The sequence below is a fragment of the Pseudomonas sp. Pseusp49 genome (assembly GCF_059491875.1).
In genome coordinates this window covers 925,244-982,914 of record NZ_CP168514.1, presented here as the reverse complement: position 1 = coordinate 982,914, position 57,671 = coordinate 925,244, and the positions used below count along the sequence as shown (strand labels likewise).

Below are 57,671 nucleotides of genomic sequence, written 5' to 3'. Positions count from 1 at the left end.
TGCCCATGTCGGCCTGGAACTTGATCGGCGACCAGACCCAGCACACCACGCCAGCGGCGAGGGTGATGCCCACCAGCCCGACCACCCGGCCGGTGAAGGACACGGCGTTGCGGTAGGCCTGGGACAACGGCAAACCCTGGCGCTGGAAGTGCAGTTGCACGCTGAGCAGGTACAGGGCGTAGTCCACGCCGATGCCGACGCCGAGGGCGATCACCGGCAGGGTCGCGACTTTCACGCCGATGCCCATGGCCACCATCAGGGCTTCACAGAGGATCGAGGTCAGCACCAGGGGCAATAGCGCCACCAGTGTGGCCCGCCAGCTGCGGAAGGTGATCAGGCAGAACAGCGTCACCGCCGCGTACACGTACAGCAGCATGGTGTGATTGGCTTCGCGCACCACGATGTTGGTCGCCGCTTCGATACCGGCGCTGCCGGCGGCGAGCAGGAACTGGCGATCCTCGCTGCTGTTTTCCCTCGCGAATTTGTCGGCGATGGCGACTACCGCATCGAGGGTTTCGGCCTTGTGATCCTTGAGGAACGCGATCACCGGCATCAGCGAGCACTCGGTGTTGAACAGCTCCGGCGAGTTGACCGAGGCTTGCTGCGCGGCGTAGTTCAATACGTCCTGGTTGCGCTGGATGCTGTTGAGCTTGGGGTTGCCTTCGTAGGTGCCGGCGGTGATCTGCCGTACCGCATTGACCAAGGACGCGGTGGCCTGCACGCCCGGATACTGTTGCAGTTCCCAGGCCAGGCGGTCGGCGAGTACCAGGGTCTTGTAGTTCAGGCAGCCTTCCGGCGCGGTCTTGATCATCACCGCGAACAGGTCGCTGGACAGCGCGTAATGCTGGGTGATGTAGGCGTTGTCGCGGTTGTAGCGCGAGTCGGCGCGCAACTCCGGCGCACCGCTTTCCAGGTCACCGATCTTCAGGTTGAGGCTGACCACGTAGCCGCCAATGCCCATCAACACCGCGACCAGCACGGCGCCCGTGGCCCACTTGGCGGTGGTGAAGCGATCGAGCGCGTCCCACAACCGGCCGAAGCCTTTGTGCTTTTCGGCACGGGTATCGATTTTCAGCGCGCGCTCGGCGGCCTTGGCGCCAACTCCGATATAGGACAGCGCCACCGGCATCAGCAACAGCGAGGTGAAGATCAGCACCGCGACGCCGATGCTGGCGGTGATCGCCAGGTCCTGGATCACCGGGATGTCGATCAGCATCAGCACCGCAAAACCCACGGCATCGGCCAGCAACGCGGTGACGCCGGCAATGAACAGACGGCGGAAGGTGTAGCGCGCGGCGATCAGCTTGTGGGTGCCACGGGCGATGTCCTGCATGATGCCGTTCATCTTCTGCGCGGCGTGGGACACGCCGATGGCGAAGATCAAAAACGGCACCAGCACCGAGTACGGGTCGATGGCGTAACCGAGCCAGGCGACGATGCCCAGTTGCCAGACCACCGCGACCAGCGAGCAGCCAACCACCAGCAGAGTGCTGCGCACACAGCGGGTGTAGAGGTAGATGATCACCAGCGACGTGACCACGGCCAAGCCGAAGAACATCATCACCTGGATCAGGCCGTCGATCAGGTCGCCCATGAGTTTGGCGAAGCCGATCACCCGCACCTTGTAATGGCCGGTGCCTTCCACCCCGGATTTACGCGCAGCGCTGTCGCCGGCGTATTCGATCTTGTCGCGCAACTGCTCTTCGAGCATCTGCGAGAACGCGTGATAGTTGATGCGCTGGCCACCGGCGGCGGCTTTGTCCAGCAGCGGCACGATCAGCATGGTCGACTTGAAGTCGCTGGCCACCAGGCTGCCGACAATGCCGGCGCGGGAAATGTTCTGGCGCAGCTGTTCGATCTGCTCAGGCTGCCCTGAATAGGTGTCGGGCATCACCGGGCCACCCTGGAAACCGTCCTCGGTGACTTCGGTCCAGCGCACCGCCGGACTCCACAGCGACTTCATCCACGCGCGGTCGACGCCCTCGGTGAGGAACAGTTGGTCGTTGACCTGCTTGAGCACGTCGAGGTATTCGGGGTCGAAAATGTCGCCCTGGGTGTTCTCGACCACCACCCGCACCGAATTGCCCAACCCGCGCAGGGAAGCGCGGTTTTCCAGGAAGTTCTGGATGTACGGCTGGCTCTGCGGAATCATTTTTTCGAAGCTGGGGCGCAACTCCAGGCGCGTCGCCGCCATGTAGCCGAGCACCACGGTGGCCAGGGCCATCAGCAGCATGAACAGCGGACGGAAGTTGAACACCAGGCGTTCCAGGCGGTTGCCGGAGCGGTGGTCGAAATCACGCACATCGCGGATCACCGGCATGGCGTCTTGTTTGATGTTGCCCATGTCTGGGTTCTCGCTCTTAGGGTTCGAGGGCTGGATCGGCGGACAGCGTCCGGGCACCACGGCTTCCCGCCAGCACCAGTGCGCCGTCGGTGGACTGGGCAGCGCCGGCGACCGGCGTCGGTGCCGGTTGCCGCACCAGATGCATCTGCGCGCCCGTCCCCTGGCTGACCAGCATCTGCCCGCCCTGGGTGAACAAGCGATAATTGCCACGGGCATCGATCAGGCCCGCGGTGATGCTGACGTGCAGGCCGCTGTCCAGCGCAGTCCAGCTCTGGCCGCCATCGGTGCTGCGCAGCACGTTGCCGCGCAGGCCGTAGACCAGCACTTCGCCGGGCTTGCCGAGCACGCCGAAGAAGCTGCCCTGATACGGCGTCGGCACGGCATTGAAGCGTTGGGCGCTGTCGTCCCACTTGAGCAGCAGGCCTTGCTCGCCGGCGATGTACAACGCATCGCCAGTGGAGGCGATGGCATTGAGGTGGAAACCCTGCGGGTTGTCGGTGCGGTCCTGGAACGGCGTCCAGGTCTGGCCGCCGTCGTCGGTGCGCAGGATCAGGTTGAACACGCCGACCACATAGCCGGTTTTTTCGTTGGCGAACCAGACGTCGAGCAGCGGTTTGTCCGCGCCCTGATCGACTAGCCTTTGGCCCTCGGTAGCCAGAAGCGGCCATTGCTCGTTGCCCGGCTCGGCATTGGCCAGCGCCGTGTAATGCTTGACCAGCAATTCGCCGATCTGGCGACCGTCGAGTTGCTTCTTCCAGGTCGCGCCGGCGTCGCTGCTGTGCAGCACTACACCGTCGTTACCGACCGCCCAGCCCTGGGCTGGCGTTGAAAAATTCACGGCGGTGAGATCGGCGCTGACCGGCACGGCGGCCTGCTGCCAATGCTGACCGGCATCATCGGAAAACAGAATATGGCCACGCTGGCCGACGGTAATCACGCGCCCGCCAGCGCGGGCCATGCCGGACAACGGGCTGTTGATCGCCAAGGCACTGACCCTGGCGGGCAGGTCCAGCACATCGACGTAATCGGCCGCCTGGGCGATGCCCTGCGACAGGCCGAGCACAACACCGAACGCCAAACGCACAATATTATTTTTATACGAACACATGCTGCGTCCTCTTCGGAAAACCGCGTCGAGGCACACTTGCGTGTGCCAGACGTGCAGGTCATGCCCTTGTAGGAGCGAGCTTGCTCGCGATGGTCGTGAACGATGACGCGTGCTGTCTGGATGCCCGCGTCGCCTTCTGGTCCATCGCGAGCAAGCTCGCTCCTACAGGGTGAGCGTTTGCTTGCGGTTGACTTAGCGAATGCCGGCGCCTGCCAGCGATTCCGAAGACCACTGCGCCTTGGAGAGCGGCTCGATGTACTTGATGCCGCCGTAAGGACCGACCACACCGTTGATGTTGTACGAACCACCCACCAGGTCGTAGATCATGAAGGGCGTGGAATCCGGAACCTGCTTGTCATAGCTCTGGCTCAGGAAGGCGAAGGAACCGCGATAGAGCTGACCACGGGCGTCATATTGATCCGAGGCCAGAGCGGTCCAGCTGTCTTCGTCGAGGTAGAAGCGGCGCTTGGCGTAGATGTGACGGGCACCGGCCTTGAGGTTGCCTTCGACCACCCACACGCGGTGTTTTTCCCAGCGCACGAAGTCCGGCGCGAGGTGGTTGGCGGTGGTCAGCGACTTCGGATCCTGGACGTAGGTCAGCTTGTAGGTGTTGTAGGGCACGATCATTTCCTGCTTGCCCACCAGCTTCCAGTCGTAGCGGTCCAGCGCACCGTTGAACACGAACACATCGTCGTAGGTGCCTGCACCGGCGGTACCCGGGTTAGGCGTGTCGTACGCCAGGCTCGGCGCCAGTTTCACCCGACGCTGACCCGGCAAGTACTGCCAGGCGCGACGCGGCTGTTGCAACGGGTTGGCGGCGTCCTTGAGCATGATCGCCTCGCCGGCCCGGCGCGCAGGGCCGGTGTACGCCAGCTTCATCTGGTAGTACACGTCGGCGCTGCTGATCGGCTGCGAGAGGTTTTCGTAGATCGGGTAGGAGATGTTCGCTTGCCCGGTGGTCGCCAGGCTCGGCACACCGGCGGAGTCGACGTTCCAGGAGTCGTACTTGGAGCTGATGCTGACGCCCTGGTAGCGCAACAGGAAGTTCCACATCGCTTCGTTGCCCGACTGCGGAATCGGGAACGGAATGCCCGGCAGCACGTTGTCGATGGCCAGGCCACCTTCCAGGGACTTGGCGCCGCTGGCGTTCTTCACGCCGTTGTCCAGAATCGCTTGAGGCAGCGAAACGGTGCGGTGCGTCGGGAATACGTCGACACGGAACGTCGGGAAACGCTTGGCCAGTTCTACCGTGGTTGCCGTGAGCAGGCCCTTGTATTGATCGACGTTCTTGCCGTCGATCACCAACAGCGGCTTTTCGCTGGCAAAAGGATCCGGGCGCATGCTGTCGCCGGCTTTGAAGCCGGCCGGTGCGGTGGTCAGGCCACCGTTGTAAGCGGGGATGGAGCCATCGGCGTTCCCGGCTTTTTCAGCCCCTACCTGTGTCAGGCTGGCGCCCAGTTTGGCAGCTTCCTGGGCTGAAACAGCGGCCTGTGCCTGGGCGGCAAGGACCATGGCCAGCGAAGCGGCCAACACGGTTTGTACAAATTTCATCTTGTTATTCTCCTGCTTGCATTGAGCAAATCAGTGGTGAATCAGAATGTTGTTTTCATCGTCAGGTACACGGCGCCACGGTCCTCGGTCGTGGCACCCCCTCCGGAGAAGGACGAGTAGCCGCCGGCGTAGCAGGCGTAGTTTTCGTTGCCGCTGAAGGCGTTCGGGGTGGAGCCGTCGCCGCCGTTCGGGCCGGTGCTCACACCGCTGACGTTGCACTTGTCGGTCTGGCCGAAGGAGTCCACGTACTTCAGGTCGACAAAGTATTTGTTGTACACAATGGCGCCCACGCCCACGGCATAGTTGCCGGTGTCCTTGGCCCCGCCACCGGAGACCGGCGACACACCGTCGAGACCGACGTTGACGGACATCGGTGCGTTGAGATCGACACCGGGAAACACCTGGTACCAGGTCGGTGTGAAGTTGACTGCCAGGCCCCAGTTGTCGCGGGTCGGCGCGTCGATGCCGCGATAGCTGTCCTTGCCCTTGTAGAGCGCTTCGTTCTTGCTATCGAGCTTGAGCAGGTTGCTGTAGTACAGCTCGGCCAGCACGGTGGCCTGATCGAACACCGGCGTTTTCGGCAGGGTCATCAGACCGTTGAGCGTCCAGTGCAGGGTGTCGCCTGTGGCGCTCATGCTGTCGCCACGGCTCGGGGTGTCGTAGACCACACCGGTGGCGTCCGTACGGGCAGGCAGCAGGCCCAGACCTTGACCCAGGCCCAGCGGGCTGCGGGTACTGACGATCGCCGGGATGCTGGCCAGCGGCATGTTGTGGCGAACGTTCAGGTCCGAACCGACGCTGATCCCGCCGACATCCTTGGACAGGCTCAGGCCAAGGATCTTGATGTTGTCGGCATAGGCCAGTTGATAGGTGGCGGTGTCCAGCGAATTGAGGGTGTTGATCACCGCAGGCACTTGTCCCGCCGGGCGGGTGCCGTTCGGGTTGGCCGAGGTAATGCCCCTGGCGTCCAGATAGGCTTGCGGCAGGATTTCCGAAGTTTCGCGGTAGTAAACGCCGAGGGTGCCATCCAGCCACGCCGGCGACCACTTGGCCATGACGCCCCAGTCGCCGCTGTCATGCGGTGTCAGGTCCTTGCCACGACGCACATTGGTCAAGGCGTTGCACGGCGCCAGGCCACAACCCAGCGGGCTGCCCGGTACCACGGCGTTGGTGTTGCCCAACAGGAACGATTGCGCACCGAAGCCGACCAGGTCGGAACCTCCGTAATAGGTGCCCGCTTCCGGCAGGCGCGCGGCATCCCAATTGAGGAAATACTGGGCACCCACGGTCAGCTCGGGATTGACGGTGAACGTCATCGACAGCTGGTTACGCGGAACAAACAGCTCCTTGGCTTCGGTACCCGGCGACGCGGCGAGCTTGGCCAGGTCGAGGCCGGACTGGCCATAGCTGACCGAGTGCACCGGGTTGAGAATGGTCTCGCCCCAGAACACGTTGTGCTGGCCGGCCTTGACGCTGAACATCGACTCCTCGCCCACTTCGGTGCTGTAGAACACGAAGGCATCGAGGATTTCGCCGGAAGGACCGCTGTAGTAGCGCTGGGCATAGTTGCTCAGGTGCGGGCTGCCGTTGCCGACGTTGTCGTGGGTGACCCCGGCCAGGCGCGGGTCGTTGGCAATCAGGCCGGAACGCGCATCGTTGCCGTTGACGAACGGGTTGGAATTGGAGCCGGTGTTGTCATAGGCCTTGTCGTACCAACTGGCGGCGCTGACACGAAAGCCCATGGCGTTCTTGTAGACCACGTCCATTTCGGTCAACAGGTCGATACGGTTGGTGATGTTGGTGCCGGCCTTGCGGAAGTTGTAGTCGCCGTCGTTGTTGTTCGGCGTTCCCAACATGCGTTTGTCGGCGCTTTCGGTGCGCACGCCGTAGTTGTACTTGATGGTGTTATCCACCCGTACGTTCCAGTCCGGATTCCCCGTCTCGATTTCGGCCCCATGGGCCACCGGTACGCTTGCCGCGAGAATGGCCGAGGCCAGCAAGGTGTAGCGTGGAGCGGTGAAGCCATGACTCTTGTTGTTGTGCATTGCGTTGTCTCCGCCTTTTTGTATTTGTTTTTAGCGCAGCCGCCCTCACGCAAACCTCTTCGAGTTTGCGTTTAAGGAGTGAGGGCAAATGCCGGTGGCGTACTGCCAGTCCAGCTCCTTGTACTAGCGGTCCAGCTCCAGGATGAGTGCTTCGGCTTGTGGCCAGTGGCCAAATCCTGCGGCCGGATTGAGGTGACCGACATCGCCCAGATTGAGCAATTCGGCGCCCCAGCCTTCTGCCATGCGGGTGACCGCAGGCAGCGTGGCAAGGTAATCGTTGGTGCTGCCGGCCACGATGCTGCGAAATGGCAGCGGACCTTGTGGCAGTGGACTCCAGCCCTGGCTACGCAGGGTTTCGGAAGATGGATAGTTTGCCGGCCAGACCGCATCGAGGTCCGGTGGCGCGGCCAGCAGAGCGCCCTTGATCGGACGGCTGTAATGCGTAGCCCAGTGCGCGACCATCAGTACGCCGGCACTGTGAGCCACCAGAATCACCGGCCCGTCGATCTGCTCGAGTTCGTGCTGGATGGCCCGCACGCGAGCCATGCAATCGAGCTTGTCGGTCTCCAGCGGCGGGACGCTACGCACGTTGCTCAGCCTGGCTTGCAGCAACGTTTGCCAATGTTCGGCCACGTGCTCGCGCAGACCTGGAACGATCAGAACGGTGGCGGCAGTTTGCAGTTTGTCCACGGTCAACACCTTCGCTTTCTCGATAACTCGACTGGCTGTTTTCGCCAGGGGCTTTTTGTAGGGTCGACATTAAAGAGCGCCCACCCGAAGCGCTTTACATTGGACGTCAGGCACTTTTCTTTTGATGACAAATTGTCGGACACTCGGACGCGTGACCGCCGGTCTAAAAACCCCGCAGGTTGGCGCAGGGTCACTGTAATCAACGGATGAGCGCCGATGGCTCCCTGCAGCGTAGAAGATGGATGAGCGCACAGCATGAAAACCATCGACGACATGACAACTGTTCAACTGTTGATACGCTGGATATAGTCGCCACGCTCACGCCAATCACCACCGGCACAGGGAAGCCCTCGCATGACCAAGCTTGTTCGCGCCGCCGTCTTGACCAACTACCTTGAGGTCACCCAGTACCTGGGTTTCAACCCGCGCGACGTGCTGGCCGCTGTCGGCCTGAGCAGGACCCAACTGCAAGCCCCTGAACACCGCATCCAGATCGATGCCGCCGTGCGCCTGCTGGAAGACTCTGCCACCGCCAGCGGTTGCCAGACCTTCGGCCTGAGCATGGCCGAGTCGCGCCAGCTCTCGGACTTCGGCGTGGTCAGCCTGCTGCTCAGCCACCAGCGCACCCTGCGCGATGCCTTGCAGGTCGTGGTGGATTACCGACACCTGATGAACGACTCGCTGGCCATCTTCATCGAAGAGGCTGGCAAGATGGTGATCATTCGCGAAGAGGTGGTCACCGAAACGCCCATGCCCAGCCGCCAGGCCACGGAGCTGGCCATCGGCGTGATGTTCCGGCTGTGCTCGGCCCTGCTGGGCTCACACTGGCATCCCTACAGCGTCAACTTCATGCACCAGGCACCGGACAACCTGCACCTGCACCGCCGGCTGTTTGGTTGCAAACTGGAGTTCGGCAGCGAGTTCAACGGCATCGTCTGCCCCGACATCAGCCTCGACATGACCAACCCCAACGCCGACCCGGCCATGGCCCGCTACGCCCAGAGCTACCTCGACTCGCTGCAGGGCCACGAAGGCACCTCGATGCTGTTCGAAGTACGCAAGGCCATCTACCTGCTGCTGCCCATGGGGCGCGCCACCATCGAACAGGTCGCCCAGAGCCAGGGCATGAACGTGCGCACCCTGCAACGCCGCCTCAAGGACGACGGCTGCGCCTTCAACGACGTGATCAACGACGTGCGTCGAGATCTGGTGCTGCGTTATCTGGACAACCCGAATTACTCGCTGAGCCGGATTGCCGACATGCTTGGGTATTCGATGGCGAGTTCGTTTACGCGGTGGTTTATCAGTCAGTTCGGGATGCCCCCGGCGACTTGGCGGGCGCAGAAGCAGGGGGCTGCGAAAGTGCAGGTGGATGCGGTGGGGCAGGTTGTTCCCAAAGAGTCCTGACTCGGTTGGATTACCGATATCCTGACATTTTTTACTTCGCGTCTAAGTCGTTCACGCTTGAATCGACACTTCGTCCTGTAGATCAAACATTAGCCAACCAATGGCCGGTCGTGTTTGAGGTTTGCTTTTGGAAAGGCCTCTACATTGGATATTTTCCACGAATATGTAGGGTGAGATACTTTCGCTGATCGAACGCTGCTCTACATTCCGGTTCACCTCAGGTAAAAGGGTTCTAACCAGTATGTGTATTACGATGATGTCGTTTGAGATTCGATGATTTTGCGAACGCTGAACCACAATCCGGGAAATTACAGACATAAGGCTTCTCACCAGTATGTGTTTGACTATGTCCGGTGAGGCTCCATAACCGCGGGAACGATTTCTTACATCCCGGGTACAGGCAGCGAAAGGGCCGCTCGCCGGTATGTTTTCGAATATGTACGGTGAGTTGCTCTTTCCGTATGTACGATTTCTCACATTCCGGGTAGTGGCAGCGAAAGGGCCGCTCGCCGGTATGCTTACTTTGATGCTTTTTAAGGTTTCCCTTGCTTGAATAAGACCTGCCGCAGGTGCGACAGACATGACGATTTGGCACTCCGGATGAAGCACCCGACGAGCCAGGGATGGCAGACGCCGGAGCGACCGTTGGCGGTGGAGTCAGCGGGTTGACTTCAATTTCGTCCACGCTGCGAGGCTCTTGATCCCCCGCCAAGGCGAGAAATGCCTCAGCCACCGGGCTTCCATGTATTCGATCCAAATCCATAGGGATGGGATCCAGTGCTCTTACGATCCGGTTAACTTCAGCTGAATCCATCGGTCTCGCGAGTATTTCATCCACATCCATTTGCAAGATGCTCAATGGAGGTCTCACGAGTATTTCATCCACAGCCATTTGCAAGATGTCCAAAGGAGAGGGGTCAGTCGGATTCATCATCCGTCCATCCCTATCCACCCTCCCCACCGGCGAATTACCCACAAACCCATACAAATTCAACCCATCCACCGCCCCCGCCGGGTCCGGATTGATCCACCGACTCAACCACGGCGCAAAATACCGATACCCGTAGTAATACAACCCGGTTGCATCCCGCTCCTTGCCCGAATAACACAGGGTTTTCCAGGCGCCGCTCTGGTCGCTGTGGTCCTCCCACGCCGTGCCGCCGAACGGGTAATAGGCTTCCCGGCTTTGCACATTGGCGTGGGCGTCGAGTTCCAGCGTGCCGGAGCCCAGATGGTCGGTCAGGTGGTAGCGCAGCGCGAACGTCGGCGCCTGCGGCCCTTGCAGCCATTTCACCCGATTGCGACCGGCCTCCAGGTCAAGCACCTGGTGCGTCGGGGTACCGTTGTGAAGGTGGATTTCCAGTCCCGGCAGGTAGCGCACTTCGCTGGTCACGGTTCGAGCATCGGTCAGGGCTGTGCGGACTTTGCGCAGGCGCTTGCCCCCGCCGCCGTAGAGGTAGCGTTCGGTGTCGTCGGCTTCATTCTCCCGTTGTACCGGCGACACGCTGGTCAGTTGGTTGCGCAAATCCCAGGTCATGGCTTGGCCACGCTGCAGGAAGCACAGGTTGCCATTGCGGTCGAAGTGGTTGTCGAAATCCCGCGGCTGATCCTCTTCGAGCAGGCTGCGATTGCTGTTCGCGGCGACGGTCCAGCGCCGGGTAAATGGTTGCGCGCCGAGGTGCCGCAGTTCGGTCATGTTGCCGGCCGGGTCGTAGTCGTATTCTTCCCGGTAGTTGCGTACGGCGTTGGCGTCCGGCGATGTTCGATAGTGGCCGAGGGGATAAAGCGAAGATCGTTCGGCCTCCCAACCCGTGGCACTGATCAACTGACCGAGGCTGTCATAGTCGAAGGTGCGCAGCGCCTCAATGCGCTGGTTCTTGAAGAAGCGCACCGGCAATGTGTGGTCCTTGATGCCCACGATGTTGCCAGCTGCATCGACTTCGTAACTCAGATCCTGCACGGGCGACGCGCCAGGCAACCCGGCGGTCAAACGCAGCAAACGGCCGTCGCTGGGGGCGTACTCGGCCTCGGTGACCACGCCGTTGCCGGCGGTTTCGCGTTCGACCTGATGGCTCGGGTTGTAGCGAATATCGTGGACCAGGCACTGTCCGGGTGCCGGGCTATTCGCCGGTTGCAGCCAACCCTCCTTGAGCTGCCCGGCCACGGTGTAACCGAATCGCCGACGGTGGCCGCTGGCATCGATGAGGCTCAGCAAATCCCCCGCCGGACTGTAAGACCAGTGACTCTCCAGCCCCACCCCGGATTCAAGTAATGCATCACGTGCCGACTCGTCCAGCGGCCAATCGGGTGTGTCCAGTTCCGTGAGAAAGTGGCTGATTTCACTTTGCGCCAGCCCCAGCAAATCGTACTCGGGCATATGCCGGGTGCCGGCCGGATCGTCGTGACGAATCAGTCGGCCACACGGGTTGCCAGGCCCCACCTGCGCACCGCCATATTCGAAACGCTCGACCACCCGCCCCGCCTCACCACGTGCCTGCTCCAACACCGCCGTCGGGCGTAGCGATGGGTCGTATTCAAAGTCCTGCCGCGAGCCTCGGCTGTCCCACTGGCTCAGGGTTTCACCGCCCTGCCCCAGCAATAACACCCGCCAACCGGCATCGACGTTATCCGTCGTCAGCACAGTCCCTGTCAGGCTGAAACCGTGACCCATCGCCGGAACCGGCAACCGCGCATCCCACTGCTCGACCCCACGCCCCGCCGCATCGAACACCTGCCGCGTCACCCGCGCCTGCGGCGCTTGTCCGGCCTGTGAGCGCCAGTAGCCCACGCCGCGCACAGCCAGCCCTCGCGAATCCATGACCGCGAGGGTGGGCGTGGCGTGATGCACAGAGGGATTGTTCATGGGCTCTGGATAACATTCGCGGTCGGCCAGCGTCTACTGTCAGAAATTACAGGTGAAGCCAGGGCATGAACGTGCGCACCCTGCAACGCCGCCTCAAGGACGACGGCTGCGCCTTCAACGACGTGATCAACGACGTGCGTCGAGACCTGGTGCTGCGTTACCTGGACAACCCGAATTACTCGCTGAGCCGGATTGCCGACATGCTTGGGTATTCGATGGCGAGTTCGTTTACGCGGTGGTTTATCAGCCAGTTCGGGATGCCACCGGCGACGTGGCGGGCTCAGAAGCAGGGGACTGCGAAAGTGCAGGTGGATGCGGTGGGGCAGGTTGTTCCGAAAGAAACCTGATTCGACGGGACTATCGGAATCCCGATATGGTACCTGCCGTTGAACAGCAACTAAATGGCATGCCATTGAAGATGCCGGTGAAGTTGACGTGACAGTCTAAATTTTTCGTTACATCCCAGTTTACTGCAGTGAAAGGGTCGCTCGTCGGAATGTGTTAGCAGATGTCTATTGAGATCCACTCCCTGCCTGTACGATTTCTGACATACCTCGCAAGTAAAGGGCCGCTCGCCGGTATGTATTCGCCGATGTACGGCAAGAATACTTTTCCGCGTGAACGATTTCGGACATACCTCACAGAGAAAGGGCCGCTCGCCGGTATGCATTCGCAGATGTGAGGCGAGATGCCCTGACTGCCTGAACGATTTCTGACATACCTCGCAAGTAAAGGGCCGCTCGCTGGCATGTGTTCGCAGATGCCTATTGAGATCCCCTTTCCGCTTGAACGATGCTTTACATTCCGGTTTCCCGCAGATAAAAGGCCGCTCAGGGTCGTGCGTTTTTCGATGTTTTTTAAGGCCTGCCTTAGTTGAAATAAGCTTCCCGCAAGTGGGGCATTCATGACCTTTTGGCACTCCGGATGGAGCACCCGACGAGCCGGGGATGGAAGGCGCCGGATCGAGCGGTGTCGGTGTCGGTGTCGGTGTCGGTGTCGGTGTCGGTGAAGCTAATGGAGGTGGAGTCGGTTGAACATCATCCGAGTTTTGGGAATCGCCTTCGTTATTTCCAATGATAGGGGGCTGTGCTGATGGATCGGCTTGTAGCTCCTGAAGCCCTTGTTGAATGTCGCCCCAAATAGCCCTTCGGGCATCTTCCGCCAACTCTTCTTGGCTACGGGGCACCCCACCTGCGGCTATAAAATCTTTAAGTTTCACCCTCATCCGCCCATCACTGTCAGCAAAACTCACCGGCGAGTTCCCAACAAAACAGTACAAATCCAACCCATCCACCGCCCCCGCCGGATCGGGATTGATCCAGCGACTCAACCACGGCGCAAAATACCGATAGCCGTAGTAATACAACCCGGTTGCATCCCGCTCCTTGCCCGAATAACGCAGGGTTTTCCAGGCGCCGCTCTGGTCGCTGTGGTCCTCCCACGCCGTGCCGCCGAACGGGTAATAGGCTTCCCGGCTTTGCACATTGGCGTGGGCGTCGAGTTCCAGCGTGCCGGAGCCCAGATGGTCGGTCAGGTGGTAGCGCAGCGCGAACGTCGGCGCCTGCGGCCCTTGCAGCCATGTCACCCGATTGCGACCGGCCTCTAGGTCAAGCACCTGGTGCGTCGGGGTACCGTTGTGAAGGTGGATCTCCAGTCCCGGTAGGTAGCGCACTTCGCTGGTCACGGTTCGAGCATCGGTCAGGGCCGTGCGGACTTTGCGCAGGCGCTTGCCTCCGCCGCCATAGAGGTAGCGTTCGGTGTCGTCAGCTTCATTCTCCCGTTGTACCGGCGACACGCTGGTCAGTTGGTTGCGCAAATCCCAGGTCATGACTTGGCCACGCTGCAGGAAGCACAGGTTGCCATTGCGGTCGAAGTGGTTGTCGAAATCCAGCGGCTGATCCTCTTCGAGCAGGCTGCGATTGCTGTTCGCGGCAACGGCCCAGCGCCGGGTGAAGGGTTGCGCGCCGAGGTGCCGCAGTTCGGTCATGTTGCCGGCCGGGTCGTAGTCGTACTCCTCGCGGTAGTTCACTACGGCGTTGGGGTCTGCTGAGGTTCGATACTGGCTGATGGGATAAACCGAAGATCGCTCGGCTTCCCAACCGGTTGCGCCGATCAACTGGCCGAGGCTGTCATAGTCGAAGGTGCGCAGCGCCTCTATGCGCTGGTTCTTGAAGAAGCGCACCGGCAATGCGTGGTCCTTGATGCCCACGATGTTGCCAGCTGCATCGACTTCGTAACTCAGATCCTGCACGGGCGACGCCCCCGGCAACCCGGCGGCCAGACGCAACAAGCGCCCGTCGCTGGGGGCGTACTCGGCTTCGGTAACCACGCCGTTGCCGGCGGTTTCCCGTTCGACCTGATGGCTCGGGTTGTAGCGAATGTCGTGGACCAGGCACTGGCCGGGGGCCGGGCTATTCGCCGGTTGCAGCCAGCCCTCCTTGAGCTGCCCAGCCACGGTGTAACCGAATCGCCGACGGTGGTCGCTGGCATCGATGAGGCTCAACAAATCCCCCGCCGGACTGTAAGACCAGCGACTCTCCAGCCCCGCCCCGGGTTCAAGTAATGCATCACGTGCCGACTCGTCCAGCGGCCAATCGGGTGTGTCCAACTCCGTGAGAAAGTGGCTGATTTCACTTTGCGCCAGCCCCAGCAAATCGTACTCGGGCATATGCCGGGTGCCGGCCGGATCGTCGTGGCGAATCAAGCGGCCGCACGGGTTGCCAGGCCCCACCTGCGCACCGCCATATTCGAAACGCTCAACCACCCGCCCCGCCTCACCACGTGCCTGCTCCAACACCGCCGTCGGGCGTAGCGAGGTGTCGTATTCAAAGTCCTGCCGCGAGCCTCGGCTGTCCCACTGGCTCAGGGTTTCACCGGCCTGCCCCAGCAGAAACACCCGCCAACCGGCATCGACGCTATCCGTCGCCAGCACAGCCCCCGCCAGGCTGAAACCATGACCCATCGCCGGAACCGGCAACCGCGCATCCCACTGCTCAACCCCACGCCCCGCCCCATCGAACACCTGCCGCGTGACCCGCGCCTCGGGCGTTTGTCCGACCGCCGCGCGCCAGTAGGCCACGCCACACACAGCCAGCCCTCGCGAATCCATGACCGCGAGGGTCGGCGTGGCGTGATGCACAGAGGAATTGTTCATCGGCTCTGGATAACATTCGCGGTCGGCCAGCGTCTACTGTCAGAAATTACAGGTGAAGCCAGGGCATGAACGTGCGCACCCTGCAACGCCGACGACGGCTGCGCCTTCAATCGCCGGCAAGCCAGCTCCCACAAGGGACCGTGCCCACGATAAAACTGTAGGAGCCAGCTTGCCGGCGATGGACTCCAGTGCGCCGCGTTCATCCAGTTCACCCGCGTTATCGTTGACGACCATCGCTGGCAAGCCAGCTCCCACAGGGGACCCTGCCCACGCTGAAACTACTGTAGGAGCCAGCTTGCTGGCGATGAACTCCAGTGCGCCGCGCTCATCCAGTTCACCCGCGTTATCGTTGACGACCATCGCTGGCAAGCCAGCTCCCACAAGGACCCTGCCCACGCTGAAACTACTGTAGGAGCCAGCCTGCTGGCGATGGACTCCAGCGCGCCGCGTTCATCCAGTTCACCCGCGTTATCGTTGACGACCACCGCTGGCAGGCCAGCTCCCACAAGGGACCGCGTCCTAGTCCAAACCGGTGAAAACAAAAAAAACGGCGACTGCTGGTACAGTCGCCGCGAAAGACCGGTGTTTTTGACACCGGTCGAGAGCCCCACGGCATGAGGAGTCAACGCCGTGTGGCCCTGCCATAAAACCTGTGCGTGACGAGGCGTTCAGAGCCCCCAGCGCAGTAGCAACAACACCAGCACGACGAGGAACACGGTCTCACCGACCATCAGCAGGATCGGTTTGATCCCGACCGCCGCCAGCTCGCGCAAGCGGGTCTTCATGCCCAGGGCACTGATGGAAATCACCAGGCACCAGCGCGACAGTTCGTTGACCGTGCCTTGCACCGCAGGCGCTATCCATCCAGTGCTGTTGATGCAGGCCAGGATCAGAAAGCCGACGGCGAACCACGGCAACAGCGGCGGGCGCTTGCCGGTCGGGTCGGCGCCTTGCATGCGGGTGATCATGGCGGCGGTGACGATCACCGGCAGCAGCATGGCAACGCGCATCAGCTTGACCACCGTGGCCGTGTCGCCGGTCTCGGTCGACATGCTGTAGCCGGCACCGACCACCTGGGCCACGTCGTGGATCGTGGCGCCGAGGAACACGCCCGCCACCTGCGGCGACAACTGCAGCCAGTTGGCGATCATCGGGTAGACGATCATCGCCAGGGTAGACAGCGCCGAGACGCCGATCACAGTGAACAGTGTGGCGCGCTCTTTCTGCGGATGGTTCGGCAGCGCCGCTGCCAGTGCCAGGGCCGCCGAGGCGCCACAGATGGCGGTCGCGCCGCCGGTGAGCATGCCGAACAGGCGCTGGAACCCCAGGGCCTTGGCGGCGATCACAGACACGCTGATGGTCACCACCACCAGAATCACCACCAGCGCGATCGGCTTCCAGCCCAGCGCGGCCATTTGCTCCAGGGTGATGCGCATGCCCAGCAGCGCCACGCCAATGCGCAGCACCGTGCGGGCGGTGAACTCGATACCGGCCTTGCACGGTCCGTCATCGGCGAGAAAATTCAGGGCCATGCCCAACAGCAGGGCGAACAGCATGACCGGCGCACCGTAGTGCTCGGACAGGAACGACGCGGCGGCCGCCACGATCAGGCTGACGATAAACCCCGGTGCCAGTTCGCGCGTGCGACTGTGGATGCGGGTGAGAGCAATGGCGATCATGGCGCGGCCTCCTCGGAAACGATGACGATAAACGCCTGGCCGTCGATGATCTCGACCGGGTAGTTGGTGACTTTGACTTGCCTGGAGTTGAGCAAATAACCGCTGTGCAAATCGAAGCGCAGGCCATGGGCGCAGCATTGAATCACCCGGCCCTCAAGGCGCCCGCCACACAGCGAAGCGCCCTGATGCGGGCAACTGTCGTCGATGGCAAACAGCTGCCCGTCGACGTTGAACAACGCCAGGCTTTTGTCCTCGAATTCGAACAGCGCCCGGCCACCGGCCTGCGGGTGTTTGCCGGCCGGCACGGGAATGCGCCGGGTCATGCTGGCTGCCGCTCGCGATCACTTTCCTTGAGGGCCTCGTTCATGGCCCCGAGCAGCGCCTGAGCAGGTTGTGCACCGATCACCGTCATGCGGTTGTCGAACTTGAAGCTCGGCACGCCACTGGTCGCGCCGGGAGATCCTTCGAACGGCGTGGCATCGCCCTTCAGGCAATCGAGCAGCCCTTCCGGAGCGACGCCGCAGGAGCGGGCAATGCCCAGCAAGGTCTCGCGGCAACCGAGGTTTTCACGTCTCTGGAAATAAGCGGCGAACAGTCGTTCGAGCAGCATTTCACGCTGACTGGCATTGCCCAGTTCGCTGACACGCTCGAACAATCGATGGGCGTCCGCGGTATTGGGCATCGTCTCGATGCGGCTGAGGTCGATGGCCAGGCCAACCGCACTGGCCGCCTGCTGGACCTGCTTCTGGCGCATGGTCATGGCGTCGGCATTGCCCAGGCGCTTGCGGTAGAAGTCGGCAAAGGGTTCACCCTCTACCGGAATCTGAGGCAACAACTGCACGCCATGCCACACCGTGGTGATCTGCACGTCCGGGTGACGACTGCGAAACTGCACCTGCGCATGCTCCAGTTGGCGTTTGCCGATCAGGCACCAGGGGCAGATAAAATCGAAAAACACATCAATACGTAAACGACGACTCACAACTTCACCTCTAAACCCGCTTCACTGACAGGGTCAGGCACGCTCTGACCCTGAAGCCGGGCAATATCTCTGTGGTAATGACACTTGGCATAAAAGAACACCGCCGCCGCCGCGAGGCTGACCAGTGGCACCAGTTGAAACGCGGCATGCAGACCGATGAGGTCGGACACCCGGCCGGTGATGAACGGTCCCGGTGCCAGCCCCAGCATGTTGTTGGCCAGGGTCAGCGTGGCGAACGCCGTACCGTGCACCGAGTAATGGGTCAGGTTGGCAACCATCGCGCCGGCGGGGCCGGTGGTGCCGGTGGCAATCGCCATGCCCAGGCAGATCAGCAGCAGTTGCACTGGCCCTGCCGGCAAGGCAAACGCCGCCGACAACAGCAGGCAACTACCCAGGCAGAAACCGATGGCCAGGCTGACCTTGCGCTCCGGCGAATTGCGACACAGGCGATCGCTGAGCATGCCGCACAGGATCATGCCCGCACCGCTGCACAACACGATGATCGCCGCCATGCCGCCGGCCTTGTCGGTGGGCATGTCGTAGTAGCGGTTGAGGTAGCTGGGAATCCACACCATCACCGTGCCGCCGACGAACAACTGCAAGCCGCTGGCGATGTAGGTCGACACCACCGAACGGCTGGACCACAGCGTGCGCAGCGGACGCTTGACCGCGGCAGCCGTCTTGTTCGCAATCTGCGCGGCGCGTTGTGGCGCAATGCGCGCTTCCTTGACGATGAGCGGATAAAGCAAAGCCAGCACCAGGCCAAACAACGACATGCCGGCGAACGACCAGCGCCAACCGAGCTTGGCGGCAATCGCACCACCCAACGCCATGCCCAACACCGAACCGAACATCCCGCCCGCCATGAAGGCACTGGCCAGGGTGGCCCGCATGTGTTTGGGGAACACCGAAATCACCACCGCGATGCCCACGCTGCCGTAGGCGGCTTCGCCGACACCGACCATGAACCGTGCGATGAACATCTGCTGGTAGTCCTGCGCCAGCGCGCAACCCAGGGTCGCCACGCTCCACAGGAACGCCATCAGCGCCAGGCTCTTGACCCGGCCGAAGCGGTCGGCCATCAACGACAGGGGAAACGTCAGCAGGCCGACCATCAGGGCTACGATGCCGCTGAGCAGGCCCAGCTGTCCGTCGCTCAACGCCCACTCAGTCTTGAGCAGGGGGAATACCGCGTTCAGTACCTGACGCGACATGTAATCGGAAATCAACAGGCCGAACGTCAAGGCAAAGACGATCCAGGCATATTGGCGCGCAACGCCGACTCCGCTGGAGTCGTCATCGTCAGCGGCTATTGGGTGAAAGGCCATGCAGCCTCCTCAAGAGCTTTGTTTTATTTTTGTTATCAAGCGTGTAACGGTCAGGCGGACGAGAGGTCACGGCCTCTCGTCCCGACCTTCGGTCAACCGCGTTGCGGTACACCTTTTTGCCCAGCCTTGCGGTTGGGGGCCATGCCGTTGGCCAACAGGGTTTCTTCGATGGTTTCGTACTGCACGCCGATGCGGTAGATCTCGCGGGCTTCTTTGCCGGTGGCGATTTCACGGCCCAGTTCGTGGGCGATGCGCACGGTTTGCTGGATCTGTGCCACCGAGCCGAAACGATCGCCCTTGTGATCAATGATAGTGTCTTCATTGCCCACGCGCGGGTGCATGCCCATGGCCATCGACATGGTGTTGAACGGCATGACGTTCTTGAGCAGCGATTCGGAGGTCAGGGTGCAACCGTCCGGCGCGCGGTGGATGAAGTTGAAGAAGTTGAACGGGTTCGGGCCGTCGAAGCCGCCGCCGATGCCGATCCAGGTCAGGTTCAGCGGGCCCTTGTAGATGCCCCTGCGCACCAGGCGCTCGAGGGTTTCCATGGCGTGCATGCCGGTCAACTGGAAGTGCGGCTGGATGCCGTTCTCCGTCAGGCGCTTGAGGTGCTCGGCAACCCAGGCCGGGCCTGCCGGCACGGTCATTTCGCTGTAGGCGGCCTGGAACATCGGGTTGGCCAGGGAGGTGCCTTCCAGGTATTCCGGATACAGCAACTCCATGATGTTCATCTGGGTGGTGTTGATCGCCACGGTGACCTGATCCGGCTTGGGGGTCAGCTCGGCCAGCATGTGGCGAGTGTCGTCGGACAGCCACTTGGCCGCTTCACCGTCGCTTTCCGGGGCGAAGGAAATCGAACCGCCGACCTGGATGATCATGTCCGGCACGGCTTCACGCACACCGGCGATCAGCTCGTTGAATTTCGACAGGCGCTTGGAGCCCTTGCCGTCCAGTTCACGCACGTGCAAGTGCAGAACCGTGGCGCCGGCTTCATAGCATTCGACCGCTTTCTGGACTTGCTCGTCCATGGTCAGCGGGATGTCTTCCGGGAAGTCTTCCGGCATCCACTCCGGGCCGTACGGGGCCACGGTGATGACTACCTTTTCCATGTTTTCCGGGTGCAGCGAGTCGTCGAAGAATTGCATGGTCTACTCCAGTTCTTATGATTGTCCCGCCCACCCGGGGTCGTGCCGGGTAAGCGTGCTTACGAGTGCGAATGCAGGTGGCGTTCGATCAGAACGTCTTGTCGCCGATGATCCCGGCACGTTCCATCTTGCGATGGCAGGGCGGGTAATCCATGACGGCGTAATGCTGGGTACTGCGGTTGTCCCAGATGGCGATGCTGTTCGGCTTCCAGCGCCAGCGCACCTGATACTCGGGGATGTACGCCTGACTGATCAGGTAGCGCAGCAACTCGCCGGCGCCAGGGTTGGCGTCCTGGCCGAAGCGCACCCGCTCAGGGGTGTGGTAGTTGCTGAAGTGGGTGGTGAAGGCGTTGACGAACAGCACCTTCTCGCCGGTTTCCGGATGGGTGCGCACCACCGGGTGTTCGGCGTCCGGGTACATCGCCTTGAGCGCCAGGCGTTTTTCAATCGGCATCGCCGCACCGAAGCTCGCTTCGATGCTGTGGCGGGCACGCAGGTCGGCGATCTTGACCTTTACCTCTTCCGGCAAGTTCGCATAGGCCTGGACCATGTTGGTCCACATGGTGTCGCCGCCCACTGGCGGGCATTCCACGCAACGCAGCACGCAGCCCATCGGCGGTGCTTCGCGCCAGGTAGCGTCGGTATGCCAGGCGTTTTCGTAGCGGTCCATCGGCTGGTCCGGATTCTTGTAGATCCGCACCAGTCCCGGATGATCCGGATCACTGCCGGCCACCGGATGATCTTCCAGCTCGCCGAAACGTCGGGCGAAGGCCACGTGCTCGGCGCGGGTGATGTCCTGATCGCGCAGGAACACCACGCGGTGCTTGAGCAACTGGGCACGAATCTCGGCAAACAGACCGTCGTCATGCACCGCGTCGGCCAGGTTGACGCCGATCAGTTCGGCGCCAATGCTGCAGGTCAATTGTTCGACTTTCATGGCTGGCCGCTCCTTAAACGACGAAAATCGAAGAACCGGTCGTCTTGCGCGATTCAAGGTCGCGATGGGCCTGCACCGCGTCCTGCAAGGCGTAGTGCTGGTTGATCTCGATCTTGATCCGGCCGCTGCCGACGTGGTCGAACAACTCGCCAGCCAGGGCGGCTTTTTCGGCCGGGTCGCTGATGTAGTTGGCCAAGGCAGGACGGGTCAGGTACAGCGAACCTTTCATCGCCAGCATCACCGGGTCGAACGCCGGGATCGGTCCGGATGCGGTACCCACGCAGACCATCAGGCCACGGGGTTTCAACGAATCCAGCGAACCCATGAAGGTGTTCTTGCCGACACTGTCGAACACCACGTTGACGCCCACGCCGTCGGTCAGTTCGCGAACGCGAGCGGCGACGTCTTCATGGCTGTAATTGATCGTATGGTCGCAACCGTGAGCCCGGGCGATTTCCGCCTTTTGCTCGGTCGAAACCGTGCCGATCACGTTCAGGCCCAGCAACTTGGCCCACTGCGAAACGATCAGGCCGACACCGCCGGCAGCGGCGTGCAGCAGGATGGTGTCGCCGGCCTTGAAGTCGTATATGCGGCGCATCAGGTACGAAGACGTCAAACCGCGCATGGTCATGGCGGCGGCGGTTTCGAAGCTGATGGTTTCCGGCAGCTTGATCAGCGGCGCGGCCGGGATCAGGCGCTCGGTGCTGTAGGCGCCGAGGGTATTGAGAAAACCGGTGTAGGTGACGCGGTCACCGACTTCGACGTTGGTGACCCCTTCACCAACGGCCTGGACCACGCCGGAAGCCTCGACGCCCATGCCATTAGGCAGAGGAATCGGATAGGTACCGTTACGGAAATAGGTGTCGGCGTAGTTCAAGCCAACCGCCACATGACGCAGACGAACCTGGCCTGGACCGGGTTCGCCGACTTCGACGTCCTCGTAACGTAGAACTTCGGGACCACCGGTTTCATAAAAGCGTACGGCTTTGGCCATTTTTCTTATTCTCCAATCTGCAATATGGGCGTGTTGCATCGAATTGCGCTGATTGGACTGTAGGACGAGGCCTGTTTTGACGCTTCTCATCAGGCGACAATGGCTTTTCATTTCATGACAGGCGGGGCCGCTCCCTCCTTGCCGTCGTTCGGCTGGTCAGTGGTTTTTTCGCCAGCGGCCGGTGCTTGCGGCTTGCCGAATCCGGCCTTGGCGTTTTCGGCCTTGCTCTTGTGGATATCGCAGCCCTCCAACTCGCTGACCTGAGTGCAACCGGACTGCTCGAGCTGTTTGCGGTACTTGTCGTTGATGGCATGGGCCGGGGATTGGGCGACGAGCAAAATGGCCAATGCCGGCAGGATGATTTTGTACATGCGTTCCTCTCTCCTGTTGAAAAATGCCGACACATGGCGCGGCAGACTCACTCTAGCCTTCCCCGTCGTCACCTGCGCTATCATCGCCCGCCTCGATGCCCCAAGAGCCTTGACCCCGGATGTCCGAAACACTGCCACTGCCCGATGATCACCCAGCCCTGCCGCCGGTCCTGGCAGGCCCGCTGCTGCGGCGCCTCGAGCCCACGCGGCTGGTGCTGTGGCTGGTGGGTTCCCGGGCGCTGGCGTTGACCTTGCGCCTGCGGGGCGTCGGTGACATCCGCCTCGATAGCGGGCAATGCACGGTGATTGCCGTAGGGGCTCATGCCTTTGTGCACTTGATCGACGTGCCACTCGATGGCGCCCTGCCCTACGACGAGTCGATCGACTACGACCTGCTGATCGACGGCGCAGAACACGGCATCGCCGACTGGGCGCCGCACCTGCTGTACGGCGATGCCCCTTGCCCGAACTTCGTCCTGCGCGCACGGGTCGATCAATTGCTGCACGGCTCTTGCCGCAAACCTCACCACCCGGTGGCAGACGGCTTGCTCTGCGTCGACCGGTTGCTGGCGCAGGAACATGCAGCCGAGGACCGCCCGGCACTGCTGATGATGACCGGCGATCAGGTCTATGCCGACGATGTCGCGGGGCCAATGCTGCGGGCGATTCACGCCTTGATCGAGCGCCTGGGCCTGTTCGGCGAACACCTCGAAGGCGCCGTGGTCAGCGACAGCGCCAGGCTCTACGAGCATCCGGCCAGTTACTACCACCGTGCGGACCTGCTGCCGGCGCTGCAAAGCAATGAAACCCTGCGCGAGCGTTTCTTCGGTGGCGCACGCAAGCCGATCTTCACCAGTAGCAGTGCCGACAATCACCTGGTGACCTTCGCCGAAGTCATGGCCATGTACTTGTTGGTCTGGTCCCCAGTGCCCTGGACCCTGATCGCCCCCCAGGCACCGACGCTGACACCGGAACGGCTCCAGCTCTACGCCCTTGAACAGACGCGCATCGATGCCTTCACGGCCGGCCTCGGCAACGTCGCGCGGGCACTGGCGCATCTGCCGACGCTGATGATGTTCGACGACCACGACATCACCGATGACTGGAACCTGTCCGCGCAATGGGAGGAAACGGCCTACGGCCATCCGTTCTCCCGGCGCATCATCGGCAACGCACTGCTGGCATACATGCTGTGCCAGGGCTGGGGCAACAACCCGGATGCCTTCGCTGCCCTGCTGCACAAGGCCGGTGCGTTGAGCACCAGCCCACAGGAGCGCCACCTCGACAGCAGGGTTCAGGACGATCTGATCGATGATCTGCTGAAATTCCAGCACTGGCATTACGTGCTGCCGACCACCCCGGCCATGGTCGTGATCGACACCCGTACCCGGCGCTGGCGCAGCGAAATGAACCTCAAGCAGCCTTCCGGCCTGCTCGACTGGGAAGCCCTGAGCGAACTGCAACAGGAACTGCTGGACCACCCGAGCGCGATCATCGTTTCACCGGCACCGATCTTCGGCGTCAAACTGATTGAAACCGTGCAGCGGGTCTTCAGCTGGTGCGGCTATCCACTGCTGGTGGACGCGGAAAACTGGATGGCCCACCGCGGCGCGGCCCAAGTGATCCTGAACATATTCCGCCACTCGCGCACGCCGGGTAACTACGTGGTGCTGTCGGGCGATGTGCACTACTCCTTCGTCTACGAAGTGCTGATCCGCCATCGCAAGGCCGGGCCACGCATCTGGCAGATCACCAGCAGCGGCATCAAGAACGAATTCCCGGCCACCCTGCTCGAATGGTTCGACCGCCTCAACCGCTGGCTGTACTCACCACGCTCGCCGCTGAACTGGCTGACCAAACGTCGACGCATGCGCATCGTGCCGCATGTCCCGGAACACGCCGAAGCCGGAGAACGGCTGTGGAACTCGGCGGGGATCGGGCAAGTGTTCTTCAATGAAAAGGGTCAGCCGCAGGACATTTTTCAACACAACGCCAATGGCTCACCAAAGACACGAATGGTTGCGCCGGAGGGTGAGTACTAAAGGTATAACCCCTGTGGGAGCGAGCTTGCTCGCGATGGCGGCGTATCAGTCGACATCGATGTTGGCTTTGAGTCCGTCATCGCGAGCAAGCTCGCTCCCACAGTGATCCTCGTCAGGCACATAGGTAGAGGCAACTCGACATGGACCTCACCCGCACCCTGATCATCGGCAACTCCGGCTCCGGCAAGAGCTGGCTGGCGCAGCGGCTGGCCGAGCAATTGCGTGAGCCCTGGACCGATCTCGACCGGATTCACTGGCTGTCCGACGAACACAGCATCCCCCGCCCCCGCGCCGAAGCATTGGCCATGGCACGGATCGCGGCCGACGAGCAGCGCTGGGTAATCGAAGGCGTTTACGGCTGGATCATCAGCGAAATCCTCCACCGCGCCACAGCGTTGATCTGGCTGTGTGTCGATGACGAGGATTGCGTCGCCAACATTCACCAACGGGAAACGCAGGATGACGAACGGTTGGTGGCAATGCTGGAGTGGGCGGGCAGCTACCGCAAGCGTGATGATTCAAGCGGATTTTTTGCGCACCAGCGCCTTTTCGATGGGTTTTGTGGCGAAAAAATCCGATTGGCGGATCGAAGGGAAATCGCAGCGCTGATTCATCACCTGTAGGTTTGCGCAGCGGTGATTGGACACAAACCCAATGGATGGCATGTAGCTCAGAATGGGATTACATCAGGCACGGAAACGTCCTGAGGACCATTCGGCGATACTCGATACAGACGTGGATGCACTGTCTGCGTAACAACCACTCGTAGGTATCGCCTTGCTAACATGTACTCATTTCTGTACGGTCTTTGCATCAAGCGAGGACAATCACATGGAAACCATCAACTACACCAACGCTCGGGCACACCTGGCGCAAACCATGGACCGGGTGAATGAAGATCGCGCCCCGCTACTGGTAACCCGTCAGAAAGGCGAGCCGGTAGTGATGATGTCATTGGCCGAATACAACGCTCTCGAAGAGACAGCCTATCTGCTGCGCTCCCCCGCCAACGCTGAGCGCCTGATCAAATCAATCGGTAACCTGCGAGCCGGAAAAACCAAAACCCGGCAACTGATTGAAGAATGAATATCGAGTTCACCCCGGAAGCCTGGGACGATTATCTCTGGTTCCAGCAGAACGATAAGGCCGGGCTCAAACGTATCAACCTGTTGATCAAGGCTATCCAGCGCGAGCCCTTCGACGGTCTGGGAAAACCCGAACCGCTCAAGCATAACTTGAGCGGATTCTGGTCACGCCGGATTACGGCTGAACATCGTCTGGTCTACGCCGTTGAAGACGGCGAAATACGCGTCGTGATGTGCAGATACCATTACTGAGCAGAACTTCAGCCCTCCTTCACCACACCACTCACCCCCCTGACAATCATCTCCACCTCCCGCCCATCAAGCGTCAGCGGCGGTAGCAGGCGAATGGTTTTCCCCCGCGTGACGTTGATCAGCAAACCATGATCCCGCGCAGCGATCAGGCTCAGGTCACGGATCGGTTGCTTGAGTTCGATGCCGATCATCAGCCCCTGACCACGGATCGCCATGACGTTCGGGTTGTCCGCCAACTCGGTGCGCAATCTGTCGAGCAGGCGCGCACCCTGGAGCCGTGCGTTTTCCAGCAGGCCTTGTTCTTCAACGATATCCAGCACGGTGCAACCGACCCGGCAGGCCAACGGATTACCGCCGAAAGTGCTGCCGTGGCTGCCCGGCGTGAACAGTTCGGCCGCCTTGCCACGGGCCAGGCAAGCGCCGATGGGCACGCCGTTGCCCAGGCCTTTGGCCAGGGTCATGACGTCCGGAACGATGTCTTCGTGCTGAAAGGCGAACCACCGCCCGGTGCGGCCGATGCCGGTCTGGATTTCATCGAGCATCAACAGCCACGAGCGCCGGTTGCACAGCTCGCGCACGGCCTTGAGATAGCCCGGTGGCGCCAGTTGCACGCCGCCTTCGCCCTGGATCGGCTCCATCAGCACCGCCACGATCCGCGAACCGTAAATCTGTTGCACCTTGTCCAGCGCATCGAGGTCGCCGAACGGCACTTTGACGAAATCCCCCGGCAGCTGGTTGAACCCCAGACGCACCGCCGGGCCGTCGCTGGCCGACAAGGTGCCGAGGGTGCGGCCATGGAACGCGTTCTCCATGACCACCACCAGCGGCTGTTCGATACCTTTGTGCCAGCCATGCAGCCGGGCGATTTTCAGTGCGGTTTCGTTGGCTTCGGCCCCGGAGTTGTTGAAAAACGCCCGATCCATGCCCGCCAGCCGCGTCAGTTTCTGCGCCAGCCGTTGTTGCCAGTCGATGCTGTAGAGGTTCGACGTGTGCAGCAGTAACCCGGCCTGTTCAACGATGGCGGCGACGATTTTCGGGTGGGAGTGGCCGACGTTGGTCACCGCCACACCGGCGACTGCATCCAGGTATTCGCGCCCGGCCTGATCCCACAGGCGAGTGCCCAGGCCCTTGTCGAAACTCAGGGCCAAGGGTTGGTAAGTGCTCATCAGGCAGGCGGCGGTCATGACGTCAAGCTCCAGCAAGGGTCGGTGTTTTTGCAGTATGGTTAGCCACCTGAGCTGGATAAACGCTGTAAAACTTCAATCATTTAAAAGCTGGTCTTGATAATGGATCTGTTCCAGGCAATGAGCGTCTACGTGAAAGTGGTGGAGACCGGCAGCATGACCGCCGCCGCTTTTCAGTGCGATATGTCCACGACCATGGTCGGCAACCACCTCAAGGCCCTGGAGCAGCGCCTGGGTGTGCGCCTGCTCAACCGCACGACGCGGCGTCAGCGGCTGACCGAGTTCGGCGTCGCGTATTACCAGCGTTGCCTGGAAGTGCTGGGGCTGGTGGCCGATTCCGAGCGTCTGGCCGAGCAGGCCCTCGACGAACCGAGCGGGACGCTGCGCATCACCGCTCCCCTGACCTTCGGCACCGAACGCCTGGCACCGGCGCTGAGTGAATTCAGCCGGCAAAACCCGCGGGTGAAACTCGACGTGGTACTGACCAACCGGCGCCCGGATCTGCTGGAAAACGGACTGGACGTAGCCTTTCGCCTCGGCGCGCTGGAGCCCTCCAACCTGATCGCCCGCCCGCTGATCGACTACACCCTGACCATGTGTGCGTCACCGGACTATCTGGCCCGTCGCGGCACCCCGCAAACGCCTGAAGATCTGCGACACCACGACTGCCTGTCCTTTGCCTATCCGGCCGGGGACGACTGGCAATCGGTGCAAAAGGAATGGCGCCTGGCCGGTCCCGAGGGCGAAGTCAGCGTGGGGGTCGGCGGGCCGATGCTGATCAACAGTTCGGCCGGTTTGCATCAGGCGGCGCGGACCGGCATGGGCATCGTGATGATGCCCGACGCCCTGGTCGAGCAGGACCTCAAGGACGGAAAGCTGTTGGCCCTGATGCCCGATTACTGCCCGCCCAGCCGGCCGATGCACCTGGTCTATGCCCAGGATCGCCACCGTTTGCCGAAACTGCGACGCTTCGTCGAATTCGCCGTACAGATGTGGGGCAAGCACTAGTCGGCCGAACAGGCCATGCACTAATCTGCTGACAGGCGAGTCACTGGCAAGGAGAGCTCAGATGGGCGAAGCGTCGAATATCGAACCGTTGAAGTTCAATGTCGAAGACATGAGCGACGGCATGCTGCACACCATTCTCGAGCTGGTCAGCGACGGCATTTGGGACTGGAACGCCAACACCGGCTTCGTCTACCGCACGGCGCGCTGGTACGAGATGCTCGGCTATACGCCTCACTCCCTGGACAACAACGTGCTGACTTGGGAAAACGTCATCCATCCCGATGACTACCCACGCGTCATGGCCCTGTTTGACGACTACCTGAGCCAGCGTGCCTGCGGTTATCAGGCCGAATATCGCTGCCGCATGCAGGACGGCAGCTACCTGTGGATAGAAGACCGCGGCCACATCCTGGCGCGCAATGCCGATGGTTCGGTAGCGCGGATGATTGGCGCGCACCGCAGCATTGAAGACAAGCGCCGACTGTTCGAGGCGCTCGAACGACGCAATCACTCCCTCGAAGCGTTGATCGAAGAACGCACTCAGGAGTTGTCACGGGTCAATCATCAATTGCAGCTGCAGCTCGAAGAAAACCGCAAGCTGGCGCAAACCGATACGCTGACCGCCGTTGCCAATCGCTATCGACTCGAACAGGTCCTGCCCCAGGCCTGCGACCGTGCCCAGCGCTTTCGTGAACCCCTGTCCTTGATCGCCATGGACATCGACGACTTCAAGATCATCAACGATCACTACGGCCATGCCTTGGGCGATGCCGCGCTGGTGCATGTGGTCGAGAACGTCAAACGCTTCGTGCGCGAGGGCGACCTGCTGGCCCGTTGGGGCGGCGACGAGTTCATCATGACGCTGCCCAACACCCCGTTGGCCGAAGCCCGGAGCCTCGCCGAGAAGATCCGCCACGGCCTTGCGGACTTGCTGCCCATGGGAGACTTTCAGGTGACCATGAGTTTCGGCGTGGTCCAGCGCTTTGAGGAAGAACAGCAGACTGGCCTGATGGCACGGGCCGATCAGGCGCTGTACCGCTCGAAAATGGCCGGCAAGAACGTGATCTCGGGATAACCCCTTACCTCCCCGCCTTCACCAGCACCGGTTGCTCCTGATAGCGATCCGGGTACAGCTGCTTGAGCTGCGCCACTTTCGGTAGATCGTTGATGACGATATAGGGATAGGTCGGATGTTCGGTGAGAAAGTCCTGATGTTCCTCCTCCGCCGGGTAGAAGCCGTTGTAGCTTTCCAGTCGGGTCACGATCGGTTTGTTGAACGACTTGGCGGCATCGAGCTGGGCAATGTAGGCCCGGGCGACTCGTTGCTGTTCGCTGCTCCTGGTAAAGATCGCCGAACGATACTGGGTGCCGGTGTCCGGTCCCTGGCGATTGAGTTCGGTCGGGTTGTGCGCCACCGAGAAGTAGATTTGCAGCAAGGTACCGTAGCTGACCTGAGCGGGATCGAAAGTGACTTCGACCGACTCCGCATGACCGGTATTGCCGTCGCTGACGCGCTCGTATTGCGCGGTATCGGCCGCCCCGCCCGCGTAACCGGAGACGGCGTTTTTCACGCCTTTGACATGCTGGAACACCCCTTGGACACCCCAGAAGCAGCCGCCGGCGAACACCGCGGTTTCGCTGCGGGCCTGGGTGGTTTCGTCGAGGGCCGGCGGTGGAATGACCACCGCCTCTTCGGCACCACCGAAGGAGAAGGCCGAGCATTGGCTGATGATGCCGGCAGCGGCCAGCCCCAAGAATGTACGGCGCCAGGTGAACAGGGTTTTCATGAAATGGACTCCTGAAAAAAACAAGGGCAATCAGCCGAAGGTAAAGGCGTAGGCCGATGCGCCCGGATCAAGAAACTCGATGCTGAAGGTCCGGTCTTGCACACCACCGCTCTGGCGCACCAGTTGATACAAACGCTGCTCGGTCACGGTGCCGCTGCCATCGGGCGCCACATCCATACCGTGGTCGTCACCCGGTGTCTTGCCGTCGATCAGCACCTTGAAGCGCACCGGTTTGCCATCGGCACCGGGACCCAGCACCAGATGCAAGTCACGGGCGTGGAAGCGGTAGACGATGCGGCTGTCCGTTGCGCTGGCGGTGGCTCGCTCGGAGCCGACATGCCACTGACCGCTCAGGCTCCAGTCGTTGAGCGCCAGTTGTGCAGGCGGGTTGTAGGTGGCGACCTTGTCCGGCACCAGCGCGGTTTGCGGCACGAAATGCTCGGCACGCTGGTAGCCGACATAGGTTTCCGGCGACTGCACTTCGCTGCTGTCCGGCGCCATTTGCACGCCATCGGCCTTGGCCTCGATCAGCCCGTCCGACACCTTGCCACCCGCCTCACGCAGCAGTTGCTGGATGACCCGCTCCGACTCGGCGTACTCGCCTTCACCGAAGTGGTGATAACGAATACGGCCCTGGGCGTCGGCAAAGTAATGCGCCGGCCAGTACTCGTTGTTGAAGGCGCGCCAGATCTTGAACTCGTTGTCGATGGCCACCGGGTAGTGGATGCCCAGGTCCTTCATGGCTTTGGTGACGTTGTTGACGTCACGCTCGAAGGCAAACTCCGGCGCATGCACACCGATCACCACCAGGCCCTGATCGCGATACTTCTCGGCCCAGGCTTTCACATAGGGCAGCGAGCGCAGGCAGTTGATGCAGGAGTAGGTCCAGAAGTCCACCAGCACCACCTTGCCTTTCAAGGCCTGGGCATCGAGGGGTGGCGAGTTGAGCCATTGCACGGCGCCCTCCAGTGGCGGCAGGCTGCCTTCGACCGGCAAGGTGCCCGGGGACTTCTCGGCCACCTGCACCGCGCCCGCGGTAGTTGAGTTCTGCGCCATCATCGCCCCGCTGTTACGCGGTAACTTGCCGGACAGTTTCTCCACCAACGCTTGCTCGATACCACCGGTAGACGCCGTGGAAAAACGCGCCAGAATCCCCGTGTCCAGGCCCAGGGCAATCGCCGCCACACCGGCCAGCATCGCAGCGCCCAGGCCGCGACGGAGCCATTCGCCTGCGCCAATCGAGCGTTTCATCGCCGTGAAAACCTTGCCGCCCAACAGCAACGCCAGCGCAAGGGAAGTGGCAGCCCCCGCGGCATAAGCCAACAGCAAAAAGGTGGTCTGGATGCTCGCGCCTTGCAGCGCCGCACCCGTCAGCAGCAGGCCCAGGATCGGCCCGGCGCAGGGTGCCCACAGCAGGCCGGTGGCGACGCCTATCAGGAACGAAGCACCGGGACGTGGCCGCGCATCGGCGCCTGCCGCTTCCGACAAACGACTGCCCGCCGCCACCAGCGGCCGGGTCAGGCGTTCAGCCAACTGCGGCAACAACAGCGTCAGGCCGAACAACGCGACGAACACCAGCGCCAGCCAGCGCCCGTACTGATTGAGCTGCACCACCCAGCCTCCGCCCACCGCGGCCAATGTGGCAACCAGCGCGAAGGTCAGCGCCATCCCGACCAGCAGCGGCAATCCGCTTTTGACGAAGGGTTGGCCGGTGCGGGCGAAGACAAACGGCAACACCGGCAGAATGCATGGGCTGACAATCGTCAGCACACCACCGAGATAAGCGAGGACCAGCAGCCACATGGCGTTTACCTGCAAAAAGTGAGTGGAAGGGAATCACACCGTCTTCGGCACGAATTTCAGCGCCAGGCCGTTCATGCAGTAGCGCAGGCCGGTGGGTTTCGGGCCGTCATCGAAGACATGGCCCAGATGCCCGCCACAGCGCCGGCAGTGCACCTCCTCGCGGACCATGCCGAACGCACGGTCCTGCCGGGTGGCCACGGCCTTGTCCAGCGGAGCCCAGAAACTCGGCCAACCGGTGCGGCTGTCGAACTTGGTGGCCGAGGAAAACAGCGGCAGGTCGCAACCGGCACAGGCGAAAGTACCGTCGCGGTGCTCGTTGTTCAGCGGGCTGCTGTAGGCCCGTTCGGTGCCCTCCTCGCGCAGGATGTCGTACTGCTCGTCACTGAGGATCGCGTGCCATTCGCTGTCGCTGTGGGTCACTTCGAACTCCTCGGCCGCGCTGGCCTCACTGATCAAGGCCGAGCCTGTGGAAAACTTCGGCAACAGGCCGATCGCCAGGGCTGCAACGCCCAACCCGCCGCCCGCCAGAAGAAATTGCCGTCGTGAAAACATGCTCGCCTCCAAAATTCCAGGGGTGTTTCATGGAACACAGCCTAGGCTTTGGGTGATCGCCAAATCCTCACGGGAAGTTAAACAATTCGTGATAACTCGGGCCCCGAAAAACCCGCACAATGGGTATGCCCTTAACTGGCTTCACTGACTTCACTGGCTTCACTGGCTTCACTGTAGGAGCTGCCGCAGGCTGCGATCTTTTGATCTTTAAAAACAAGATCGCAGCCTGCGGCAGCTCCTACAGTGAGTGGCACTACGCACAATGCGCTGAAGGATTGACCTGGATGGAACAGACCAAACGCGTCCTCGTGGTCGAGGACGACCAGCACATCGCCGACCTGATCTGCCTGCATCTTCGCGATGAGCAGTTCGAGGTGGTGCACAGCGCCGATGGCGATGAAGGCATGCGCCTGCTGCAGCAAGGCAACTGGGACGCACTGGTCCTCGACCTGATGCTGCCCGGTGTCGACGGCCTGGAAATCTGCCGCCGCGCCCGGGCCATGGCGCGCTACACGCCCATCATCATCACCAGCGCGCGCTCCAGCGAAGTGCACCGGATTCTCGGCCTCGAACTGGGCGCCGACGACTACCTGGCCAAGCCCTTTTCCATGCTCGAACTGGTGGCCCGGGTCAAGGCGCTGCTGCGTCGGGTCGATGCCATGGCACGCAACCTGAAGATGGACGCCGGCAGCCTGCTCACCGACGGACTGGCCATCGACCCGATCACCCGCGAGGTGGCCCTCGACGGACGACGCCTGGACCTCACACCCCGGGAATTCGACTTGCTGTACTTCTTCGCCCGCCAGCCCGGCAAGGTATTTTCGCGCATGGACCTGCTCAACGCCGTGTGGGGCTACAGCCACGAAGGCTACGAGCACACGGTCAACACCCACATCAACCGCCTGCGCGCCAAGATCGAGGCCGACCCCGCGCAGCCCGTACGCATCCTCACTGTCTGGGGCCGCGGCTACAAGTTCGCCACCGGGGAGGAGCCGCAGCCATGAGGCTGACCCTGACGCAACGCCTGTCTCTGGTGTTCGCCGTGCTGCTGCTGGTGTGCTGCGGCACGTCGGCGTGGATGCAGGTGCGCTCCAACCAGATGCATGAACAGGAAGTGGTGCAAGGCTTGTCTCGCGACCTGGCGCAGCACATCGCCAGCGACACCGTGCTGATGGACACCCAGGGTCTGATGCCCAATGCCGTGCGCGATTTGTTCAGCAAGCTGATGCAGGTCAACCCCAGTGTCGAGGTGTACCTGCTCGACACCGAGGGCAAGATTGTCGGCAGTGCCGCGCCCGAGGGCCGGATCCGTCGGGAGCGGGTCGACCTCGCGCCGATCCAGCGCCTGCTGCGGGGCGATCCGCTGCCGATTCCCGGCGACGACCCGCGCAGCGTCGATGCCCGTAAAGTGTTCAGCGCAGCACCGCTGAAGGTGGATGGCAAACCGGTGGGCTATCTCTACGTGGTCCTGCTCGGTGAGGATCACGACCGCCTGGCCGAACGCGGTGCAACCAGCGCGGCGCTCAACACAGCACTGCTGTCCATCGGCCTGGTGGCATTGCTGTGCCTGATTGCCGGTCTGACCGCGTTTGCCCTGATCACCCGGCCGTTGCGCCGCTTGACCGAAACCGTCAGCCAGTTCGACATCGATGGCGTACCGGTCACGCCGGCCCTGCCCGTCGCGATGGAAAAGGCCGCCAGCCACGATGAAATCGCCGTACTCGATGCCGCGTTCCGGCAGATGCAGGCCCGCCTGGGCGAGCAATGGCGTTCGTTGACCCGCCAGGACCAGGAGCGCCGCGAACTGGTGGCGAACATCTCCCACGACTTGCGCACGCCGCTGGCCTCGCTGCACGGCTATCTGGAAACCCTGTCGCTCAAGGACGCCACGCTGTCCCCTGCCGACCGCCGTCGCTACCTCGGTATCGCCCTGGACCAGAGCCGCAAGGTCGGTGGTCTGGCGCAGTCGCTGCTGGAACTGGTGCGGCTGGAGCACGGCTTCGTGCAACCGGTGCTGGAGCGTTTTTCCCTGACCGACCTGGCCCAGGACATCTTCCAGAAATTCGAACTCACCGCCGAAGCGCGCAAAGTTGAACTGAAGGCCACGTTCGCGCCGAACGTCTCGGCCGCCTGCGCGGATCTCGGGTTGATCGAGCGGGTGCTGACCAACCTGTTCGACAATGCCTTGCGCCATACACCGCCAGGTGGCGACATCGAACTGGGCCTGCGTCCGCAAGGGTCGTACATCGAAGTCACTGTCAGTGATACAGGCCCCGGCATCGCCCCGGAACTGCGCGAAGGTTTGTTTCTGCGCCCGTTCAACATCGGCGGCGCACGGCGTGATGGGGGGTTGGGGCTGCGGATTGTGCATCGCATCCTGCAATTGCACGGGCGCGAGATTCAGTTGATCGATGTGCCGGGGCGGGGGGCGACCTTTCGGTTTTCGTTGCCGATCGATGAAGAGACAGCGTCGGCGCTGGCGGTGCGGTCGATGAACCTGAATACACCGCGGCAGGCCTGAGAGACCGCGGCGCCTGCTTCGCGAGCAAGCCCGCTCCCACATTTGGAATGCATTCCCCTGTGGGAGCGGGCTTGCTCGCGAAGAGGCCAGCCCAAACAACCGGGAATCCGAATCAGTCCCGATACCCCGGCGCCACCCGATCCAACATCCGCAACAACGCCGCCCACGCCAGTTGCATGGCATCCGGATCGTTCAACTCACCCTCATCCAACGGACGCCCCGGATCATTGAACTGCCGCTCGGTATGCGCGCAGACTTCGTGCGACGGCAGAACAATTTCACCGGCCGCTTGCGCGGCCAACTGGATTTCACAGGCCTTCTCCAGGTAATACATGCGCAGGAACGCCTGCCCCACCGTCTCGCCCACCGTCAGCAAGCCATGGTTGCGCAGCATCATCACCGGCTTGTCACCCATGTCCGCCACCAGCCGTTGCTGCTCGCTCAGGTCCAGCGCCACGCCTTCGTAATCGTGATAAGCGACGCGGCCATAGAACTCCATGGAAATCTGGTTCACCGGCAACAACCCGCACTTCAACGCCGCCACCGCGCACCCGGATCTGGTGTGGGTGTGCAGCACGCATTGCGCATCTTCACGAGCACCGTGGATGGCGCTGTGAATCACGAAGCCGGCCGGATTCACCGGGTACGGCGACGACTCCACCGCGTGGCCATCGAGGTCGATTTTCACCAGGTTCGACGCGGTGATTTCCTCGAACATCAGCCCGTAAGGGTTGATCAGAAAGTGATGCTCCGGCCCCGGAATGCGCACCGAGATGTGGGTAAAGATCAAATCGGTCATGCGAAAGTGTGCAATCAGGCGGTAGCAGGCCGCCAACTCTTCACGCAAACGTTGCTCTGTCGATGTCATATCCCGGCAACCTCTTTCACAGTGCAATCTTCCAGCCCTTGGCCCAATGCCTCCCAGCCATCGAAACCCCGGCGAGCGATGAACACCAGGCGTGTGGCGTCGGCCCGGGCGTCATCCAGTGCCGGCAGAAACTGACTGCGGGTGCCGACATGTTGCAGCCAGTGCGCCGTGCTGCCCGGCGTCAGCAGCACCAGGCCTTTGACCCGGAATACATCGCTGGGCAACGCCCTCAACCAGCCTCGCAAGCACTCGACATCGAGGGCCGCGTTGCTCTGCCACAACCAGCTGCTGAACATCTCGCCGTGATCGCCGTCGGACACCCGGGTCAGTGGTTTCCGGGCCCGAGGCTCAAGGTCCAGATCGGTATCCAGCCACAACGCATCGGGCAACTCGGCTTGCACACTTTCATGCACACGCGTCCTGGCGCCCAGTGCATCGCGCAAGGCCTGCAACTGCGCCTCATCGACCAGGTCGGTCTTGTTCAGCAACAGCAGGTCGGCAGCGGCCACCTGCGCCCGAGCCAGGCGCGCGTATTCACCGTCGAGTTGCAGATGGCGGGTGGCGTCGACCACCGTGATCACCATGTCCAGTTGCATCTGGCTGCGCAGCTGTGGATAAGCCAGGGTCTGCACGATGCGCTGCGGGTCGGACACACCGCTGCACTCGATGACGATGCGCTCCAACCTTGGTTCAAGCTGCGCCAGGCTGGCGAGCTGCGCCAGCAGGTCTTCCTGCACCGTGCAGCAGATGCAGCCGTTTTGCAGGCTGTACACCGCGTCGGTGACTTCGGAAACGATGGCCGCATCGATGTTCAGCTCGCCGAAATCGTTGACGATCACCGCCAGCCGACTGCCTTCGGCTCGGCGCACCATACGGTTGAGTAGTGTGGTTTTACCGGCGCCGAGAAAACCCGACACCACGGTCACGGCGATACGTGGGGAAGTCATTCTGCCTTACCCTCCAGCACCGGTGGTTCGCCTTGCCAGACGGCTTTGAGGCCGACGGTTTCCAGCGTTGAGTGGCGGTCGTAGACCAGTTGCCCTTCAACGAAGGTCAGCAGCACCTGGGTCTTGTGAATGTAGTTGCGTGCCGGTGCAGCGAACAGGTCGCGGTCGATGACGATCAGGTCCGCCGACTTGCCCACTTGCAGGCTGCCGGTGCTGTGCTCCAGGCCCATGGCCACGGCGCCGTTGCTGGTGATCACGGTCAGCGCCTGTTCGAGGCTGATCGGGTCACCGAAGCACGCCGGGTCGTCGTTCCACGGGTTCTGCCGGGTGATCATGGTTTCCAGCGCTAGCCAAGGGTCGATGGACGCCACCGGCCAGTCGGTGCCCATCACCGCAGTGCCACCGGCGGCGAGCACGCCTTTGAAGTCGTAGATGCGCTTGAGGCGTTCCTGGCCGTAACCGGAACGCGCGCCGCTGGCGAACGGCGTCGGGTACCAGGCGGCCGGGGAAAACTCGGCGATGACATTCAGTTCCTTGAAGCGCGGCAGGTTGCCGGGGTGCAGCAAGGTGCTGTGGGCGCACTGGTGGCGAACACCGCTGAAACCGTTGCGACGACGGGCCTCGGCCACGGCATCGAGGAACACGTCGGAGGCGCCGTCGCCGGTGCAGTGGGCGATCACGCGGATGCCCTTGCGGTCCATGTCCACCACCATGTCGGTGATGTGTTCCGGGGTCAGGTTGAGCTTGCCGCGCCAGCTCTTTTCCTGCGGCCACGGGGTCAGCAGGTACGAAGACTTCGGCTCCACGGTGCCGTCGAAGTGGAACTTCACCGCGTTGGCGCTCAGGCGCGCGCTGCGGTAGTAGTGGCGTTCGCCGGCCAGCAGCTCCCAGCGACGACGCACCGGGAAGATGTCGTCCTGCCAACTGATCGCCGCTTCGATGCGCACCGTCAGTTCGCCGCTGTCGTCGAGTTCCTTGAGGGCCTGCAAACGCTGTTCGCAGACGTGCACGTATTTGCTCGCCGTGACGCCGCGCGAGCTCTGGAAGTGCACGCCATCGCGGTAGGCACGACGCAGCACGCTGACCGGTGTCGGTGGCATGGCCGCGTGGATCATCGCGTAGGCACCGTCGATCATCAGGCCGGTGGGTTCGCCGGTCAGCTCGTCACGCTCGAAATAACCATTGCGCGGGTCGGACGTGTGGCGGTCGATGCCGGCCAGCTCCAGGGCCTTGGAGTTGACCATCATGGTGCCCCACATGCGGTCGAGCAGTGCTACCGGGCGGTCCGGCATCACGCTGTCGAGCCACTCGCGGCCGGGGGTCAGGCCAGCCTCGCGGAAGGTGTAGCGCACCCAGTACTGGCCGTAGATCCAGCCGTCGCCGGGATGGCTGTCGGCGTAGGCGAGGATGCTTTCGCGCAACTGCTCCGGGGTCGGGTCTTCGATGCCGACGTCGAGGTCATCGGCGTAGCGTGGTGCCAACGCGAGGTCGGGGTGCGTGTGCATATCGTGCAGGCCCGGCATGCAGAACGCGCCTTGCAGATCGTGCACGCGGGTGTTCGGGCCCTTGAACATCTCGATCTGGCCGAGGCTGGCGACTGCGATCAACTTGCCGTCGCGGATAGCCACGGCCTCGGCCCACGGGTTGGCCGGGTCCTGGGTGTAGATACGCCCGTTGGCGAGGATCAGGTCGGCGTAGGTCCCCTGCGCGGAATGGGTAGAGGAAAAGTTATCGGACTCAGCCATGTAAGCCACCTTTGAGTTCAGGAGATTGAAAGGTCTGCCGACGTTGTGCGTGTCGGCGACCTGAAAAATTTGTTGTTGTTTTAGTCAGCCAGAAACATGGCGGCGTCGACCTCGATCATCACCGGCTCATCGCTGCTGCCGAGTTGCCCCAGCAGCTCGCGCAAACCGTCCAGGTCGCGTGCCCGGTGATGGGCCACATGACAGCTTTGCGCGAGGGCGGCGAAGTCCGGTGTGAGGATGTCCACCCCCAGCAACGGCACCGCCTTGGCGTTCATGTAGTCGCGGATTTCGGCGTAGCTGCTGTTGTTCCACAGCAGCAGGATCACGCCGACGCCGGCCTCTTTGGCGGCGATCAGTTCGGCACTGGAAAACTGCAAGCCACCGTCGCCGACCAACGCCACCACCGGGCGCAGGGGTTGGGCCAGCTTGGCGCCGATGGCGGCGGGCAAACCGTAGCCGAGGGTGCCGTAGCCGCTGCCGGCGTTGAACCAGCTATTGGGGGTTGGCGCCCGGTAGCCGAGCGCGCCCTGGTACACCGGTTGGGTCGAATCGCCGACGATCAGTGGCTGCGGCAAGTGATCGCGCAGGGTATCGAGCAGCGCTTGCATACGGGATTGTCGGGCGCTCCAGCCGGCGTGTTCGAGGGCGTTGACCTTGCTCACTCGCTCAGCCGCCCAGGCTGGATCGGCCTGGCGCTGCGGCAGTCGATCGAGCAACAACAGCAAGCCTTGCCCGGCATCGCCCAGCAAGCCGACTGTGGCCGCTTGTACGCCGAGTATTTGCAGCGGATCGATGTCCAGGCGAATCAGCGGTGCCTTGAACTGCACAGGGCCAAGACCGAAAAAGTCGTAGTCGGTTTCCCCGAGTTCGGTGCCGACGGCCAGCACCACATCGGCCTCGGCAAACAGTTCGCGACCATGGGCCGAGGACTGCACACCGTCGAGCAACAAAGGATGTTCGGGGGCCAGCAAACCGCGGGCGTTGGTGGTCAGCGCCACGGGGGCCTGCAGGCGTTCGGCGAGTGCGGTCAGGGCCTCACTGGCCCGGCGTGCGCCACCACCGGCGAGAATCAACGGACGCTTGGCGTTGTTGATCAGGGCCACGGCGTCATCGATGGCTTCCGGCGCCGGGGCCGGTGCGGCCGGCAATGAACGCGGGCGCAAGTCCAGGCCGTCGGCAGACATTTCCAGCACATCCAGCGGAATCTCGATGTGCACCGGTCGCGGCCGCGTACAGCCAAACAAGGCAAAGGCCCGTGCCAGCACTTCCGGCAATTGCGACGGATGTTGCAGCGTATGGCTGAAGGCGCAGACTCCGGCGACCAGCGCGCGCTGATCCGGCAATTCATGCAGGTGGCCATGGCCCAGGCGCAGGTGTTCGCGACGGTTGCAGGTGGAAATCACCAGCATCGGCACCGAGTCGGCATAGGCCTGGCCCATGGCGGTGATGATGTTGGTCATGCCCGGTCCGGTGATGATGAAGCACACCCCGGGCTTGCCGCTGGCACGGGCATAACCGTCGGCCATGAACCCGGCGCCCTGCTCGTGGCGCGGGCTGATGTGCTTCAGGCGACTGCCGTGCAGGCCACGATACAACTCGACGGTGTGCACGCCGGGAATGCCGAAGACGGTTTCAACACCATAGCCTTCCAGCAACTGAACGAGCGCCTCGGCACAACGGGTCATGCAGCACCTCTTGGATAAGGGGCCAGCGAGGCCCAACGACGAATGGGGCTAGTATTGTTGAATCAACCGATACAACAATCGATTTTTTTTGGCCTGACTGTTCGATTTACGTCACCATATAAGAGAGCTGTGGCAAGGGAGCTTGCTCCCGCTAGGTTGCGCAGCGACCGCAATGGTGGGGGCCGCTGCGCGCCCCAGCGGGAGCAAGCTCCCTCGCCACAGGGGTTCAGCGTTTGCCTGTTTCTTTCAACTTTCAGCGGGATGATTTATGCGTTTTCCTTCGATGACAGCCCTTCGTGCGCTGGATGCGGTTGCCCGCACAGGCAGCGTGTCGGTCGCGGCCCGTGAACTGAACCTGACCCGCAGCGCCATCAGCCACCAGATCAGCAAGCTCGAGGAGTGTGTCGGTTTCCCCCTGACCGAGCGCATTGGCCGAGGCATCGGCCTGACGTATCAGGGCGAACGCTATGCGCGGGAAGTGCACGGGATTCTGTTGAACCTGCTCGACGCCGGACAGTTGGTCGACGACCAGGAAATCTCCGGACGGCTATGCGTCAGTTGCGCGCCGGGGTTCGCCACCTATTGGTTGTGTCACCACATCGGTGCTTTTTTACGGCAGTACCCGCAAGTGCAGTTGCAACTGGTTTCCCCGCGCACGCCGGACGACACCAACAACCACAACGTCGACCTGTTCATCGCCTACGGGATTGGCGACTGGCCGGAAATGATCGTCGAGGAAATCGTGGCATTGCGTTTCTTCCCGGTGTGCAGCCCACGCCTGATCAACGCCTTGGGTGGCCTGAAAAGCCCGCAGGAACTGAGCAGCTACCCCTTGCTGCACATGACCGACTACTCGGACTGGCGCGTGTGGCTGACCGCTGCGGGGGCTTCCGGAGTCAACGCGACGAGCGGCATCCTGTTCTCCGATGCCCACTGCGCCCAGTCCGCGTGCATTGCCGGCCAGGGCATCGCCATCGGTGACAACCTGATCAGCGGCGATGCCTTGTCCAAGGGTTTGCTGGTGCGCCCGTTCGACATCGGCATCGATTTGCACCGTGGCTACTACCTCGCGGCAGACCCGCAAAAGGCCGACCGCGCCGTGGTCCAGGCCTTCGGCAACTGGGTCAAGACCCAGCTGCAATCGTCCCGCCAGACCTGGCAGGACACCCTGTAAAAGCACACCAAATCCCCCTGTGGGAGCGGGCTTGCTCGCGAAGGCGGCGTCACATTCAACCTTCTTGGTGACTGACACGCCGCCTTCGCGAGCAAGCCCGCTCCCACAGGGGAAGGCTCTGTTTCAGGGTCTCTGGGCTGCATGGAATCCCCGGTCAATTTGTTCAATAAAACTAACCAATACGAGCAAAATAATTCCATTGATGTAGCGATATTTTTAACAATAATAAGTCCCCAAAGCCCATTTCGGATTCGCATCCGTCCTCGTACGTCTTATGGGCAATAAAAAGAGGAACCTCATTGTGTCCAGCCGTTCAGCGATCCAGCTCAGCGCTCAAGGTATCAGCCAGTATTACGGCCGTTTCGCGGCGCTGGATAACGTCGATCTCGACGTTCGCCAAGGCGAATTTCTTACCCTGCTGGGTCCGTCCGGCTCGGGCAAGACCACCTTGCTGATGATTCTGGCCGGTTTCCTCAGCCCGACCTCGGGCAAGCTGATGGAGCAAGGCGTCGATATCATCCGGCGCTCCGCCGAGAAGCGGAACTACGGCATGGTGTTCCAGGGTTATGCGCTGTTCCCGCACATGAGCGTGGCCGACAACGTGGCCTACCCGCTGCGCATCCGCAAAGTCCCGGCCGAAGAACGCAACCGCCGGGTCAAGCACATCCTTGAAGTGGTCGGCCTCGGTGCGCATATGCACAAGAAACCCGCCGAGATGTCCGGCGGCCAGCAGCAGCGCGTGGCGATTGCCCGGGCGCTGGTGTTCGAGCCGGAACTGCTGTTGCTCGACGAACCGCTGTCGGCGCTGGACAAGAACCTGCGCGAACAACTGCAAACCGAGCTGCAACGCATCCACCGTCAGGTCGGTACCAGTTTCGTGTTCGTCACCCACGACCAGAACGAAGCGTTGGCGCTGTCCTCGCGCATCGCGATTTTCAACCACGGCAAGCTGACCCAGGTCGACACCCCGGAAAACATCTACAACCGCCCCGAGAGCCGTTTCGTCGCCGAGTTCCTCGGCAAGATGAACCTGTTCCCGCTGGACAACCTGACCCGCAACGGCCAGAACGCCAGCGGCCGCTGCGGCACCAGCGTATTGCATGCCCAGGCGCCGAACGCACTGAGTGCGGCACCGATCGTGCTGGCCGTGCGCCCCGAGCACATGGAATTGCACAGTGAGTGCCCGACCCGCGACGGCTACAACGTGATGCCCGCGCAACTCACCGACAAGGTTTATCAAGGCTCCAGCACCCATCTGGCCCTCAAGGTCGGCGGCGACACACTGCCGATCAACCTGTCCGTACCCGGCAATCACCCGGGCGCGTCGATGCCCAGCGGCGCGCCGGTGTGGCTGAGCTGGCCGGTGCAGCAAAGCTTCCTGCTTCAGGCCTGAACCCCCAAAAAACTGCGTCACAAAGCTCTCTTCCAATGACAACAAAAAGGCCGGTGCCCACGCAGGCACCTGCCGACTGAGGACTTGCCCATGCGCCAGGATCACCAACAAGACTGCATCGAAGTGCTTATCGACAAGGCCCGCGACGGTCAGATCAACCGTCGCACCTTTATCCAGGCCATGGGCCTGCTGGCAGCGGTGCCCCTGGCGCTGCGCAGCGGCATCAGCTGGTCGGCGGACAAGCCGCTGGTGGTGGTCAACTGGGGCGGCGACGCCCTGAACGCGTTCCGTTCGGCGTGGACCGACACCTTCACCAAGAACACCGGCATCCAGGTGCGCATCGACGGTGCCGGCCCAACCGAAGGTGCCATCCGCTCGCAGCTGGCCAGCGGCCAACCGAGCTGGGACGTGGTCGACGTCGAGAGCTACAGCGCCATCGTGCTGGGCCGGGAAAAGATCCTGCAGCCACTGGACTACAACACCATCAAGCGCGATCAGGTGGCCCCTGCGCTCTCCTCCGATTTCGGCATTGCCAGCTACCAGTTCAGCTACGTGATGGCCTGGGACAGCGAAAAGTTCGGTGAAAACGGGCCCAAGACCTGGGCCGATTTCTGGGACGTGAAGAAATTCCCCGGCAAGCGCACGCTGTACAAGTGGATGAACGGCATGCTCGAAGCGGCGTTGCTCGCCGACGGCGTTCCGCCTGACCAGCTGTACCCGCTGGACGTGCCACGGGCGCTGAAGAAGATCGACGAGATCAAGCCGCACGTCCTGTCGTTCTGGAGTTCGGGGGCCGAGAGCCAGCAACTGATGGTCGACGGCGAGGTGTCGGTGGGTGCGATCTGGCACACCCGCGCCAAGCTGCTCAGCGAAGACACCGACAACCGCGTGCGCTGGAGCTTCGACAACGGCTTCATCAACTCCAGCAGTTGGGCGGTATTGAACGGCAACCCCGGCGGCACTCAACCGACCATGCAGTTCATCCAGCAAGCCTTGCAGCCTGAAGGCCAGCTCAAGCTGTTCGAACTGCTGGGCAACGGGCCTTCCAACAGCGCCACGGAGAAGCTGATGTCGGCCAAGCAACTGGAAGCCAACTGCGCCTCCGAAGAAAACCTGAAAAAGCAGATCGCTCTCAACGCCCAGTGGTACGCCGACAACTACTCCAAAGCCCTGGAAGAGTACCTGACGCGGTTGTCCAAGTGAGCCTGTGACCATGACCACCACCCTGACCTCGACCCTGACCGCCCCCAAGCCCCGCTTCAGCTCGCCGGGCCTGGAGCGCGGCCTGCTGCTGTTTCCGCTGCCGGTGCTGCTGCTGGTCTTCTACGTGCTGCCGTTCCTCGGCGTGGTCGGCTGGAGCTTCTCGCTGCCGACGCCGGGCATCGAGCAGTACCAGCGCATCGCCACGGACCCGGCGATCCACGAAATGCTCTGGCGCACCTTGCGCCTGTGCCTGACCGTCAGTGGCCTGGCCTTGATGATCGGTTACCTGCTGGCCTACTGCTGGGTGTTCAGCCCGCCGTTCTGGCAGCGCGTGGTGGAGATCTGCATCTTCATTCCGTTCTGGATTTCCGTGCTGGTGCGAGCCTTCGGCTGGTTGATCGCCCTGCGCAGCAACGGCGTGCTCAACAACGGGCTGATGGGCATGGGGCTGATCGACCAGCCGCTGCAACTGAGCCGCAATGAGATAGGCGTAGTCATCGGCATGCTCCACGTGATGATCCCGTACGCGGTGTTCCCGCTGCTGTCGACCATGCGTCAACTCGACCAGCGTGTGCTCATGGCCTCTCGCGGCCTGGGGGCCGGTGCCTTGCGCACCTTCTGGCAAGTGCTGCTGCCGCAGACCCTGCCGGGCATTCTGGGCGCGTTCATCATGGTCTTCGTGTTCTGCCTGGGCTTCTTCATCACCCCGGTGCTGTTGGGTGGCGGGCAAACGGTGATGATCGCCGAGTATGTGTTCCTGCAAATGTTCCAGACCAGCAACTGGGGCCTGGGCGCGGCACTGAGCGTGGTGTTGCTGGCCCTGGTCAGCGCGCTGATCTGGGTGCTGTTGAAAATGACCCGCGTCAACCGACTGGTAGGCTGAGATCACTATGAATACCCATCGCACAAGCCTGAGTACGCGGCTGTTGGCCGTGGTCGCCATGGCCTTCATGCTGTTCCCGCTGCTGACGGTCATTCCGGTGTCGTTCACCAGCAAGCGTTTCCTGTCGATGCCCGAAGGGAACTGGTCGTTGCGCCACTATGAAGCGCTGGTGAGCAACCCGGACTGGTTCCACGCCATCAGCCAGAGCCTGACCATCGCCTTCGCCACCAGCGTCATCGCCACCTTGCTGGCCGCGAGTTTCAGCCTGGGCATCTGGTACATGCGCTCGAAATGGGCCACGGCCCTGATCGGCCTGGTGCTGCTGCCGATGGCGATCCCGCCGGTGATTTCCGCGCTGGTGCTGTACTTCATGGAGACCAAGCTCGGTCGCTTCGCGCCGGGCATGGGCTACGACACCCTGACCGGCGTGGTGATTGCCCACGTGATCATGGTGGTGCCGTACGGCGTAGTGACCATGCTGGTTGCGTTAAGTCAGATTGACCGGCGCATCGAACTGGCCTCGCGCAACCTTGGCGCCAGCCTGATGCAGACCACGTTCATGGTGATCCTGCCGAACCTGAAACTGGGTCTGGCCTCCACCGCGCTGTTGGGGTTTGCACTGTCCTGGGAAGAAGTGGCGGTGACACTGTTCATCACCAGCGTCAACGTCGACACCCTGCCCAAGCGCATCTGGAGCGGCTTGCGCGATAACGTCGACCCGAGCGTCGCGGCGATTTCGGTGTTGTTGATCTCGCTGACGTTGCTGGTGCTGATCGGACGGCTGGTGATGCAGCATCTGGCGGATAAACGGGCGCAGAAACTCCTGCATCCTTGACTGAATGCGCGCCCCTGTAGGAGCTGCCGCAGGCTGCGATCTTTTGATCCTGATTTTTCAAGATCAAAAGATCGCAGCCTGCGGCAGCTCCTACAGGGGCTTCGTCTATTGGGCCGTGACAACGCCGCCCCGGTCCAATAGATTAGGCGGCCTGAAAAAGCCCCCGGGCTTTCTCGCCCCTATTCAAGCTGAAAAAAGTAGTGAAATTTCAATGTCCGATTCCAACACCGCTGAATCCGTAGTCACCTTGTCGTCCAAAGCGGAATACGAAAACTCCATCAATCTTTCACAACACGTACCCCAGGCGAAAACCATCAGCGAGATGGTGCTGGACGCTTTCCAGTCCACCCGCGAGAGTGACCAGATCCGCGAACTGCGCGCCGCCATTCGTCAGGCCCACGACAGCTTCGACGACGACAAGGCCTATGAACTGATGGGCCAGCTCAAGCAACTCAAGGACGCCGAAGCCGCCGACATCGCCGCGCTGGAAGACCTGAGCAGCAAGTTCCCGATCAGCCGCATCCTGTCCAGCTTCAAGGACGACCCGGCGTTCCAGGAAATCGTCTACGGCCTGGCCCTGAAGGTGCTGAACCAGACGCACCAGGCCATCAGCAACCCGAGCGGCGGCAAGAGCAAGGCCGCCAAGGCCAAGAAAGAAGTCGAAGTGTTCACCATCAGCAAGGACGGTAACAGCGTCACCTTGCCGCTGCGCACCCCGCGCTCGCGCCTGAACGTCGACCGTGAAGCCCTGGAGTTCCTCGGTTTCACTTTCGTGGGCGAAGGCGACGAGGCGGAACTGGAAAGCGAAACGTTCCTGGACAACAGCGGCGCCGAGCAGGCGGTCAACCGCAAGAACATTATCACCGCCCTGCAACAGCAGACGGCGTTCGATGGGTACAGCATCGCCGCGCAGTAATACCTGATGTTGTGACTTGCGAGCTTGTCTGTGGCGAGGGGGCTTGCCCCCGTTCGGCGGCGAAGCCGTCGTAAACTCGGTGAATGCGGTTTTCCTGAAAGACTCAAATAGCTTGATTGGGGTGGCTGCGCCACCCAGCGGGGGCAAGCCCCCTCGCCACAGGCAAGCTCCCTCGCCACAGGTCACTCACTGACTCAAATAAGAGCCCTGCCCTAGCGCAGGGCTTTTTATTGCCCGTGATTCGGGCAAAACCGCGATTACTCTTCCAGTATCGACGCAGAACAACACTTCCCTTCACCCATGAGCACCACGGGTCCGCCTGCGGGGAGCGTCAACTCACTTTCCAGCCCAGACCTCGGTGGTGCAACTGCTGAGGTCATCATGAACACGACCCCTTTGTATCGCCAACTGGCCAATCACTATCTGGACGCTATCCGCAGCGGCACCTTGAAAACCGGTGAACGCCTGCCCTCGATCCGCTTGATGATGGAAAAACACGCCGTCAGCCTGTCGACCGCGGTGCAGGTGTGCCGGGAACTGGAAGACTGCGGCGTGCTGGAAGCCCGACCGCGTTCCGGCAACTACATTCGCCAGCCCGACACCCTGCCCAGGCCCGCCCCGGTTGCCTCGGCGCCAGCGCTGGATACCAGCGCCTATGTCGGCATTCATCAACAGGTCTCAACGGTGCTCAAGGCCAGTCAGCGCGCAACGGTCAAGGTCAATTTCGCCAGCGCCTACTGCGCGCCGGAGCTTTATCCGCTGAAGACCTTGCAAGACAACATGATCAAGTCGCTGCGCTACGACACCTGCCTGCTCGGCGCCGCGGGCTCGACCTGCGGCAACAGTGCATTGCGCCACCTCCTGGCGCGGCGGGCGCTGGCCAGCAAGACCCACCTGGCCCCCGAACGGATCGTGATCACCAACGGCGCCACCGAAGCGATCAACCTGGCCTTGCGTGCGGTCACCCGCCCCGGCGACACCGTGGCCGTGGAGTCGCCGACCTTCTACGGTCTGCTGCAAATTCTCGAAAGCCTGAGCCTGCGGGTACTGGAAGTCCCGGCCTCGGCCCACACCGGGCTCAATCTGGCGGCCCTGGAAGGGCTGCTGCAAGGCCCTGAACGGGTCAAGGCGTTGATCGTCATTCCCAACCTGCAAAACCCGCTGGGCAGCATCATGCCCGACGCCCACAAGGCACGGCTGGTGCAACTGTGCGCCGAGCACGACACCGTGCTGATCGAGGACGACACCTACGGCGACCTGGTGGACACCGAGCAACCGCTGTCCACGCTCAAACATTGGGACCGCACCGACAACGTGATCTATTGCGCCTCGTTGAACAAAACCCTGGCACCCGGCATGCGCCTGGGCTGGATCAGCGCCGGGAAATGGCACGACCGTGTGGAGATGCTCAAGCACACGCAGTCGCGGGGGTGCGAGCTGTTATCGCAACTGGCGGTCAGCGAATTCATGCGCACACCGTCTTATGAACGTTACCTGCGACGGCTGAGGAAAACCCTGACCGTACAACGCGCGCAGATGAGCACGGCGATCGCCCGCTATTTTCCCATCGGCACCAGCGTGACCCACCCGCAGGGCGGCACGTTGATATGGGTGGAATTGCCTCGCCGGCATTCATCCATGGCGTTTTTTCACGAGGCGCTGAAGGTCGGCATCCAGATTTCCCCTGGGGATATCTTTTCCAACACCGAGCGTTTCAATCACTTTGTGCGCATTGGCTGCGGCGCGCCGTATTCGCCGCGGATCGATGAGGCGTTGGCGACCTTGGGCAACATTCTAAAAAACCAGTACTAACCACAATCCCTCTGTAGGAGCTGCCGCAGGCTGCGATCTTTTGATCTTGAAAATCAAAAGATCGCAGCCTTCGGCAGCTCCTACAGGGGGTGCGGGATTTATTGGGGGGGTTGGTGCAGGCAAATGATATGCGGGTCGTCATTCCAGTGCGGGAAGCGCTCGGCGATCAGCGGGTCGTGGCCGGGGATGACGTGGTCTTCACCATCGGCCAGGCGGTCGATCTCGGTGAAGGCTTCGAGGGTTTGCGCCAGGTCATCGAGGATCGGGAACGGGCTGCGCTCACGAATGTTGACCCACAGGTGCGCGGCATCCGAGGCCAGTACAATCCAGCCGCGCTCAGTACTCACCCGCACCACCTGGCTGCCGGGCGTATGCCCGCCCACCGGGTGCAGGGTCACGCCGGGAACGACCTCGACGACTCCACCGTGCAAACGCATCCGCCCTTCGAACAGCGGCGGCAGCGCCGACATTACGTCCTCGACCTCGTAGGTTTTGTTCAGCGTGCGATGGGACATTTTCGGCCCGGTGCAAAAACGCAGTTCCGCTTCCTGCAAATGCACGGTCGCCTTCGGGAACAGCCCGAGGTTGCCGGCATGGTCCCAATGCAAATGGGTCAGGATCAGGTGTTCGACCCGGGCCGGATCGATGTCCAGCTGCCGCAGGGATTCCTCCGGCAGGCGGTACATCTGGCGATTGCGCCGGTCCGCCGTGGCCGGCTGGAAACAGGTGTCGACCACGATCACCTGCTGCTCGTTGCGGATGACCCAGAAGTAGTAATCCAGCGGCATCGGCGCATTCGGATCACCGCAACAGGCGTCGTAGAGAAAATTCTCTCTGGCGGTGCGCTGGGCGTTTGCGCCGACACGGATGGCGAACACTTCGTACACAGGCGTGGACATAGTCACCTCCGGGCTCAGGCGGCCGCCGTGGTTTTGAGGGTCGGACGGAAGTCGAAATCGATCTGCTCGCTGATGCCCAGGTCCTGTGCCAGTTTATGCAGGCCGCTGTAGTCGCGCATGATGGTCGCGTTCTTGTTGCTTTCGCGGGTGTCGGCAATGATCAACGTCGCCTCCTCGACCCCGAGCTGCGTCAGAATCGCCTCCCACATCGAGTAGTCCTGAGCGATAAAGGCACTCAGCGCCACCGACAGGTTGCGTGCGAAAAATTCCCGCTGGGTCGGCTGCATATTGGCGTACATGACCTTCGCCACTTCAGCCAGCACCTTGCTGTGAGCGTATTCGTCGCGGTTGTGCTGCTCGGCCACCTGGCGGTTCTGCGGCTGGATGGTCTGGTCATCCGCCAGTAAATCCAGATAGGCGTTGACGCTGATTTCGGCCACCACCGCAAAGGTGATCGCCGCCAGATCCCGCTGCCATTGTTCGGTCAGCTCGGCCTGCAAGGCCTTCAGGCGCAGGTAAGTGACGGACGGCGGCAGATCCAGATCCTGATCCAGCGCCCGCTCCAGCCTGGTCCGTTCGATGGCGCGCAGGTGCATCAGCGTGTGGTAGTGCTCGTCGATCAGGGTCTGTTGCATGGCCTCGCGAAAATGCCAGTCGTCCTTGCCCAGGTACTGATTGGCAATGACGCTGAGGGCCGGATTGACAATGTGTTCTTCGGCGGTGACGGTGCGCAGGTTGTAGCCGATCCAGCCCCAGGTCACCACGCTGCTTTTGAGCTCGTCACTCAAGGCCTGGAATGTCGGGTGATGGAAAAACGGCACCATGCACTCCGGGTAATCCGGGCGCAGCGGGTCGAACGCTTCAATGATCCGGGCCCTGTCCGGCGCACAAACGGAGGCGCGCCGGGTCCAGGCCTGGTTGAGCCGCACGATCAGTTGATGATCGACCTGGGCGATCTCGATTGCTGTTTGCATGACGCGATACCTGTAAGACGCGTACCCGCCAAGGGGTACGCCAAAAGAATGAAGGGCGCCGGAAAAATCAGGCCAGCCAATAGCGGGTCAGGTTGCGCGCCGGATCAGTGTAACGACTGCGGGCGTGAATCATCCGCCAGTTGTCCCAAATCAGCAGGCATCCGTCGGGAATCAGCACCGGAATGTTGTGCTCGACGAAGTACGCCTCGCCGAGCGCGGCAAACCTGGCCAGCGGCGAGGTGCTGTTGGCGACCAGGGATTGTTGTAGAGCTTCCTTTGACGGGTTTACATCGCCATAGTGAAACTGGTTGTAACTGAAGCGGAAAATATCCCCGTCCTCCGTGGGCGTGAGGATGTACTCCTTGACCCGCCGTTGTCCCGGTTCGCCCGGTTTGGCGGTGGCGACAAATTCTACGGGCGTGTCATCCAGCCACTCTCGCAGTTCTGGTTCACTGCGCTCCAGGGACTTGAGAAATTCGTAGCCGTCCACCAAACCGGTGTGCCCGCCGCCACACGTCGCCTGTTTATGGCAATGCAATGCCAGGTAACGCGGCGGCGGCCCGTACACAGGCGCCTCTGTGTGCGGGCCAATGCCGTTCATGCTCTGGGAATACGGCAAGTCTTCGTAGCCTGGCTTGCGGGTAATGGCGAAGGCTGTCTGGCCGTTGAACTGCGGAATGATCGGACCGAACTCATGCAAGGTGCCTACGACATCATCGGCAAATTCTTCCGGGGTCAGCACAGTCCAGCCCAGCGTCGACAGCTCTTCATGACGATGGCCGAGCGAAATGTAAGGTTGAGACGCAACAATCCCTTGATCCGACATGGTGAGATTCCTGGCAGGTGATCAGGCGTTTACGGTTGAGGTGTAGGCGGCAATGAAGTCGCGGCAGGCGTCGCCCGGTCGGTAGCGCTGCTCGTCGATGCACTGCACCGGGGTGATTTCGGCAGCGGTGCCGGTGAGAAAACACTCGTCGAAGTCGCCGAGTTCCGTCGGCAGAATCGTCCGCTCGACCACCTGATAATCCAGCGCCCTGGCCAGTTCGATCACGGTTTGCCGGGTAATGCCGTTGAGAAAACAATCCGGCAGCGGGGTATGCAGCGTCCGGCCTTTGACGAAAAACACATTGGCGCTGGTGGCTTCGGCGACATGACCACGCCAATCGAGCATCAACGCATCGTGGTAACCCGTGTTCTCGGCGTCGTGCTTGCTCAGCGTGGCGATCTGGTAATGCCCGGAGGCCTTGGCCTCGAACGGGCTGCTGCAGGGTGGCGGACGGCGCCAGCTCGCGGTTTTCAAGCGGATGCCGGCCATGCGCGCCGCCGGGTCGAAATAGCTCGGCCACTGCCAGCAGGCAATGGCCACGTGCACACGGTTGAAGCGCGCCGAGGTGGAGATCATTTCACTGCCGCGCCAGGCCACCGGGCGCAGATAACCCTCGAGCACCTTGTTGCGTTGCAGCAGTTCCTGGCTCGCCGCTTCCAGTTCGGCCAGCTCATAGGGAATGGCAAAATCCATCAGGTGCGCCGAGCGGTACAGCCGCTCGCTGTGCTCTCGCAGCTTGAAAATTTTACCGTTGTAGACCCGCTCGCCTTCATACACGGTGCTCGCGTAATGCAGGCCATGGGTCAGTACATGCAACTGCGCCCGGGACCACTCGACGAACTCGCCGTCGAGCCAGATGACACCCTCGCGCTGATCGAACGGGATACTGCTCATTTCCATATCTCCCCATTGCTCATGAATGTTCCTACGCCGTTTCCAGCAACACCGGTATCAATTCCGGCACGGCGGCGAGCTCGGTCTGAAAGAAGAACGAACGCTCGCCGAAGGCCGGTTGCAAGTCGTCGAACCAGGTCACTTGCGGATCGAAACGCGCGTAGAACGTGCGCAGCACCCATTGCGGATTGCGTGCCTGGAGGAACTGCAGGACGAAGACTTTTTCCCCGGCGACGGTCTCGATGCCGTTGATCAGCACCTTGCCGTAGAAGGTGCTCATGGACGGCCCGCGCACCGTTCGCGCCAGCCCCGACACCGTGCGGTACGCCGCCTGGAAGATCTCGAAGGCGCGGGCCAGCGGCATCGCGAAGTAGTGGCTGGGGCCGGTGTCACGCTCGACGAACATGTAATAAGGCACGGCCCCGAGCCGCACGCCTTCGGTCCACAGCGCGGCCCAATCGGCGGGGTTTTCGTTGATGTGGCGGATCACCGGGGCCTGCATGCGCAGTGTCGCGCCCGTCGAGCGGATGCGCTCGACGGCCTGGCGGGCAATGGCCTGGCGGATCTCCACCGGGTGGTTGTAGTGGCCCATGATCGACAGGTTCTTACCCACCGCGACGATGCGCCGGAACAGTTCCAGCAGCTCGGGCGCATCCTTGTCGCTGACAAAACGCTGCGGCCAGTACGCCACCGATTTGGTGCCGATGCGGATGCTTTTGAGGTGTGGCAATTGCAGCAACGGCTCGATGTAACTGGCCAGCGAGCGGGTGTTCATGATCATCGGGTCGCCGCCGGTAATCAGCACATCCGTGACTTCGGTATGCACCCGCAGGTAACTGACCAGCTCCTGGGACTCGCGAGCGTTGAACTTGAGTTCTTCCTCGCCGATGAACTGCGCCCAGCGGAAACAGAAGGTGCAGTACGCGTGACAGGTCTGACCGGCACCAGGGAAAAACAGCACGGTCTCGCGGTACTTGTGCTGGATGCCCGGCAGGACCTTGCCGTTGAGCGTGACGCCGTTGTGGGTCAACTGTCCGGCCGGATGCGGGTTCATGCGCAGCCAGATCGCCTCGATCCGACGCTTGATCGCCGCGCTGTCATCCAGCTCGATCAGTTGCTTGAGCGAGGCATATTCCTCTGGCAGCAACATGTCCTTGTGGGGGAAGGTCATGCGGAAAACCGGATCGTCCGGAATGTTGTTCCAGTCGATCAGCGTGCCCAGCACGTATTCGTTGGTGCGAAACGGCATGACCCGGGCCACCACGGTCATGGCCTCCTGCAACGCCGGCGTCAGCTTGTGCCAGTAAGGTGTGTCGCGGATGGTGCGTGAGTTATAGGGTTTGTAGCGTTCGTGCTCCGACAGTCCTTGCATGGCCGCGCTCCTGGTGGTTGCCCTGAGTGTTGTTAGGCGATGGCCGGCGCTTTGCGCTCTATGTCCATCCACGCCCGAACGCTGTCGCGATCCCACTGGCGACGCACATAGGCCTGGAGCCGTGCCGGCACCGGATCGCCGTTGGCAACCAGGCGGTTGAGCATGATTGCCAGGTCGGTGTCGGCAATGCTCCAGTCACCGAACAGATGCTCGGCGCCCTCCTCCAGCAAATGGTCGGCGACGAACAACAGGCGCTCGACGGCGGCTTGGGCCTCGTCGGACAGCGCGGTGTTTTTCTTGCCGAAGTACACCAGGTCAAACGGGCGCTCCTTGCGCACCACCAGCAAGTCACTGCGCAGCCAGGCCTGCAATTGACGGGCGCGGGCACGCTGCTGGAGGCCCTGCGGATAGAGTTTTTTATGCCCCGGGCAGAGTTCATCGAGGTACTCGGCAATCGCCGAGGATTCCGACAAGGCAAAATCGTCGTGAACCAAGGTTGGAATTTTGCAGGTCAGCGAAAGATCGCGATAACTCGCCCGATAGTTTTCGCGTAATTTAAGATCAACCGAGACAAGTTCAAATGAAAGTTGCTTTTCCTTGAGCGCGACAAACGCCGACATCGCAAAAACGCTGACATGATCGGCGCCGATATACAGTTTGAGCTTCCTGTTTTCCATAGAGCACTCCATTCACTGACTGCAGGGATTAACGTGCATTGGAAGTGATCGTAGTTAGTTGAATGAAGGCTGAATAGATACAGAATTTGTCCGTTTCAATCGATACAGAAAGTTTGTTTACGCGGGTAAACACGCACGCAAAAAGCGGGCTCGGAGCGTGTTTCGACGGATACAAAAAACGTAGGAGCCGGCTTGCCGGCGATGGCGATCTCAAGGTCGCTATCGCCAGCAAGCCGGCTCCTACGAAAAGCGGTGGTGGGGAAATTACGGCTGGGTGGTGATCAGGCCATGGCTGTCGGCAAAGTTCGAGAGCAGTGCCATTTGTGGCATGTTGCTCATGTTGAGCATCGCCAGAGGCTCGTGTTTGCTGGTGTTGACGAAGCCATGCCGGGTCCAGGCCGGCACCAGCAGCACGTCGCCGCTGCTGACGTCGACCGCATCGGCATCGCCGAGGGTCAGCACGCCGCTGCCACACTGGATAACGAACAGATGCCACCAGGAGTGGGCATGACCGTTGAGCGTTACACCGGGGTTCAGCCATTGCATGGCGATCGCCATCCCGGGCGTCACTGCACAGCCGTCAATGCTCTTGTCGTTAGCCAGCGCGACAATATCAACGTCGCTGGCCTCAAGGGTCTGACGCATATCCGCCAGTTCGGTGCCTTTCCATACCTTGGCACTTTGCTGTCGATGATGCAGGCTCTGACGAAAGTCCTTGTATGAAAAAAACGCACCTTGAAAGCTATCCATTCGCACGTCCTTTCTTTTTATTTCCCACACTTTAGCGCTAAACCTTAAGTTATAGGGTTCAGCGCTGTAAAGTCTGGAATTAATTTACAAAACCGATGGGCGCAAGGCGGCAATCATGTCAACTTCTATCGCGGCATTCTTCGGTAATTGATAAACACCGACTGTAGTGCGCGTATGTTTACCAGCATCGCCCAAGACGTGGCTGAACACATCCGAAGCACCGTTGGCCACTTCGCTCAAGTCGACAAAATCCGCCGTGGACTTCACATAGACCGTTACCCGGATCAATGACTTGATCTTGTCCAGTGAACCGATGGCATCGACGATCAACGCCAGCCCGCGCATCGCACTGATGCTGGCAGCCGCTTGCGCATCGGCCATGCTGAGGTCCAGCCCGACGCGGCCTGGGTAATGGATCTTGCCGTTCATGCGTGGCACCAGGCCGCTGATGTACAGCTCATCGTGATGACGGATCAGCGGCGCGTAATGCCCGCCTGCGGTGTTTTCGCCGTAGATGTCATAGCCAAACTCTTTGGCCAGGGCGATGAAGCGTTCATCGCAGGTCATGTGTTGGATCATTGATCGAACCCTCTTGATCGGTAATGCAAAAAAACGGCTGCTTGCGGGCTCAGCACACGGCGCGGGTGGCCGGTGCCAGGCAAGTGATCTCGATGCGTGACTCAATCGACTCGGCCAGGCGCAACAGGTCGTGGCTCAGTTGCCCGTAGTGTTCGTTGAACAACACGATGTGGCCGACGAACGAGAAGTTGTCTTTCACTAATGCACTGACCGAGTCGCCAATCCGCTTGGCGTACTGCCCTTCCACCAGGTCGATGCGCAGAGCGCGGGCCAGGGCCTCGATGTCTGGCGTTGCCCGCAGGATGCCGCCGGCCGGCGCCCGGAGCAGGCGAATGCCGCAGTAGCCGCGAGCCACTGGCTCATGCTGCTCGGTCTTGCCTTCCACCGCCCAGCGCACCCAGCGTTCCCACGGATCGAAATTGACGAAGGCGCGCTTGGCCAGGTCCCAGATGTGCATGCCGCCGGGGCGCATGTTGGTTTCCACAGCGCTGGTCAGGTTGTCGCAGCGCAGGAACACTTCGTTGTGCCAGGCACCGTTGTCCCGGGACACCAGACCCGCCATATGCCGACCGGCAGCCATCAAGCGCGCCTGGGCCTCAGCCGGCAGCGGTGCGGGCACGACTTGCTGGATCTCGGCGCGGTAGGCGCCTTCGGTGGTGGTTTTTTCAGTCACCCAGGTGCTGCCGGCCACACAGTCCCAGCTGTATTCGCGAGCGTTCTGCACCAGCTCTTCAAGAACGATGCCGCCTTCGCGGTAGGGCTTGAGGGCGAGCCAGGCGTCATCGCACTCCGAAGGGTGATGGATCACGCGACAGCCTCGGCTCGCCCCTTCGCAGGCTGGCTTGATGAAGGCCTTGCCGCCCAGTTCGACGACGCGCTGGCGCAGTTCCGGCAGGCTTTCGACCCGCACGGAAAACACCGGCCGGTATTCTTCAGGGGAGGTGCTGGCCGTCGCTTCAAGCCGGCGAAAGATCTGCTTGTCCAGGCCCGCCCGCGCTTCGTCCGGGGTAATGCCCGGCAGGCCGAAGTGACTGGCCAGCGCGGCACCGAGCAGCACGCCGCGATCGGAGAACGGCAGCACGCCGATCAGCTTCCAGCTGTCGGCATTCAGGCACCCCACCACCAGTTCAAGGGACGCCGCCACGTCTTTCTCGGCCAGCGAAGTGCTGCAGACGTGATCGGCCACTTGGTCGTCATGGGGCTGAATCTTCTCGACCAGCAGGATGAGCCTGGCGTTGTAGAGCGACTTGCACAGCTCGCGCAGTTTCTGGATGTCGTGAACCCGATTGCCGTTGTAACCGACCACTACCACGCATGAAGTCGTATTCATAATGCCCCCGACCTGCAAAGTGAAACCCGCAACGGCGATGACTCAGTCATGCAACGACGCATTGGATTTACGGTTGAGCCAGTACCAGGCCAGGATCCCGCCGGCGCCGATGGCGGCGAGGACCAGCGCGTTGTACGGCGCCGGCACCACTCGCATGATCAACACGGTCAGCCCGGCCCCCACACCCAGGGACACTTCCTTGACGAACATGTTGTTTTGCTTGACCGAGAAGTAATCGAGGTAGCTGAAGGCGCATTCGGCGATCGACAGCAACGCCACCCAGATCAGCGCCCCGACAAGGGTTTCGACGTGGAACGCGGCTGGCGAAGACAACACGGCAAAACCGCCGACGATGATCCCGATCACCGCCACGACCTTGAAGCGCCCGGTGCGCTCGATCAGCTTCATTACCGGCACCTGGGCGAACACCACCACGGCGCTGTTGAGGATCAGCATCAAGCCGTACCAGGCCGGCAGCTCGCCGGTCTTGAGCAGGATCGCCTGTGGCAGGATCGAGAACACCCCGAACAGCTTGATGCCCATGATGATCCCGGCGATCACCCACGGCAGTTTGTTGCCCCAGTTGCTGCCGACCTGGCTGGCCGGACGGGCCGGCACCGGTTCGCTGGTGAAGGTCGCGCCGAGGGCGATCGGCAGGCACAGCAACACGAACGCCGCCGCACCAAGGAAAAACATCGTTGGGGTGAGCAGCGGCGACAGCAGGATCAAACCGGCCACCAGGCTGCCCATGTTCATGGCCACGCGGTTGTAGGCCGCGCCTTCCTTGGTCTGGGCCGCCTCGCTCTTGATCAGGTAACCGGCAATGGCAATGCCGTAGGCAAACAGTGCAGCGGCAAACATCACCATGCCTTGATGGCTGGTTAGCGCCAGCAGCACCAGGCCAAGGCCGGCACACAGCAGCGTGACGCTCAGGGAGCGGCGGCCAAGCACCAGTAAAGTCAGGGGCAACAACAGCAACAAGGCACGATATCCAAGGGCCAGGATGCTGTTGGTGGCCGTGTCGAGCCAGACGTTGGCCTTGCCCAACACCGCGAACAGCGAAACAGCCGTGATGAT

49 protein-coding genes and 1 pseudogene (2 of these 50 running past the window's edge) are annotated in these 57,671 nt (G+C 61.8%); 17 read left to right on the top strand and 33 right to left on the bottom strand.

Annotated features, from left to right (window positions below; all coding sequences use genetic code 11):
* The 5 genes from ACEN83_RS04270 to ACEN83_RS04250 form a co-directional block, all read right to left on the bottom strand.
* A protein-coding gene (locus ACEN83_RS04270; RefSeq protein WP_495579587.1) for an efflux RND transporter permease subunit crosses the window boundary here: on the bottom strand, positions 1–2,344 show its 5' portion. Its footprint begins 176 nt before the window's first position; only the first 2,344 of its 2,520 coding nucleotides appear in the window; it begins with the start codon at positions 2,342–2,344; its stop codon lies off the left edge, out of view.
* 16 nt (positions 2,345–2,360) lie between these two features.
* The gene (locus tag ACEN83_RS04265) at positions 2,361–3,452 is read right to left on the bottom strand and encodes a WD40/YVTN/BNR-like repeat-containing protein (RefSeq protein ID WP_495579586.1); all 1,092 of its coding nucleotides are present in this window, start codon (positions 3,450–3,452) and stop codon (positions 2,361–2,363) included.
* Between the two features lie 192 nt (positions 3,453–3,644).
* Complete coding sequence (locus tag ACEN83_RS04260; protein WP_495579585.1) at positions 3,645–5,003, bottom strand: DUF1329 domain-containing protein; 1,359 nt, start codon at positions 5,001–5,003, stop codon at positions 3,645–3,647.
* A 41-nt stretch (positions 5,004–5,044) separates the two neighbouring features.
* On the bottom strand, positions 5,045–7,048 hold the full coding sequence (locus ACEN83_RS04255) for a DUF1302 domain-containing protein (RefSeq protein ID WP_116581055.1): 2,004 nt from the start codon (positions 7,046–7,048) through the stop codon (positions 5,045–5,047).
* 123 nt (positions 7,049–7,171) lie between these two features.
* Positions 7,172–7,738: an RBBP9/YdeN family alpha/beta hydrolase gene (locus tag ACEN83_RS04250; RefSeq protein ID WP_495579584.1), complete on the bottom strand. Its 567-nt coding sequence runs from the start codon at positions 7,736–7,738 to the stop codon at positions 7,172–7,174.
* Between the two features lie 354 nt (positions 7,739–8,092).
* Between ACEN83_RS04250 and ACEN83_RS04245 the strand changes: the two genes are divergently transcribed.
* A complete protein-coding gene (locus tag ACEN83_RS04245) occupies positions 8,093–9,145 on the top strand; it encodes an AraC family transcriptional regulator (protein WP_495579583.1) in 1,053 nt (350 codons plus the stop codon).
* A gap of 232 nt (positions 9,146–9,377) precedes the next feature.
* Here the strand turns inward: ACEN83_RS04245 and ACEN83_RS04240 are convergent, their stop codons facing one another.
* Positions 9,378–12,008: an RHS repeat-associated core domain-containing protein gene (locus ACEN83_RS04240; protein ID WP_495579582.1), complete on the bottom strand. Its 2,631-nt coding sequence runs from the start codon at positions 12,006–12,008 to the stop codon at positions 9,378–9,380.
* Positions 12,009–12,064: 56 nt separating this feature from the next.
* On the opposite strand from ACEN83_RS04240, the pseudogene ACEN83_RS04235 reads away from it, so the two are divergent.
* A pseudogene (locus tag ACEN83_RS04235) lies at positions 12,065–12,355 on the top strand (helix-turn-helix domain-containing protein); the annotation flags it as partial.
* Positions 12,356–12,405: 50 nt separating this feature from the next.
* Here the strand turns inward: ACEN83_RS04235 and ACEN83_RS04230 are convergent.
* The 9 genes from ACEN83_RS04230 to ACEN83_RS04190 all read right to left on the bottom strand — a co-directional run bounded on the left by ACEN83_RS04230 (position 12,406) and on the right by ACEN83_RS04190 (position 22,598).
* Positions 12,406–15,162: a C2H2-type zinc finger protein gene (locus ACEN83_RS04230; protein WP_495579581.1), complete on the bottom strand. Its 2,757-nt coding sequence runs from the start codon at positions 15,160–15,162 to the stop codon at positions 12,406–12,408.
* A 668-nt stretch (positions 15,163–15,830) separates the two neighbouring features.
* Complete coding sequence (locus ACEN83_RS04225) at positions 15,831–16,841, bottom strand: YeiH family protein (RefSeq protein WP_495579580.1); 1,011 nt, start codon at positions 16,839–16,841, stop codon at positions 15,831–15,833.
* Positions 16,838–17,164: a Rieske (2Fe-2S) protein gene (locus ACEN83_RS04220; RefSeq protein ID WP_015093598.1), complete on the bottom strand. Its 327-nt coding sequence runs from the start codon at positions 17,162–17,164 to the stop codon at positions 16,838–16,840. Before ACEN83_RS04220 ends, ACEN83_RS04225 begins: the two co-directional genes overlap by 4 nt.
* On the bottom strand, positions 17,161–17,823 hold the full coding sequence (locus ACEN83_RS04215; protein ID WP_116581053.1) for a DsbA family oxidoreductase: 663 nt from the start codon (positions 17,821–17,823) through the stop codon (positions 17,161–17,163). Before ACEN83_RS04215 ends, ACEN83_RS04220 begins: the two co-directional genes overlap by 4 nt.
* Positions 17,820–19,151, bottom strand: a complete 1,332-nt coding sequence (locus tag ACEN83_RS04210; protein ID WP_495579579.1) for an MFS transporter — start codon at positions 19,149–19,151, stop codon at positions 17,820–17,822. Before ACEN83_RS04210 ends, ACEN83_RS04215 begins: the two co-directional genes overlap by 4 nt.
* 92 nt (positions 19,152–19,243) lie before the next feature.
* Positions 19,244–20,296 (bottom strand): beta-keto acid cleavage family enzyme, encoded by a 1,053-nt coding sequence (locus ACEN83_RS04205; RefSeq protein ID WP_116581052.1) that lies wholly within the window; start codon positions 20,294–20,296, stop codon positions 19,244–19,246.
* An 88-nt stretch (positions 20,297–20,384) separates the two neighbouring features.
* Positions 20,385–21,233 carry a TauD/TfdA dioxygenase family protein gene (locus tag ACEN83_RS04200; protein WP_102701059.1) on the bottom strand — a complete coding sequence of 283 codons (849 nt, stop codon included), beginning with the start codon at positions 21,231–21,233 and terminating at the stop codon, positions 20,385–20,387.
* Positions 21,234–21,246: 13 nt separating this feature from the next.
* Positions 21,247–22,227 carry a quinone oxidoreductase family protein gene (locus ACEN83_RS04195; RefSeq protein ID WP_116581051.1) on the bottom strand — a complete coding sequence of 327 codons (981 nt, stop codon included), beginning with the start codon at positions 22,225–22,227 and terminating at the stop codon, positions 21,247–21,249.
* A 107-nt stretch (positions 22,228–22,334) separates the two neighbouring features.
* Entirely contained in the window at positions 22,335–22,598 is a 264-nt protein-coding gene (locus ACEN83_RS04190; protein ID WP_495579578.1) for a hypothetical protein, read from the bottom strand.
* 119 nt (positions 22,599–22,717) lie between these two features.
* Here ACEN83_RS04190 and ACEN83_RS04185 point away from each other — a divergent pair, with 119 nt between their 5' ends.
* The 4 genes from ACEN83_RS04185 to ACEN83_RS04170 all read left to right on the top strand — a co-directional run bounded on the left by ACEN83_RS04185 (position 22,718) and on the right by ACEN83_RS04170 (position 25,977).
* Positions 22,718–24,640, top strand: a complete 1,923-nt coding sequence (locus tag ACEN83_RS04185) for an alkaline phosphatase D family protein (RefSeq protein ID WP_495579577.1) — start codon at positions 22,718–22,720, stop codon at positions 24,638–24,640.
* 140 nt (positions 24,641–24,780) lie between these two features.
* Positions 24,781–25,263, top strand: a complete 483-nt coding sequence (locus tag ACEN83_RS04180) for a P-loop NTPase family protein (protein ID WP_495579576.1) — start codon at positions 24,781–24,783, stop codon at positions 25,261–25,263.
* Between the two features lie 208 nt (positions 25,264–25,471).
* Entirely contained in the window at positions 25,472–25,726 is a 255-nt protein-coding gene (locus tag ACEN83_RS04175; RefSeq protein WP_056728535.1) for a type II toxin-antitoxin system prevent-host-death family antitoxin, read from the top strand.
* Positions 25,723–25,977: a Txe/YoeB family addiction module toxin gene (locus ACEN83_RS04170; protein WP_015093589.1), complete on the top strand. Its 255-nt coding sequence runs from the start codon at positions 25,723–25,725 to the stop codon at positions 25,975–25,977. The genes ACEN83_RS04175 and ACEN83_RS04170 overlap by 4 nt, the downstream gene beginning before the upstream one ends.
* Before the next feature lie 8 nt (positions 25,978–25,985).
* Here the strand turns inward: ACEN83_RS04170 and ACEN83_RS04165 are convergent, their stop codons facing one another.
* A complete protein-coding gene (locus ACEN83_RS04165; RefSeq protein ID WP_495579575.1) occupies positions 25,986–27,161 on the bottom strand; it encodes an aspartate aminotransferase family protein in 1,176 nt (391 codons plus the stop codon).
* A 102-nt stretch (positions 27,162–27,263) separates the two neighbouring features.
* Between ACEN83_RS04165 and ACEN83_RS04160 the strand changes: the two genes are divergently transcribed.
* Entirely contained in the window at positions 27,264–28,169 is a 906-nt protein-coding gene (locus tag ACEN83_RS04160; RefSeq protein WP_495579574.1) for a LysR family transcriptional regulator, read from the top strand.
* 61 nt (positions 28,170–28,230) lie between these two features.
* The gene (locus tag ACEN83_RS04155) at positions 28,231–29,244 is read left to right on the top strand and encodes a sensor domain-containing diguanylate cyclase (protein WP_495579573.1); all 1,014 of its coding nucleotides are present in this window, start codon (positions 28,231–28,233) and stop codon (positions 29,242–29,244) included.
* A gap of 4 nt (positions 29,245–29,248) precedes the next feature.
* Here the strand turns inward: ACEN83_RS04155 and msrA are convergent, their stop codons facing one another.
* Genes msrA through msrB form a run of 3 tightly spaced genes read right to left on the bottom strand, consistent with a single transcriptional unit; the run spans position 29,249 to position 32,311 of the window.
* Entirely contained in the window at positions 29,249–29,956 is a 708-nt protein-coding gene (gene msrA, locus ACEN83_RS04150; RefSeq protein ID WP_495579572.1) for a peptide-methionine (S)-S-oxide reductase MsrA, read from the bottom strand.
* 30 nt (positions 29,957–29,986) lie between these two features.
* Positions 29,987–31,759 carry a cytochrome c biogenesis protein DipZ gene (locus ACEN83_RS04145; RefSeq protein WP_495579571.1) on the bottom strand — a complete coding sequence of 591 codons (1,773 nt, stop codon included), beginning with the start codon at positions 31,757–31,759 and terminating at the stop codon, positions 29,987–29,989.
* A gap of 33 nt (positions 31,760–31,792) precedes the next feature.
* Entirely contained in the window at positions 31,793–32,311 is a 519-nt protein-coding gene (msrB, locus tag ACEN83_RS04140; RefSeq protein WP_495579570.1) for a peptide-methionine (R)-S-oxide reductase MsrB, read from the bottom strand.
* A gap of 284 nt (positions 32,312–32,595) precedes the next feature.
* On the opposite strand from msrB, the gene ACEN83_RS04135 reads away from it, so the two are divergent.
* Positions 32,596–33,315, top strand: coding sequence for a response regulator transcription factor (locus ACEN83_RS04135; RefSeq protein WP_116581040.1), 720 nt, complete (start codon positions 32,596–32,598; stop codon positions 33,313–33,315).
* Complete coding sequence (locus ACEN83_RS04130) at positions 33,312–34,832, top strand: sensor histidine kinase (protein ID WP_495579569.1); 1,521 nt, start codon at positions 33,312–33,314, stop codon at positions 34,830–34,832. Before ACEN83_RS04135 ends, ACEN83_RS04130 begins: the two co-directional genes overlap by 4 nt.
* Before the next feature lie 112 nt (positions 34,833–34,944).
* Here ACEN83_RS04130 and ACEN83_RS04125 read toward each other — a convergent pair whose 3' ends face one another.
* The 4 genes from ACEN83_RS04125 to ACEN83_RS04110 all read right to left on the bottom strand — a co-directional run bounded on the left by ACEN83_RS04125 (position 34,945) and on the right by ACEN83_RS04110 (position 40,077).
* Positions 34,945–35,700 carry a class II aldolase/adducin family protein gene (locus ACEN83_RS04125; RefSeq protein ID WP_495579568.1) on the bottom strand — a complete coding sequence of 252 codons (756 nt, stop codon included), beginning with the start codon at positions 35,698–35,700 and terminating at the stop codon, positions 34,945–34,947.
* Complete coding sequence (locus tag ACEN83_RS04120; protein WP_495579567.1) at positions 35,697–36,647, bottom strand: CobW family GTP-binding protein; 951 nt, start codon at positions 36,645–36,647, stop codon at positions 35,697–35,699. Before ACEN83_RS04120 ends, ACEN83_RS04125 begins: the two co-directional genes overlap by 4 nt.
* Positions 36,644–38,392, bottom strand: coding sequence for an amidohydrolase (locus ACEN83_RS04115; protein ID WP_495579566.1), 1,749 nt, complete (start codon positions 38,390–38,392; stop codon positions 36,644–36,646). Before ACEN83_RS04115 ends, ACEN83_RS04120 begins: the two co-directional genes overlap by 4 nt.
* An 80-nt stretch (positions 38,393–38,472) precedes the next feature.
* Positions 38,473–40,077: a 5-guanidino-2-oxopentanoate decarboxylase gene (locus ACEN83_RS04110; RefSeq protein ID WP_495579565.1), complete on the bottom strand. Its 1,605-nt coding sequence runs from the start codon at positions 40,075–40,077 to the stop codon at positions 38,473–38,475.
* A gap of 268 nt (positions 40,078–40,345) precedes the next feature.
* Here ACEN83_RS04110 and ACEN83_RS04105 point away from each other — a divergent pair, with 268 nt between their 5' ends.
* The 7 genes from ACEN83_RS04105 to ACEN83_RS04075 all read left to right on the top strand — a co-directional run bounded on the left by ACEN83_RS04105 (position 40,346) and on the right by ACEN83_RS04075 (position 48,293).
* A complete protein-coding gene (locus ACEN83_RS04105) occupies positions 40,346–41,251 on the top strand; it encodes a LysR substrate-binding domain-containing protein (RefSeq protein ID WP_495579564.1) in 906 nt (301 codons plus the stop codon).
* 301 nt (positions 41,252–41,552) lie between these two features.
* Complete coding sequence (locus ACEN83_RS04100; protein ID WP_102701074.1) at positions 41,553–42,644, top strand: ABC transporter ATP-binding protein; 1,092 nt, start codon at positions 41,553–41,555, stop codon at positions 42,642–42,644.
* Between the two features lie 90 nt (positions 42,645–42,734).
* On the top strand, positions 42,735–43,847 hold the full coding sequence (locus ACEN83_RS04095) for an ABC transporter substrate-binding protein (RefSeq protein WP_102701075.1): 1,113 nt from the start codon (positions 42,735–42,737) through the stop codon (positions 43,845–43,847).
* A gap of 10 nt (positions 43,848–43,857) precedes the next feature.
* Positions 43,858–44,730 carry an ABC transporter permease gene (locus tag ACEN83_RS04090; protein WP_095965821.1) on the top strand — a complete coding sequence of 291 codons (873 nt, stop codon included), beginning with the start codon at positions 43,858–43,860 and terminating at the stop codon, positions 44,728–44,730.
* 7 nt (positions 44,731–44,737) lie between these two features.
* A complete protein-coding gene (locus ACEN83_RS04085) occupies positions 44,738–45,565 on the top strand; it encodes an ABC transporter permease (RefSeq protein WP_218480028.1) in 828 nt (275 codons plus the stop codon).
* A 211-nt stretch (positions 45,566–45,776) separates the two neighbouring features.
* Positions 45,777–46,481: a hypothetical protein gene (locus tag ACEN83_RS04080; RefSeq protein ID WP_495579563.1), complete on the top strand. Its 705-nt coding sequence runs from the start codon at positions 45,777–45,779 to the stop codon at positions 46,479–46,481.
* A 381-nt stretch (positions 46,482–46,862) separates the two neighbouring features.
* A complete protein-coding gene (locus tag ACEN83_RS04075) occupies positions 46,863–48,293 on the top strand; it encodes an aminotransferase-like domain-containing protein (protein ID WP_495579562.1) in 1,431 nt (476 codons plus the stop codon).
* 98 nt (positions 48,294–48,391) lie between these two features.
* On the opposite strand, the gene ACEN83_RS04070 is transcribed toward ACEN83_RS04075, so the two are convergent.
* The 10 genes from ACEN83_RS04070 to ACEN83_RS04025 form a co-directional block, all read right to left on the bottom strand.
* On the bottom strand, positions 48,392–49,192 hold the full coding sequence (locus ACEN83_RS04070) for an N-acyl homoserine lactonase family protein (RefSeq protein WP_495579561.1): 801 nt from the start codon (positions 49,190–49,192) through the stop codon (positions 48,392–48,394).
* A gap of 14 nt (positions 49,193–49,206) precedes the next feature.
* Positions 49,207–50,166: a diiron oxygenase gene (locus ACEN83_RS04065; protein WP_495579560.1), complete on the bottom strand. Its 960-nt coding sequence runs from the start codon at positions 50,164–50,166 to the stop codon at positions 49,207–49,209.
* Positions 50,167–50,233: 67 nt separating this feature from the next.
* Complete coding sequence (locus tag ACEN83_RS04060) at positions 50,234–50,992, bottom strand: TauD/TfdA family dioxygenase (RefSeq protein ID WP_495579559.1); 759 nt, start codon at positions 50,990–50,992, stop codon at positions 50,234–50,236.
* A gap of 21 nt (positions 50,993–51,013) precedes the next feature.
* Entirely contained in the window at positions 51,014–51,886 is an 873-nt protein-coding gene (locus ACEN83_RS04055; protein ID WP_495579558.1) for a branched-chain amino acid aminotransferase, read from the bottom strand.
* Between the two features lie 31 nt (positions 51,887–51,917).
* Complete coding sequence (locus ACEN83_RS04050; RefSeq protein ID WP_495579557.1) at positions 51,918–53,258, bottom strand: KamA family radical SAM protein; 1,341 nt, start codon at positions 53,256–53,258, stop codon at positions 51,918–51,920.
* 32 nt (positions 53,259–53,290) lie between these two features.
* On the bottom strand, positions 53,291–53,935 hold the full coding sequence (gene yfcF, locus ACEN83_RS04045; RefSeq protein WP_495579556.1) for a glutathione transferase: 645 nt from the start codon (positions 53,933–53,935) through the stop codon (positions 53,291–53,293).
* Between the two features lie 264 nt (positions 53,936–54,199).
* Complete coding sequence (locus tag ACEN83_RS04040; RefSeq protein ID WP_495579555.1) at positions 54,200–54,685, bottom strand: cupin domain-containing protein; 486 nt, start codon at positions 54,683–54,685, stop codon at positions 54,200–54,202.
* Positions 54,686–54,769: 84 nt separating this feature from the next.
* On the bottom strand, positions 54,770–55,264 hold the full coding sequence (locus ACEN83_RS04035; protein WP_046040191.1) for a RidA family protein: 495 nt from the start codon (positions 55,262–55,264) through the stop codon (positions 54,770–54,772).
* Positions 55,265–55,313: 49 nt separating this feature from the next.
* Entirely contained in the window at positions 55,314–56,594 is a 1,281-nt protein-coding gene (locus ACEN83_RS04030; protein ID WP_495579554.1) for an ATP-grasp domain-containing protein, read from the bottom strand.
* A 42-nt stretch (positions 56,595–56,636) separates the two neighbouring features.
* Positions 56,637–57,671 carry the 3' portion of an MFS transporter gene (locus tag ACEN83_RS04025; RefSeq protein WP_495579553.1) on the bottom strand. Its footprint extends 66 nt past the window's final position, so only the last 1,035 of its 1,101 coding nucleotides appear in the window; its start codon lies beyond the right edge, outside the window; its stop codon occupies positions 56,637–56,639.

Excerpts from the sequence above, each read along its gene's own strand:
- ACEN83_RS04265 (WP_495579586.1), bottom strand. The coding sequence starts at position 3,452 with ATGTGTTCGTATAAAAATAATATTGTGCGTTTGGCGTTCGGTGTTGTG.
- ACEN83_RS04260 (WP_495579585.1), bottom strand. The coding sequence starts at position 5,003 with ATGAAATTTGTACAAACCGTGTTGGCCGCTTCGCTGGCCATGGTCCTT.
- ACEN83_RS04255 (WP_116581055.1), bottom strand. The coding sequence starts at position 7,048 with ATGCACAACAACAAGAGTCATGGCTTCACCGCTCCACGCTACACCTTG.
- ACEN83_RS04245 (WP_495579583.1), top strand. The coding sequence starts at position 8,093 with ATGACCAAGCTTGTTCGCGCCGCCGTCTTGACCAACTACCTTGAGGTC.
- ACEN83_RS04240 (WP_495579582.1), bottom strand. The coding sequence starts at position 12,008 with ATGAACAATCCCTCTGTGCATCACGCCACGCCCACCCTCGCGGTCATG.
- ACEN83_RS04230 (WP_495579581.1), bottom strand. The coding sequence starts at position 15,162 with ATGAACAATTCCTCTGTGCATCACGCCACGCCGACCCTCGCGGTCATG.
- ACEN83_RS04225 (WP_495579580.1), bottom strand. The coding sequence starts at position 16,841 with ATGATCGCCATTGCTCTCACCCGCATCCACAGTCGCACGCGCGAACTG.
- ACEN83_RS04220 (WP_015093598.1), bottom strand. The coding sequence starts at position 17,164 with ATGACCCGGCGCATTCCCGTGCCGGCCGGCAAACACCCGCAGGCCGGT.
- ACEN83_RS04210 (WP_495579579.1), bottom strand. The coding sequence starts at position 19,151 with ATGGCCTTTCACCCAATAGCCGCTGACGATGACGACTCCAGCGGAGTC.
- ACEN83_RS04205 (WP_116581052.1), bottom strand. The coding sequence starts at position 20,296 with ATGCAATTCTTCGACGACTCGCTGCACCCGGAAAACATGGAAAAGGTA.
- ACEN83_RS04200 (WP_102701059.1), bottom strand. The coding sequence starts at position 21,233 with ATGAAAGTCGAACAATTGACCTGCAGCATTGGCGCCGAACTGATCGGC.
- ACEN83_RS04195 (WP_116581051.1), bottom strand. The coding sequence starts at position 22,227 with ATGGCCAAAGCCGTACGCTTTTATGAAACCGGTGGTCCCGAAGTTCTA.
- ACEN83_RS04190 (WP_495579578.1), bottom strand. The coding sequence starts at position 22,598 with ATGTACAAAATCATCCTGCCGGCATTGGCCATTTTGCTCGTCGCCCAA.
- ACEN83_RS04185 (WP_495579577.1), top strand. The coding sequence starts at position 22,718 with ATGTCCGAAACACTGCCACTGCCCGATGATCACCCAGCCCTGCCGCCG.
- ACEN83_RS04180 (WP_495579576.1), top strand. The coding sequence starts at position 24,781 with ATGGACCTCACCCGCACCCTGATCATCGGCAACTCCGGCTCCGGCAAG.
- ACEN83_RS04175 (WP_056728535.1), top strand. The coding sequence starts at position 25,472 with ATGGAAACCATCAACTACACCAACGCTCGGGCACACCTGGCGCAAACC.
- ACEN83_RS04170 (WP_015093589.1), top strand. The coding sequence starts at position 25,723 with ATGAATATCGAGTTCACCCCGGAAGCCTGGGACGATTATCTCTGGTTC.
- ACEN83_RS04165 (WP_495579575.1), bottom strand. The coding sequence starts at position 27,161 with ATGACCGCCGCCTGCCTGATGAGCACTTACCAACCCTTGGCCCTGAGT.
- ACEN83_RS04160 (WP_495579574.1), top strand. The coding sequence starts at position 27,264 with ATGGATCTGTTCCAGGCAATGAGCGTCTACGTGAAAGTGGTGGAGACC.
- ACEN83_RS04155 (WP_495579573.1), top strand. The coding sequence starts at position 28,231 with ATGGGCGAAGCGTCGAATATCGAACCGTTGAAGTTCAATGTCGAAGAC.
- msrA (WP_495579572.1), bottom strand. The coding sequence starts at position 29,956 with ATGAAAACCCTGTTCACCTGGCGCCGTACATTCTTGGGGCTGGCCGCT.
- ACEN83_RS04145 (WP_495579571.1), bottom strand. The coding sequence starts at position 31,759 with ATGTGGCTGCTGGTCCTCGCTTATCTCGGTGGTGTGCTGACGATTGTC.
- msrB (WP_495579570.1), bottom strand. The coding sequence starts at position 32,311 with ATGTTTTCACGACGGCAATTTCTTCTGGCGGGCGGCGGGTTGGGCGTT.
- ACEN83_RS04135 (WP_116581040.1), top strand. The coding sequence starts at position 32,596 with ATGGAACAGACCAAACGCGTCCTCGTGGTCGAGGACGACCAGCACATC.
- ACEN83_RS04130 (WP_495579569.1), top strand. The coding sequence starts at position 33,312 with ATGAGGCTGACCCTGACGCAACGCCTGTCTCTGGTGTTCGCCGTGCTG.
- ACEN83_RS04125 (WP_495579568.1), bottom strand. The coding sequence starts at position 35,700 with ATGACATCGACAGAGCAACGTTTGCGTGAAGAGTTGGCGGCCTGCTAC.
- ACEN83_RS04120 (WP_495579567.1), bottom strand. The coding sequence starts at position 36,647 with ATGACTTCCCCACGTATCGCCGTGACCGTGGTGTCGGGTTTTCTCGGC.
- ACEN83_RS04115 (WP_495579566.1), bottom strand. The coding sequence starts at position 38,392 with ATGGCTGAGTCCGATAACTTTTCCTCTACCCATTCCGCGCAGGGGACC.
- ACEN83_RS04110 (WP_495579565.1), bottom strand. The coding sequence starts at position 40,077 with ATGACCCGTTGTGCCGAGGCGCTCGTTCAGTTGCTGGAAGGCTATGGT.
- ACEN83_RS04105 (WP_495579564.1), top strand. The coding sequence starts at position 40,346 with ATGCGTTTTCCTTCGATGACAGCCCTTCGTGCGCTGGATGCGGTTGCC.
- ACEN83_RS04095 (WP_102701075.1), top strand. The coding sequence starts at position 42,735 with ATGCGCCAGGATCACCAACAAGACTGCATCGAAGTGCTTATCGACAAG.
- ACEN83_RS04090 (WP_095965821.1), top strand. The coding sequence starts at position 43,858 with ATGACCACCACCCTGACCTCGACCCTGACCGCCCCCAAGCCCCGCTTC.
- ACEN83_RS04085 (WP_218480028.1), top strand. The coding sequence starts at position 44,738 with ATGAATACCCATCGCACAAGCCTGAGTACGCGGCTGTTGGCCGTGGTC.
- ACEN83_RS04080 (WP_495579563.1), top strand. The coding sequence starts at position 45,777 with ATGTCCGATTCCAACACCGCTGAATCCGTAGTCACCTTGTCGTCCAAA.
- ACEN83_RS04075 (WP_495579562.1), top strand. The coding sequence starts at position 46,863 with ATGAACACGACCCCTTTGTATCGCCAACTGGCCAATCACTATCTGGAC.
- ACEN83_RS04070 (WP_495579561.1), bottom strand. The coding sequence starts at position 49,192 with ATGTCCACGCCTGTGTACGAAGTGTTCGCCATCCGTGTCGGCGCAAAC.
- ACEN83_RS04065 (WP_495579560.1), bottom strand. The coding sequence starts at position 50,166 with ATGCAAACAGCAATCGAGATCGCCCAGGTCGATCATCAACTGATCGTG.
- ACEN83_RS04060 (WP_495579559.1), bottom strand. The coding sequence starts at position 50,992 with ATGTCGGATCAAGGGATTGTTGCGTCTCAACCTTACATTTCGCTCGGC.
- ACEN83_RS04055 (WP_495579558.1), bottom strand. The coding sequence starts at position 51,886 with ATGAGCAGTATCCCGTTCGATCAGCGCGAGGGTGTCATCTGGCTCGAC.
- ACEN83_RS04050 (WP_495579557.1), bottom strand. The coding sequence starts at position 53,258 with ATGCAAGGACTGTCGGAGCACGAACGCTACAAACCCTATAACTCACGC.
- yfcF (WP_495579556.1), bottom strand. The coding sequence starts at position 53,935 with ATGGAAAACAGGAAGCTCAAACTGTATATCGGCGCCGATCATGTCAGC.
- ACEN83_RS04040 (WP_495579555.1), bottom strand. The coding sequence starts at position 54,685 with ATGGATAGCTTTCAAGGTGCGTTTTTTTCATACAAGGACTTTCGTCAG.
- ACEN83_RS04035 (WP_046040191.1), bottom strand. The coding sequence starts at position 55,264 with ATGATCCAACACATGACCTGCGATGAACGCTTCATCGCCCTGGCCAAA.
- ACEN83_RS04030 (WP_495579554.1), bottom strand. The coding sequence starts at position 56,594 with ATGAATACGACTTCATGCGTGGTAGTGGTCGGTTACAACGGCAATCGG.